A 56,367-nucleotide genomic window follows, 5' to 3' on the forward strand; every position below is an offset into this window, starting at 1 on the left:
CTTCGACTGGGCCCGGTCGATGCCCAAACCCCGGGCCATCGTCGTCGTCTCGGCCCACTGGGAACAGGCACCGGTCGCGATATCCGGAGCCGCGGCGGGCGTCCCGCTCCACTACGACTTCAGCGGCTTCCACCCCCGCTACAAGACCCTTCCCTACGCGACCCCGGACGCCACCGACCTGGCCCGGCGACTCACGGGCCTGCTGGGCACGACACCGGTACACGAGTTCGCCGACCGCGGCCTCGACCACGGCGCCTTCATCCCGCTCATGGCCATGTACCCGGCCGCCGACGTCCCGGTCGTGCAACTGTCGATGCCCAGCGTGGACCCCGGCGCTCTGCTCGAACTCGGATCACGCCTGCGGCCCCTGCGTGAAGAAGGTGTCCTCATCCTCGGCTCGGGCTTCATGACGCACAGTTTCGCGGTCTTCCGCCAGCCGGAGCTCGTCGACGCCACCACGGCCTTCGACGCATGGGCCGTCGACGCCCTCTCCCGGGGCGACGCCGACGCCCTCATCGACTACCGCGTCAAGGCACCCGGCGCCGCGGTCGCCCATCCGACGGCCGACCACTTCGTCCCGCTGCTGTGCGCCGTCGGCGCCGCTGACGACCCCGGCAGCGCCGTGAGCGCCATCGACCGCATGGTGATGGGCAACTCCACCCGGTCGGTGCGGTTGTCCTGATCGCCCCGACGCGCTCCACCTTCACCCCTGTCCGCCCGTCCCCGGGCGACGACATCAACACACCCTGGAGGAAAGTGTCATGAAGGCAATCCGTTTCCACGAGTTCGGCGGCAGCGAGGTCCTGCGCCACGAGGACGTCGACCGTCCGGTCCCCGGCCCCGGGCAGGTGCTGGTGCGGGTGGCGGCCACGTCGTTCAACCCGGTCGACGACCACATCCGCGCCGGTGCCCTGGCCGAGATGATCCCGATGACCCTCCCGTACGTGCCGGGGATCGACCTGGCGGGCACCATCGCCGAACTCGGCGCGGACGTGACGGGCCTGGACGTCGGCGACCGAGTCGTGGCGATGCTGCCCCTCGACTCCGCCGGCGGGGCCGCCGAGTACGCACTCGCTCCGGCGGAGTCCCTGGCCCCGGCGCCTCGGACGATCGAGCTGGTCGACGCCGCGGCACTGCCGCTGACCGGCCTGGCGGCCTGGCAGACGGCCTTCGAACTCGCCGAGCTGAAGCCCGGCCAGAGCGTCCTGGTCAACGGGGCGGGGGGTGCGGTGGGCAGCCTCGTGGTGCAGCTCGCGGTCGACGCGGGAGCGCACGTGACCGCGGTGGACGCGCCGCAGCACGCAGACCGCCTTCGGAGCTACGGCGCGGACCGGGTCGTCGGCCCCCTCGACCTCGCCGCGGGCCCGGCCGCCGCGGGCGGTCCGTTCCAGGTCGTGGTGAACCACGTGCGCCTCTCCCCGGAGGAGCTCGCGCGGCTGACGGACTACGCGGCCGACGGCGGGGTCGCCGCCAGCACGGCCGGCCCGGTTCCCGAGGACCCCGACCGGAAGGTGCGCAGCGCGAGCCTGTGGGTCCGCAGCGACGGGGCCCAGTTGGCCGACCTCATCGCCAAGGTGGACGCCGGAAGGCTCCGGCTCCACGTCGCCGCGCACCGCCCGATGGCCGAGTTGGCCGCCGTGCACGAGGACGCCGCCACCGGGCGGCTGCCCGGTAAGACCGTCGTGCTCGTTCGCTGACCTCACCCGACCGGGCCGCCCGCCGTTCACTCTCGCGGGCGGGCGGCCCGGAAGCTCGGCGGCCGCACCCGCACGCCGCACCGGTTTCCGGGGTCGTTCAGCGACCCGGCACCGCGACACAGGACTCACGACGGGCGTGCAGAGCACGGGACCGCTGTGCCGCCGTCACTCTTCGGCTTCCTCCAACCGGCCCGTTGCTTCCAGCAGGGCCCCGAAGCGGACCGTCGCGTGAGTCTCGCCCCGCTTGGACCGGGCTTCGCGCGCGCGGAGGCGGACCGGTATGGCGGAGGCGCCGGGACCAAGGAGACTGCACGTCTGGGCTCAGCAGCACCTGCTCAACCGGATGCTGAGACAGCTGTTCTACTGCCTGCAAACGGGTCAGGCCTTCGATGAGCAACGCGGATCACCTCCGATGTGGGGAGGCCCCTTGGGGAGCGTCGGGTTTCCAGCGGCTGTCCAGAGCGTGGTGTGTCGTAGGGGCCCGACTCACCCGGAAAGTAAGCACACACACCGTGGCCGCGCACCCGGTAGTTTGCGACAGGGGCATCTGAGGCTCCAATATGCCTCCGCGGCGACGTTGACGCAGGTCAGAAGGTAGACCAATCCGGCTGATCGGAATGGTCCACCCGTGCCGCGTGGTTTGTGCCTGTTTCGATCGTTTCTGGCTACCGGTAACTGCTCTTGCCAGTGCGGTCAGAGGCACCCCGCAGAGCACCCGACTTCATCGGACGAAGGAATCCTTCAAGGGGAGCGAACAAGGTAAGCCGGAAAGGGGCAACGGCGCGGATCTCCACTGATCAGAGCCGGTGACCTGGTTGCGGTTCGGACGTGCCGGCCGCCGTGGACGGCGCCACCGTCGACTACTGAACGGCAGGCGAGCGTCGCTCACGACCCAGGTCACAGCTCTCGGTTCCGGCACGGCGCACGTTCAGTCACCGCCGCCTCCCTCGCCCCCGTCACCGCTGACGTCGCCATAGCCGTCGTAACCGGAGTCGCCGCGGGAGCCGTCGTAGCCGGAGCCGGAGTCGCCGCGAGGAGTGCTCCGGTGTCCCTCGCCGGTTAAGAACCCGATCACCCCGATGAACGTCGCGACGATGAGCGCCAGGATCCCCACGATCTCTACAAGCTCCAGCACGGCCAAGATCATGAGCAGGGCCGCGAACATGCTCAAGTACGCGGCGCACACGGCGATCATCAGGAGGTGGAAGTTGCGCCCGTGGTGGCGGAGGTCGTCGTAGGAGAAGGCGGTGATCATGAGACACAAGGCGCACACGAGCACACCCGCGGCCAAGACCAGCAACCCGAACCCCATGCCGGGGTGCCCCGGCAGCGCGTGCTTGAGCAAGGCCAGGGTCATCCCCACGTTGCCGCAGGCAGCCCACATCGCGAAGACCACGAACTTGCCGTTGCGGTCCTGGTGGTGGTCCTCGTCGTAGGCGCCGACAACGTTCCAAAGGAACCCGGCGCACGCGAGCGCGAGCCCTCCTGCGACCAGCAACATCGACAGCATGGCTGTCCTCCGCGGTGTGATGGTGGATCGGCTCCTACCTGATCCCGCAGCTGCCGGGGTCAAGGTCTCGGCCGGAGCCGTCCACAAGACCCTCGCAGACGCCAAGGAGTCGTACGCCGCTCCGCGAACACTTGGGTCAGAACGGCCAATGGCGGCAAGCCGCGCCTCGACGGCCCAGTTCTCCCGAACGCCCGGCAACAGGACAAGTAACCGGTGAGTAGCTTCGAGAGCGGGCTTGTCCGCGGGGGATGTTGTGTCGGCTCCTGGTCCCGGCGGTGGCGCGCACCCGCTTGCGCCGGACCGGCGCCCCAGCCCGCCCGCGCATTCGGGTGCGCGGGCGGGCGGACGGTGTCCGGCGCCGCAACGTCGTGCGCGGCTGTGCCCGGAGTCGGTGTGCCGGTAGGGGGAAGAGGCGAATACCGACTACTCGATCACCGGCCTCCACCAGAACGGCCCTCCAAGCGGGTGTTCGCCGTCCCTGATGAGGCGCCCGGGATCGCGGGCAGGGTGGCGAGGTTGGCCGCGTCCGGCCATGGCCCCCCGGACACCTTCCGGGACTCGGCGGCTCCCACCATGGCGCACATGCTGTTCCTGTCCCTATTTACCTTTGACGCAAGGAGTTTTCTCCATGCTTGGGAAGACGACTTCAGCGATCGCCGCCAGTGCGATGAGCGGCCGGGCTTCTGGCCTGGTCCACTCCCGCCGCCGCCGCGACAGCTCCGCAGGCCGCCGCGGCGGTCCCCAACTGCGTTGAGACCGACCTCGACTACAGCGGGTGGACGGACAAGCTGGCAGTGATCAACGACTGTAGCTACAGCGTGCGTGTCAAGGTCGTGCTCGCCTACGAGACCGATCTCGCCTGCACCACAATCCCCTCTGGTTACACCCAAAACTACAGCTGGGGTTATCCCGGCAGGTTCGACGGCCTCGTCGACTGCTGACCGAAGGTCACACCAAGATCACGGAGACCCCCGCGCGACGGTGCGTCGCGTGGGGGCTTCGTCGCGCCCGACTTCGTCAACCTGGGTTGTCTGGCCTCCGATGAGGTTTTCTTATTGAGCTCCAGGAGCCGGGAGGAAACCAACAGCAGCCGAGCGTGCTCCCGACGACATGGCAGTGCTCACCCAGCACCCTCCGAATCCCGGGCCTGCTGCCTCTGCGCTTCGGCTTCCTTCGACCGGCCCGTCTTCTTTGGAGGGTGAAGGGGACTTCATCCGAGGAAGGGGCGTGCCCATGTGGGCGTGGGACGAGGACAACGGCTGGTGCCGGGGCGGGGAGCGCTGGTGCTCCGCGAAGGCGGGTCACGGCCGGGGCCGGTGCCGTCGGGTGAAGGAGCCCGTTGTGCCGGTGGCGGGCCAGCGGGAGCGCCAGATGTTGCTGACCGACCTGCGGGCGCTGGTGGCCTACCTGGAAGCCCACCCGCAGCTGCCGGTGGGGAGATGACCCGCGTGGAGATCACCTACTTCCCCGAGGGGTGCGACGGACACCAGCGGGACCAGGTCGTGCGCCTGGCCGAGGCGCTCGGGATGCGGTCGCGGTGGGAGGGGGAGCACTTCTCGTGCGGCAAGTGGTTCGGGCAGGCCGGATACCGCGTGGTGTCCATCCCCGAGCGTGCGCGGAAGGGCGAGCTGGCCGCGGTAGCCCAATCAGGGGTTCCAGGCGGCGGGCGTGAGCTGGCCCGGTCTCAGAACGGCCCCGGCATGTTCCGGGGCCGTTAGTCGTGTCTCGGGGGTGCTCCTGGTCCGTGACCTCGGACCGTCCCCCGAAGCTACTCCCGGATCACCTAGCCCCTCGCCGTGGCCCCGGGCGAAGCGGGCCTCGACGAGGTGTCGGTCACCTGTCCCTTGAGTCCGACGCGACGTCACACTGTTGAGTGGGCGGCGCCAAGCACCACGAGCGGAAGGCCTCCCCGTGAACGACCCGGCTGAACGAACACGCCTCGACGCCGCCGACTACGCCCGCGCCGAGCAGATGCTCGCGCCGCACAGAGCCCGCCTCATACCGCAGGCCGCCGTCGCACCGCAGTGGTCGAGCGACGGCACCCGGTTCTGGTACCGCTCGGGGACACGGCACATCGTGGTCGATCCGGCGGCGGGCACCAGACGCGACGCGTTCGACCACGAACGTCTGGCGGCGGCGCTGTCACAGAGCTCCGGGCGCGCGGTCGAGGCCGACGCCCTGCCGCTGGCGTCCCTCGACTTCGAGCCTCCGGGCGGCGGCGCCGACGCGACCCGCTTCTCGGCGTTCGGTACCCGGTGGGAGTGGTCGGACCGCGCCTCGTCCTGTACCCGGATCGACGACGACCACCCCGCGGGGCCGGGCGAGGTCGCCTCACCGGACGGGGCGTGGGTGGCGTTCCGCCGCGGGGGCGACGTGTGGGTGCGCAGCCGCGACGACAGGCAGGAGTTCGCGCTCACCGAGGACGCGGAGCCGGACTGGGACTACGGCGGCCTGCCCGACGCCGCCACGAAGGTATCGCTGCCCCTGCAGGGCCTGGATGCGCCGCTCGTGGCCGAGTGGTCGCCGGACTCCACCCGGCTGCTCACCCACCGGATCGACCAGCGGGGGCTGCCCGAACAGGTGCTGGTGGAGTCGTCTCCGCCCGGGGGAGGGCGGCCGGTGGCACACCGCATCCGCTACCCCATGCCCGACGACGAGGCCCAGGCGACGGTGTCGTGGCGCGTGCTCGACGTCGGTACCCGGCAGGTCGTCGGCGAACAGGGCGACCCGGAGGTCCTCTCGGTCCACAACCTGACGCGACGGTGGTGGACGGGACAGTGGGGCAGCGCGATCCACGTCCTACACCAGTCGAGGGACGGGCGCACCGTGGAACTGCGCCGTCTCGACCCGCTCACCGGGGCGCGGACGACGCTGGTCACCGAGACCGACCGCACCCGGGTCGACCCCTCGCCCTACCTCCACCTCCCTCCGGTGACGCGTGTGCTGGACTCCGGGGAGATCCTGTGGTGGTCCCAGCGCGACGGTTGGGGCCACCTCTACCTCTACTCCGCCGACGGCGGCCGGGTCGAGCGGGTCACCGAGGGGCCGTGGCTGGTCCACCGGGTGCTGTGGGTCGACGAGGACCGCCGCCAGGTGTGGTTCGTCGCCTGCGGACTCCACGCCGACGACCCCTACGTGCGACAGATCTGCCGCGTGGGCCTCGAAGGCAGCGGGTTCGAGCGGCTCACCGACGACGACCTCGACCACGACGCGGTCAGCCCTCCGCAGGGCGGCTACCTCCTCGACCGGGCCTCGGACGTGGCCACGCCGCCGCGGGCTCGGGTGCTCGACGGCGACGGGCTGCCCCTGGTCGAACTCGAAGCCCCGGACACCGCTCCGCTCCGAGCGGCGGGCTGGAGCCCGCCCGAGCGGTTCCGCACCCTCGCCGCCGACGGGCGCACTCCGATCCACGGCGTGCTGTGGCGCCCGCACGGCTTCGATCCGGCCAGGCGCTACCCCGTCGTCGACCACTGCTACCCCGGGCCCAACACGCACCGGGCGTCGCCGGCGTTCGGGAACCTGTTCACCGGGGAGCCCGAGGCGCTGGCCGCGCTCGGGTTCGCCGTGGTCGCGATCGACGGCCGGGGCACCCCGCTGCGCAGCAAGGCGTTCCTGGACCACTCCTACACGGGGGACCTGGGCATGTCGGCGGCGTTGGCCGACCACGTCGCCGCCATCCGCGAACTGGGGCGCCGCCACCCCTGGTTGGACACCGGCCGAGTGGCCATGACCGGCGATTCGGGGGGCGGTTTCGCCACGGCCCGTGCCCTGCTCACCCATCCGGAGTTCTACACCGTGGGCGTCGCGCGGACCGGCGCCCACGACTTCTCGGTCTACCTGCCCTTCTGGACGGAACAGTTCTGCGGCGAGCCCAGCGCGGAGAACCGCCGGGCCATGGTCAACACGCACCTGGCCGACAACCTGCGCGGCAAGCTCCTGCTGATCGACGGCGAGCTCGACGACAACGTGCTGCACTACCAGAGCCTGCGCCTCGTCGACGCGCTCATCGACGCCGACGCCGACGTCGACATGCTCCTCGTGCCCGGTGTCGACCACAGCCTCATCGGCCGCTACCACTACATCACGCGGCGGACCTGGGACTACCTGGTGCGCCACCTGCACGGCACCGAGCCACCGCGCTACCGCCTCGCTCCGCTCCCGCCGATGCCGGAGTGGGCCGTCGTCCCGTCCTGAGGACGCGCCGGTAGGGTCCCCCCCGAGTCACAGCGGGTTGCGGGTTCAGGACTGCTCCCGAGCAACGGACTGCTGCCCGGAGGCGGGTCGGTCGGCGGCGCAGACCGGCCGGTGTCACGGGGTACCGGACATCACGCGTTCGATCCGGGCGGGTGGTGGTTCTTCCGCGGTGCGTAGGGGACCGCGGGCGTCCGGGCCGGAACCGAAGCGGATCCAGGCCAGCTCCCGCGCCCGGCGCCGGTCGAGTGCGAGCAGACTGCGCGCGCCCGGTGCGAACGCCGCAGGCCTGTGCCGGGTGGCCGCGCGCAGCCGCCGCCAGCGCCGTGAGTGCACCCGGTGGCTGCGCTCGGTCACCCGCCGCCCCCGGGCGTCCTGTCCGCTCCGGGCCTCCTGCGGGGTGGCGTCGATCATCAGCACGTGGACCTCGTACCGGCGGAGCCGGCAGAGCAGGGCGAGCAGCACGCGGACCGAGCGCCGGGTCCCGCACTCGTGCACCACCACGGGGCCGCCGCGCAGCGCCGCGGCCACACGGGCCAGGTGCAGTACGTGCACCACCCAGCGCCACAGCGGGTAGGGGACGCGGCCGAGCAGCGCCCCGAGCCGGTAGCGCGACTGCAATGAGTCGATCACCCGCACACCGTCCGCGGCGACCACGGTCCGGTCCTCGTCCCCGCGCAGACCGAACAGCCGCCGCAGCAGCGTGCTCTTCCCGGCCCCGGGCACCCCGGTGACCACCACCAGGGACCGCCGGGGGTAGACCGCCCCGCGCACCCTCGCGTCGTTCTCCGAGGGCGCGTACCGCACCAGACCCTGGGACATCTTCGGTAGCTCCTCAAAGCCGACCTGGGCGCCGGTGGGGTGCGGATCCACAGCGGCCGCGTCACCGACATCATGGCGCTGCTGTGCGTGTACTGACCTGAGAGGTTGGTGCCGCGGAAGGCGGGAGGGCCGCCGATCGCGTTGTGGAACCGGTGGTGATTGTAGTGATGCCGCCACCTCGGAACGCCTCCGGTTCCTCTCGTCGGCCGGGTTCCCGCCGCGGGTCGGGCGGAAGCGGTCGTCCACCGCGCTGTGCAGGTGGGCATACCCCGTGTCGGAGTGGTTCTCGCGCCCCCGGCCGGGTCCGAGCCCCTTGCGGCCGCCGCCGTCGGGGATGTCGCCGGGTTTCCCGAGGTCCACGTGCACCAGCTCGCCGGGGAGCTCACCGCCACGCACCGCGCACGCGCGGGACGCTCGTCGAGACCCCTCCTCGGGCTCGCTGAGGTGTGCCCGTCGGGCCTGGATGCCGCCCGTTCGCAGATCAGCCCCCCGATTCGATCAGTGGCGTGAGCCCGTCCAGCAGGTGTTTCATGCCGAGGTCGAAGATCGCGTGCACGTCGGTCGGCCCCGAGACGCTGAACGTCAGGGGGAACCTGCCCTGCTCGGCGATCCGCAGGAACTCCTCGCCCCTGGACCGCCACCAGTGCTCGGCGTCCATCCCTGCCTCGTACCCCTCCACCACCGCACGCGTGCCCTGGAGCGCCATGCCGGAGGTGTAGGCGGACACGAAGGTGAGGATCGCCATGGCCGCGTCCGGTGAGCGCCCCTGGCCGGTGATCACCCGCATCATCCACTCGGCGTTCTGCACCAGCCCGGGGGACTGGACCGCTCCGGCGAGTGGGGTCAGCCGCACGGTCCAGGGGTGCCTCCGGTAGATGCCCCACTCCGTCAGCAGCGCCAGTTCGAGCGCCTCGCGCCAGTCGGCGGGCGGCGGTTCGGGCAGGGCGTGCTCCGTGTAGACCTGGTCGATCATCGCCGTCACCAGCGCGTCCTTGTTCGCGACGTGGCGGTACAGGGCCATGGTGCTCACCCCCAGGTGGGTGGCGACCCTGCGCATGGACAGGCCGTCGACGCCCTCGGCGTCGGCGATGGTGATCGCGGCCAGGACGATGGCCTCCCGGCCGAGACCGGTCTCGGCCGGCGGGCGGTGTTCTCCCGCCTGCGCCGGACGCGGGCGTTCCCGCTGCCGCTGTGGTCCTCGTGGCTCCGGGGCGGAGGGGGGCGCGTCCCGCACGAGGGTTCCGACCCCGCGCACCGCTTCGACCAGGCCTTCCTGGCGCAGGGACGCCAGCGCCTTGGTCGCGGTGGCCATGGCCACGCCCCACTCGCGCATGATCTCCCGCGTCGAGGGCACACGCTCTCCCGGTCCCAGCTCCCCGGCGTCGATGCGCGCGCGGATGTCGGCGACGACCCGTGCGTAGGGCGGCAGCTCCCGTTTTCCGGTCGTGGACACCACTGACCCCCTTCGGTCCTGTCCCGCTGCTCCAGAGTGTACTAGTGCACGATGGGGGCTTGGGTTACCTCGTTGAAGGTGCCGGGGCGTCCTGAAGAACCTCCTTCGATCCGTAGTGCACTAGGGCAGTGCGCTGGATGCGGTGAGCTTTTCGGCTATTGGTCAGGGTTTACTGCGGGGGGCATGCTGTGTGTACGATGTACGCACAGCGCGTCGCCCCGAGGTGCGCCCCGGTGCGCACCTCGGCGCGTACGCCGTCCATCGGAGCCCACGGCCCTTTCGGAGGCCACCATGTCCCACACGCCCACATCCGAGGCCCGCACCGCTCCGGCCTCGGACCACCCGCTTCCGCTCGACCGCCGCTCCCTGGCCCCGGACCTGGCCCGCGGCGTCATGCTGCTGTTCATCGCACTCGCCCACACGCACCTGTTCACCGTGTTCATCGGTGGCCTTGAGGGTGCTCCCACCACAGCGGACCAGATCACCACCGCGGGCACGGTCATGTTCGTCGACCTGCGCAGCTACCCCATGTTCGCGGCCCTGTTCGGTTACGGCCTGGCCCAGATCCACCGCCGCCGCGGCGAACGGGGGCACGCCTGGCCCCGGACCCGCGGCCTGCTGCGCCGACGCGGCCTGTGGCTGGTCGTCTTCGGGCTGGCGCACACGGTGCTGCTCTTCCCCGCGGACATCCTGGCCGTCTACGGCCTGGTGACGCTGCTCCTGGCGGGCGTACTGCGGCTGCGCGACCGGACCCTGGTGCTCCTGGCGGCGGTCTGGCTCCCCGTGGCCACGGCCGTGCACGCCCTGATCGCCGCCGAGGACTCCCTGACGGGCCAGGGCATGCCGCTGATGCCCGACGGGTTCGTGGACGAGCTCCTCTTCCGGCTGACCCTGTTCTCGGTCCTGGCCGTGGTGATGTTCGCCAGCACCCTCGTCCCCTTCCTGGTCGGCGTCCTGGCAGCCCGGCACCGACTCCTGGAGCGGCCCCACGAGCACCTGCGGCTTCTGCGCACGACCGCGATCGTGGGGATCCCCCTGGCTGTGCTGGGCGGCCTTCCCCTGGCACTGGACAAGGCGGGGGTGTGGACCGGCGCCGCCGCCGGGGACGTCGTGGTCACCACCGCCCTGCACCAGGTGAGCGGCTACGCGGGAGCTCTGGGCTACACGGCGCTCATCGCCCTGGTCGCGGCCCGCCTCACGGGCCGGGAGGGGCCGGTGACCAACGCGCTGGCCGCACTCGGACAGCGCTCGATGACCTTCTACCTGGCCCAGTCCGTGGCCTGGGCGGTGCTGTTCTCCTCCTACACGCTCGACCTGCACCTGACGTCGCCTGCCATCGGCGTGGGCGTCGCGGTGTCCGTGTGGCTGACCACGGTGCTGCTCGCCGACCTCATGCGCCGCCGAGGCGTGCGCGGGCCGGCCGAGGCGGCGCTGCGCCGCCTGACCTACGGGCCTCCTCGCTGAGCCGACCGGTCCTCCCGACGCGGTGGCGGGTACGGGGCCGCCGCCGAGCGGCTACGGCAGAGCCCGTGGCCCCGTTCCGAGGGGCCGGTCGTCGGGCGAGGGCCGTGGCCGGGTCACACGAGGCGCTGGTCGGCGCGGCACCGGTCGGTTCGTCTCGTGCCGGCCGCGCCGGAGAGGACTGGCGCGCCGCCTCGCCCGGGCCGCGTTCACGGACGCGTTCACGGACGTGTTCGCGGCCGGCCCCGCGGGGGGGGGGAGGGGGACACCGGTGACACACGCGGTCCACGTCGGGCCCCGAGCATGATTACTTCGAGACGAGAAGTAAATTCGCTATGCTCGGGGCATGGGGCACAGTGAGCTGGAGCTGGCGGTGGTGGCGACCCAGGACGTCGTGACGCGGGCGAACGTCCAGCTGGAGACGGCGCTGGCCGAGCACCGTCTCACGCGCGCCACCGCGCAGGCCCTGTGGGAGATCGACCCCGACGAGACGCCCCCGTCGATGAAGACGATGGCCGGGCGGCTGTTCTGCCAGGCGCCCAACCTGAGCTTCGTGGTCAACCAGCTCGCCGACAGGGGGCTGGTGGAGCGGCAGGTGGACCCCGCCGACCGCCGCTCGCGTGTGCTCGTCCTGACCGCCGAAGGCCGTCGCGTGCGCGCCGCGGTCATCGAGGCGGCCGTGGCCACGACCCCGCTGGCCAAGCTCGACGAGGCCGAGTTGCGCCAGCTCGTGGCGCTGTTGGGCAAGGCCCTCCAACCGTCCGCGTAGGGGCTCCGGGCGGGGATGACCGTCCGCTGCGGCGAGCGCCGGGTCGCTCGTCCTGCTCGTGCCCAGCGTCACCGTCGCCGTGATCGCGGTCGTGGTGTGGCTGCGTACGCGTAGGACGGGACCGGCCCTGACCCCCGAGCCCGCCTGGGCACACGCCGACGCGCGGTCCGCACGGGTTCCGAGCGTGCGATGAGGAGCGGCGGCCCCGGGCGGAGAACCGGCGCGGGGCGGTCAGCCCCCGAGGAGCGGTCAGTTTCCGAGGAGGCGTTCGACCAGGAACCGCCAGCCGTCGACCAGGGGGTGGGGGGCGCACAGCTCCACGGGGTCGGCGACATCGTCCGTCGACAGGTACAGCATCAGGGGCCCCTCCAGCGCGGCGGTCAGCTGCACGGCGAGGCCGTCCAGCTGGGCCGGGGGCAGACCGGCCAGGCTCAGGAGCATGCGGATGTGGGGCTGGGTCATGCCGGCCGCGCCAGCGGGTACCGGCAGTGAGCGGTCCACGGCGGCCCGGGCGATCGCGTGGTGCTCCAGCAGGAAGGGGATGCGGGCGCACCCGTAGGCGACCAGGCGCCGCACGGGGTCGGCGCCCGGTCCCAGCGGCGGCGGTCCGGACAGCACCTGTTCCTGGAAGCGGCGCTCGGCGTCTTCGAGCAGGGCCACGAAGATGCCCGCGCGACTGCCGAAGCGGCGGAAGACGGTGCCCTTGCCCAACCCCGCGCGTTCGGCGAGGCCGTCCATGGTCACCTGCTGTGTCCCGTGTTCGGCGATCATCGCGCGGGCTGTTTCCAGCAGGCGTTCGCGGTTGCGCACGGCGTCCGCGCGTTCGCCGCGCTCCTTCCCGAAGGGCACCAGGGGCGAAGTCACACGGACAATCTACCCCGGGAACGCTAAGCGGGGTAAAGTCCGTTTATAGTGGTGCGAGGGTCACCCGGACAGACGAACCGTCCGGCCGTGTGGCCGTGCTCCGCATACCGCGGACCCGAACACCCTTGGGGGAAGAGCCCGATGAACCTGTTCCGTCTGGACGCCAGCATCCTGCCGACCGTCTCCAGCAGCGCCGAGATCGCCGACCGGGTCGAGGCCGAATGGACCGCCGCCCGTCCGCAGGGCGTCGTCACCCGCCGCCACCTGGGCGCCGATCCGCTGCCCGCCGACGCCTGGGCCCTGGCCACCATCGGCGCCGGCACGGACGAGGCCGACCGCACCCCCGAACAGGACCGGGCCCTGGCGCTGGCGGCCGAACTGGCCGCCGAACTCCAGGAGGCCGACGCGGTGGTCCTGGCCGTGCCGCTGTACAACTACGGCGTCTCCCAGCACTTCAAGACCTGGGCCGACCTGGTCATCGCGGGCGCGGGCCCCGCCAATCCGCTGCTGAAGGGCACCCCCACCGTGCTGGCCACCACCCTCGGCGGCGGCTACGGCCCCGGAACCCCCCGCGAGGGCTGGGACCACTCCACCCCCTACCTGGAGCGCGTCGTCGGTGACATCTGGCAGGCCGACCTGACCCTCATCAGGCGCGAGCTCACCCTGGCCGCGACCACGCCGGGCATGGAGGCCCTCAAGGACCTCGCCCAGCAGGAGCACGACCGGGCCCTGGCCAGCGCCAGCGAGGCCGGCCGGGCGCTCGCCGCGCGCTGACGGCCCCAGCCTCCCGGCCGCCGCCGACGCCCCGGACGCCGAGCCCGCCCGGGTCCGCCGTCGACCACGTGATCCGTGTTCTCGGCGGGCCCGGGCGGTGCTCGTACGTGTCCTGGGGTTCGGGGGCTTCCCCCCCGGCGCTCGTCCGGCTCCTCGGGGCGCGGGGTCTCCCGCCCTGTTCCGGTCGGCGTCAGCTCTCGGCGAGGACCTGCGCGAGCGCGTGGGAGACCTGCCGGACCATCCCCGGATTGGTCTCCCGGTAGTAGTCCAGGGCGGTGACCGCCTGGTAGAGCGTCCAGCCGCGCCCGCGCAGGTAGGCGCCCTCGTCGGTGCCGAGCGCGGACAGGAACAACGCGCGGCTGCGGCCGCTGAAGACGTTCCACGCCGGTTGCAGGTCGCAGGCCGGGTCACCGGCGTTGAGCCCGCCCCAGTCGATGACCGCGGACAGTCGTCCCGCGTCGACCAGGAGGTTGCCGGGGAGCAGGTCGCCGTGCACCCACGCGTCGTGGTCCCACGTCGGCGCCGCGAGCGACTCCTCCCAGGAACGGGTCAGGGCGGCGCCGTCCACCCGGTCGCCGAGCCCGTGGATCGCGCGGCGGACCTGCTCGTCGTTCTCCGCCAGCGCGCCGCCCCGCGCGCCCCTGGCCCGGGGCGGCGCGTCCGCGGTGTCGACGCGGCGCATCGCGGCGACGAAGCCCGCGAGGTCGGCGGCGGCCCGCTCGTGGTCGTCGATGGTGCCGTTGGCGTTGTCACCGGGCAGCCACTCGTAGACGGACCACACGAAGGGGTATCCCTCGGCGGGCCGCCCCAGCCCCACCTGCACGGGCAGGGCCAGCGGCAGGTGGGGCGCCAGCCGGGGCAGCCAGGCCGCCTCGCGCTCGGCCTGCCCGGAGGCCCAGCCGATCCGCGGCATGCGGACGCACAGCCGTTCGCCGAGCCGGTAGACGTCGTGGTCGGTGCCGTAGGAGGGGACCAGCGCCAGCGGCAGGTCCGCCCATCGGGGGAACCGCGAACGCAGGAGACGCCGCACGAGGTCCGGACTCGTCCAGACCTCGTCGGCGTGCATCCTGGTTCGGTTCATCCGGTCATGTTCGCAGAGGAGCGCGGGGACGCCCAGGGATTTTCCGGCCGGTGCGCGCTCCCCGCCGGGGGAGAAGCCCGGTGGGGCCCGGGGACTTCCCCCGGCGCTAACCCCGGATGCCCTCGGAGCGGCGCAGTCCCAGGCGGCCGCGGGTGCAGACCGCGAGGACCACCGCGAGCAGGGCGACCATGGCGACCTCGGGCGCGCTCGCCGGGTCGCCCACGGCCACGGCCTTGAGACCCGAGACGACGTTGATCGCGGCGTGGGTGATGATCGCGGCGAGCACGCCGCCGCGGGCGGAGTTGAAGACGTGGCCGAGGACCACCGTGAACCCGACGCAGAGCAGGGCGTAGGCGGGGAAGTACATCTGCGACTGGAGCGTGCCCGCCATGGCGAACAGGGGAGCGTGCCACATCGCCCAGACCGCGCCGAGCACCACGTTCGCGGCCAGCGGGGAGAGCACGCCCTGGAGCCGGGGCAGCGCGAACCCCCGCCACCCCAGTTCCTCGTTGCCGCCGCCGACCAGCGCGATGACCAGGAACTGGACGGGCAGGGTCGGCAGCGCCGCCCAGAGCTGGGCCTCGTCCAGGGTCGACTGGCCCAGGTACACCTGGACCGCCGCGGAGCCGGCGAGGGCCAGGACCATCAGCACGGTGATCGCGTAGGGCCTGACGCCGCCCCTGCGCCGGAGCGAGTGCCGCCGGAAGAGCGCGCCCACGCCCTTGCGGCCCTGCGTGGCCGCGGTGACGACGGCCGCGGCCACCATCGGCCCGAAGCTGCCGACGATCACGGCGGGCATCGGGTCGGCGCCGCCGAGCAGGCGGGTGCCGAGCCACCAGGCGGTCCAGGAGAAGGCGAAGGCGATCACGAGGAAGGCGGTGAGGCCGCGGGGGTCGGTGGCCGTCGTACGGGACTGGTCGGGGGCCTCGGAGGGGGCGGAGGTCTGGGGACTCGTGAGGGAGCTGTCGGTAACCATGCCGAGAAACATACACTGTTTGATGAAGACCTACAACGTAGGATTCCTAGTATGCTGTCGGACATGGCCGATTCAGGATCTGACCAGCAGTTCGACAGCGTCTTCCACCGCCCCCAGCGCCGACGCCGGTCCCAGCCCGCCCTCAGCCTCGACCGCATCGTCGCCGCGACGATCGGCCTGCTCGACCGTGAGGGGACGTCCGCGCTGACCATGCGCAAGGTCGCCGCCGAACTCGGGGTGCACGCCACCAGCCTGTACTGGTACGTGGAACGCCGGGAGGACCTCGTGGACCTGGCCGTGGACGAGATCCTGGCCGAGGCCGCCTCGGCGCTGCCGCCCCCGGACGCCCCCTGGGACGAGGCGCTCAAGGAGACCGCCCTCCGGTTCTACGCGGCCCTGACCGCGCACACCTGGGCCGCCGAGTTCGCGGGCTCCCGGCCGCTGATCGGCCCGAACGCCGTCGCCCTGTCGAGGCGGATCATCGAGGCGCTGGGGGAGTACGGCGGGGACAGGGAGGCCCAGGCGGTCGCGATCCGGGCGGTGTCGAACCAGATCCTCGGCGCGGCCACGTCCGCCGTCGCGATGAGCGTGATGAAGTCCGACCGCGGGCAGGGCCACGAGGAGGCCGTCGCCGCCGCGGTGTCGGAGGTGGACGCCCTGGCCGTGGAGAACACCTACTTCGACCAGGCGCTGGACCTGGTCCTCGCCGGTATCAGGGCGCGGCGCGGCGCGTAGACACGGTCGTCGGGACGGCGGGATCCCGCGGTCGGGCCCGGAACGGGGCCACCGGCACTGCGCCGCCGGGTACCGTGACCCGCCCGGGTCCGGAGGGTTCCACGGAGTGTGGAACGCCGCCGGGCCGGGCGGGCTCCCGGCTGTCCGGCTCCTAAGCGCGGATGTTGATGTCCACGCAGGCGTAGAAGGCGTTGGCCGTGTCGGCGACGTTCCACCGGGCCAACAGCTTGTGCCGTCCGCTGTACCCCGACAGGTCCACGGTGTGGCTGAACGACCACGGCGGACGGGCGCCGTGGTCGTCGAACACGGCCACCCGCTGGTCGCCGATGAAGTACTCCCAGGTGGAGGTCGAGTGCGCGGCCGTGATGGTCCACTCGAACGTCTGGACGCGGCCGACGTCGGTCACCCGCCAGCCCCGGCTGTCGTCGTTCAGCTCGGAGAAGCGGCCGACGCCGCCGTCGCACCGCATGAGCCCCTTGGGGCCCTCGACGCTGTGCGGCTCCCACTGGATGCCGCCGCACTGGACGATGCCCTCGGCGCACTGGGCCTGGCGGCTCATCGGGTTGGAGATGTAGCCGTGGGCGTTGGCCGTGCCCGTGGGCATGAGGCCGAGGAACAGGGTGGTGGCTGCGGCCAGCGCCGCCGCGGTGCGGAGCCGGTGCCTGTTACGGGGTCGGGGGGTGTCGGACTTGCGGATCGGCATGTGCGGGTCCTTCGGTCATGGATCGCGCCCCGGCGCGGTGGAGGCCGGGACGGTGGCGGGAATCCGTCGGGGGAGTCCCGGGCCGGTACCGGCCCGGGGCGAAGGCGAGCGCTCGGGACTGGGGAGGATCCGGAGGGGCCGCGGGCGCGGAGCCGGTGAGGGCGCGGTGCCCGGAGTCCCTCTGGAAGGAGGGTTTCCCGTTGGGGAGGCCGGTAAGCGGGCCGTGACGGGGAGTCGGATCCGCTGATCGGGACGGGGCGCGGGGGCCGACCGGACCGCCCGCAGGACCGGTGGGCGCCGTCCGCAGGGCGGTACGGGAGGGGCCGCGGAACGCGAGGGGGCGGGAACTGGGAGGATCCGGCCCCTCGGCGCGTGTGGTCCGCACCGGCCACGGGTGGACCAATCCCGGCGCGGCCGGGAGGCGGCGTTAGACCTCACCTGGAGGCCACAGTTTCCTTCCCCTCCCCTCCGCGGCGCCGGGTCCTCCCACCGATCCCGGTACCGCGTTCGACCTGGTGCCGGAGCCCGCCCGCCGCCGCCCACCTGCCCTCCGAACGCCACCGGCGCCTTCCGCCAGCCGTCCGGCCGCGGCCGTACCAACGGCCGCCGCCGCGCCACGCCGCCGTTCGCGGGGTACCGGACCGTGGACGGGCGTTCCGTGAAGATGACGCCGTGGACTGTCCGAAACCGGTGACCCGGTGATCCGCCTCCCGTCGGAGTCGTCCCCGGGAAGCCGCTTCCGGCACCGCACGAACGAGAGGTGAGATCGGTGGCCACCGACGGAGGGCAGCACCGCGAGGGCAGCGAGCCGCGGCCGGGAACGGAAACGGAGGCCCCCGCGGAGGCGGAGCGCGGGCGGAGCCGGCTCAAACCGGTCGTGTTCTTCGGCTCGTCCGCGCTGATCGTCGCGCTCTCGGTCTGGGCGATCGTCGCGCCCACGGGCGCGGGGAACACCATCGGCGCCGTCGTGGGGTGGATCTCCGAGGTGTTCGGCTGGTACTACTTCCTCGCCACCACCCTGTACCTGGGGTTCGTGGTGTTCGTCGCGCTCTCCCGCTACGGCGGGGTCAAGCTCGGACCCCAGCACTCCAAACCGGACTACGGGGTGTTCGCGTGGGCGGCCATGCTGTTCGCGGCGGGCATCGGTATCGACCTGCTGTTCTTCTCCGTCTCCGGGCCGGTCAGCCACTACCTGGCGCCGCCCGAGGGCGACGCGCAGACCGTCGAGGCGGCCCGGCAGGCCGTGGTGTGGACGCTCTTCCACTACGGCGTGACCGGGTGGGCGATGTACGCGCTGATGGGCATGGCCCTGGGCTACTTCTCGTTCCGCTACCACCTCCCCCTGGCCATCCGCTCGGCCCTGTACCCGCTGATCGGCAGGCGCGTCCACGGCCCGATCGGTGACGCGGTCGACCTGGCGGCCGTCATCGGCACGATCTTCGGCGTCTCGGTGTCGCTCGGCATCGGCGTCGTGCAGCTCAACTACGGGCTGAACTTCCTCTTCGGCATCCCCGAGGGGATGGCGGCGCAGCTCGGCCTGATCATCGTCGCCGTGTTCGTGGCCACGATGTCGGCCGTGGCGGGCGTCGACCGGGGCATCCGGCGGCTGTCCGAGATCAACGTCGTGCTCGCCGTCGTCCTGATGCTGTACGTGCTGGTCTTCGAGGACCCCGTCTACCTGCTCAACGCCCTCGTCCTCAACATCGGCGACTACCTCAGCCGCTTCCCCTCCATGACGCTGAACACCTTCGCCTACGACCCGCCGACCGACTGGCTCAACGCCTGGACGCTGTTCTTCTGGGCCTGGTGGATCGCCTGGGCGCCGTTCGTCGGGATGTTCCTCGCCCGGATCTCGCGCGGCCGCACCATCCGCCAGTTCGTGGCGGCGACCCTGGTGGTGCCGCTCCTGTTCACGCTGACCTTCCTGTCCTTCTTCGGCAACAGCGCGCTGAGCGTCGTGCGCGAGGGCGGCGCCGCGTTCGGCGAGGCCACCATGAACCAGCCCGAACAGGGCTTCTACGGGCTGCTCGCGCAGTACCCGGGCGTCCTGTTCAGCGCCGGGCTCGCGACCGTCGTCGGCCTGCTCTTCTACGTCACCTCCGCCGACTCCGGCGCGCTGGTGATGGGCAACCTCAGCTCCCACCTGCCGACACCGGTCACCGACTCCGCCCCGTGGATGCGCGTCTTCTGGTCGGCGGCGACCGGCCTGCTCACCCTCGCCATGCTCCTGGTCGGTGGGGTGGACACGCTGACCAGCGCGACCATCATCATGGGCCTGCCGTTCTCGTTCGTGATGTTCGTGATCATGTGGGGCCTGTTCAAGGCGCTGCGGGTCGAGAAGTTCCGGGCGGACGCCTTCCGGACCACCCTGTCCTCGTCGCTGTCGGACCGGACCACGGCCGACCGCCGGGGTCCGGAACGCAACTGGCGGCAGCGGATCACGCGGGCGGTGAGCTTCCCCGGCAGGCGGGCGGCCGGCAGGTTCGTCCGCGAGGTGTGCCGCCCCGCGTTCCGGGACGTCGCCGAGGAGCTGCGCGAACAGGGCGCGGAGGCGTCGGTGACCGAGGGGGTCGACGAGGAGGCCGGGATCCCGTACCTGGAGCTGCGGGCGCCGATGGGCGAGGAGGAGGAGTTCAGTTACCGGGTGTGGCCGATGGTGGTGCCCACCCCCGCGTTCGCCATGCGCTCGCTCGCCGAGCACGACACCTACGTGCGCTTCGAGGTCTACCTCACCGAGGGCAGCCAGGGTTACGACGTGATGGGCTACACCAAGGAACAGCTCATCGGCAACATCCTCGACGAGTACGAGCGGCACCTGGAGTTCCTGCGGCTGCACCGGGAGGCGACCTCGCGCTCCGCCATGCCCGACCACGGGCCGGGCACCGCCGACGTCCAGGACGCCGAGGAGCACTAGACAGTGCTTTCTTGGACCTCCGCTTCGCTTCGGTCCGTGTTCGGGCGCCCCAAGCACGGGAACCCTCGGCGTCTCCAGCGGGTCCGCCCGTGCCCACCCGTCGCCCACCACCACCCCCAACCGACGCCTACGGCGCAGTTCCCCCACGGGAACCCGCCTCCGCCACCTCCAGAACCCCGTGGGCGCCCGAACCACCCCCCAGGGGCTGAGGGCCGTCCAAAAAACGTGCCCTAGACCGCTCCACGCACGCTCCACACGGCGGGGGCGGTGCCGGGAGGCGTCCGGGAATGTCGGGCCGCGCGCGTAGCCTCTTCGCGGATCCGCGGGCGGCGCCCCCGGCCGCCCTCCCCGAACCCCCTCACCGTAGGAGCTTCCATGCAAGAGCACCCGACCGTCCTCGTCTTCCGCACCGAGCGGCAGCGGGCCGAGGCGGGGGAGTGGCTGACCGACCACCGGCTGGTGGTCGGGTTCGAACCCGGCGGGGCCGTGCCGCTGGCCCAGCTCGGCTGGCGCGACCTCGACGGCGCGGAGGCGGTGGTCGGGTTCGACCCCGGCATGACCACGTTCACCGGCACGCGGACCACCGCGGACGGCACGTCCCACGCCTGGCGGGGCCGGTTGGTGGAGCGGCTCACCGACCGTCCGGTCCACAGGTTCGGGGTCGAGGGCGTGGAGGACGGGGAGGAACTGCGGCTGCTCATCGAGGACGGCGGCTCCCCGGCCGCGCGGATCACCTGGGCCGACCGTGAGGGCGGCGGCGGCGCGGTCGCCCTGCGCACCATCCTCCTGGAGGAGGCCGGGAGCGGGGACGAGGTCACCGGCGGGGTGCGCGAGGTGCGGGCTGGCAACGAGCACACGAGGGCGGGCGAGGTCGCCGTCAACCTCCTCGACGACACCTCCTCCAAGTGGCTGAGCTGGCGCGACGCCGACTGGTTGGAGTTCACCATGGCCGAGCCCGTCAGCGTCCGGCACTACGTCCTGGTCTCCGCCAACGACTTCGCCGACCGCGACCCCCGGGACTGGACGCTCAAGGGGTCGGCGGACGGCCGGAGCTGGGTCACGCTCGACACCCGCTCCGACGAGTTCTTCCCCGGCCGCCACCACGCCCGCGACTTCCACATCACCGATCCGGCGGCGGACACCCCCTACCGGCACCTGCGGCTGGAGGTCTCCAGCAACTGCGGCGGCTCCGAGATCCAGCTCAACCGGGTGCGCTTCTTCTCCGAGGGCCGCACCTACGAGGCGTTCGACGGACACCGCTACACGGCGGGCGGCGCGCCCGCCCCGTACGGGGGGACCGTGCGGGACCTGTCGGCCCGGACCCCGGCCACCGCCGAGCAGTGGCGGGCCTACCTGGCCGAGTACAGCGCGGACATGCTGCGGGTCCTGACCGAGGACGAACTCCCCGGGACCACCGCGGAGCAGCGCGCCGCCTCCTGGCTGGGCCACGACGGCGCCTCCGAGGAACAGGTCGCGGAGCTGGAGGAGCGGCTCGGCAGACGGCTTCCGCCCGGCTACCGCGCCTTCCTCCAGGCGTCCGACGGCTGGGGGCCCGCGAGCACGTTCGTGTACGGCCTGCGCTCCACCGCGACCGTCGGCTGGGCGGCCGACCTGGAGGACGAGTGCGGTGTGGACGAGCCCCTCGTGACGCAGGAGGGCGGGCTCGTCGGACCGCTGCTGCTGGTCTCGGCCGAGGGGGACGCCCAGGACTGGGTACTGGACGCGGGCGACGTCTCCCCCGACGGCGAGTGGGCCGCCTACATCTGGGCGAGCTGGTACCCCGGCCTGGGTGAGCGTCACCGCTCCTTCGCCGACCTCGTCGCCGCCGAACGCGCCTCGTTCGAGGAACTGCTCGGGTCGGAGGGGCGCCCGGTGCGTCCGGAGGGGGCGCGCGAACTCCTGGCGCAGGGGCGCCGGGCCGCCCTGGACGGCCGGGTGGAGGAAGCGCTGAACGCCCTCCGGCGGGCCGGGGAGAAGGGGTCGGGCTCCGCCGCCTACCTGGAGGTGGTCCTCGCGGCCTTCCTCGACGTCCGGGGGACGCACCACAGGCTGCGCGGCCTGCTGCACCGCCCCCACGTGGTCGCCGAGGTCGGCACCGGACAGATCGAGGCCGAGGCGGTGCCGCTCTACCTGCACAGCGCCGGTCTGGCCACGCCCAGCGGGGCGGCCTACGCGGACCGCGCCCTGGCCGGGGCCGTGCCCGGCCTCACCGTTCCCCCGTCCGGCGCCGAGCGGCGGGAGTGGCTGGCCGCCCACCGGATGCCGGAGCCGCCCGCCTTCGAGCGCGCCCTCGACACGGCCCGCGAGCTGGCTGCCCGCGGCGCCACCGACGAGGCCTGGGCCGTCATCGAGGGGGCCCTGCCCGAGTGGTACCCCCTGGAGCCGAACCGGATCGCCCCGGTCGTGCTGCTCACCGATCCCGCGCTCCGCCGGGTGGTCACCCCCGCCCGTGCCCGTGAGGCGGTGTTCACCCCGAGGCGGGGCCGCCCGTCCACCCCCGGGGAGGCGACGGGCCGGACCGGAGGCGCGGACGGCTCCGCGGGGGCCGGGGCCTCCGGTCGGGCCCAGGCCCGCCGCGACTCCCTTTGACCGACCCGTGCCCGCCCGCGCCGACCCGGATCAGGGGGACCGGCGCGGGCGGGCGGGGATCAGCCCCGCTCCAGGTCCCGGAGGTAGTCGGCGAACTTCTCCAGGCCGTCGATGTTGCGCGGACCGGAGATGCCCTCGTTGTAGTCCATGACGAAGAAGTTCTCCTCGACCACCGCCGGAACCTCGGACATCGAGGGGAAGGAGCTCAGGAAGTCGATCTTCTCCTCGGCGGGCTGGTCGCCGTAGTCGAGGATGATGATGACCTCCGGCTCGGCCTCCACCACCGCCTCCCAGCCGACCTGGGTCCAGCGCTCGTCGAGGTCGGCGAAGATGTTCTCTCCGCCCGCGTGGCTGATGATGTCGTTGGGCGGGACCTGGCTGCCCGCGGTGAAGGGCTGGTCGGTGCCCGAGTCGTAGAGGAACACGGAGACCGGGTCGCCCTCGGGGACCTGTTCCTCCACGGCGGCCACCCGGGCCCGGTAGTCGGTGACCAGCTCCTCGGCGCGCTCCTGGACCCCGAAGATCCGCCCGAGCCGCTCCAGGTCGGTGTACAGGCCCTCGAACGGGGCGGCCTCCTCGGGGTGCCCCGGGTAGTTGAAGCAGGACTCGGTGTGCATGAAGCTCTGGATGCCGAGCCCGTCCAGGATCTCGGGGGTGATCCCCCGCTCCTCGCTGAACCCGGAGTTCCACCCGGCGACGACGAGGTCGGCCCCGGCGTCCACGACGAGCTCCCGGTTGAGCAGGTCGTCGCTGAGGAACTCCACCTGTGCGTACTCATCGGCCCAGGGGGACTCCTCCACCGGCGGGTTGGCGGGGGGCATGACGTACCCGTGCACGTGGTCGGTGAGGCCGAGGGCGAACAGCTTGTCGGCGCTCCCGGCCTCGTAGGCCACGGCGCGCTGCGGGGTGGTGTACTCCACCTCCTCGCCGCACCGCCGCACGGTGACCGTGCCCGCGGCCGAGGCCTCCTGCCCTTCCTCGACCCGGGCTCCGCACCCGGCGACCAGGACGGCCACGGCGGTCAGGGGGAGCAGGGAGCGGTGGGACGCGCGGGTCACGAGGGATGTCCGGTGTTTCACTGGAGGCCTTTCTCGACGGCGGGGAGGAGCCGGTACAGCAGTTGGGGGTCCCCGGTCAGGGGATGGGGGACGACGGAGGCGTCGATGCCGAAGACCTCCAGGAGCAGGGCGGGGGTGAGGACCTCGGCGGGACCGCCCGCGGCCACCAGGCGGCCCTCGGAGAGCACGCCGATCCGGTCGCAGGCCGCCGCGGCCAGGTTGAGGTCGTGCAGGACCACCAGGACGGTGAGCCCCGAGTCCCGGAGCAGGGACAACAGCGCGATCTGGTGGCGGATGTCCAGGTGGTTGGTGGGCTCGTCCAGGACCAGCACCCGGGGCTCCTGGACCAGGGCCCGGGCCACCAGCACCCGCTGGCGCTCGCCCCCGGACAACTCCATGACGCCCCTGTGGGCCAGGTGGGCCACCTCCAGGCGCTCCATGGCCCGGCGGCACAGGTCGCGCTCGCGCGCGTCGAGCGGCTGGTTGCCGCGCAGGTGCGGGGCGCGTCCCAGGGCGACGACCTCCTCCACCGTGAAGTCGAGGTCGCTGCCGTTCTCCTGGGTCAGGGCGGCCACGCGCTGGGCGCTCTGGCGCAGGCTCAGGGAGGACAGGTCCTCGTCCCCGACCCACACGGTCCCGCCGCTGGGGCGCAGCGCCCGGTAGACGCAGCGCAGGGCCGTGGACTTGCCCGAGCCGTTGGGACCCACCAGGCCCACGACCTGACCCGCGGGCACGTCCAGGGAGAGAGCGTCCACGATCCTGGCGCCGCCGAGCTCGACGGACAGCCCGTCCACGCGCAGGTCCATCATCGTCCTCCGAACAGGTAGCCGCGGCGGCGCATGAGGGTGAGGAACACCGGTACGCCGATCAGGGCGGTGATGACGCCGAGGGGGAGTTCGCGCGGGGCCACCACCACGCGGGAGAAGAGGTCCACCCAGACCATGAGGACCGCTCCCAGCAGGGGGGCGACGGTGAGCACGCGCCGGTGGTCGGCGCCCACCACGATCCGCACGATGTGCGGGATGACCAGCCCGACGAAGCCGATCGCGCCGCTGACGGCGACCATGGCCCCGGTCATGACCGCGGTCACCGCGAACAGGATCCTGCGCTGCACGGCCGCGTCCACACCCAGGCTCGCCGAGGTCTCGTCGCCCAGGGTCAGCACGTCGAGCGGGCGCGCGAGGCCGCGCAGAACGAGGATTCCCAGGACCACCACGGCGGCGACCACGGGCAGGGAGCTCCAGGTGGCCGCGCCGAAGCTCCCCATGGTCCAGAAGAGCACGGTCGCGGTGGCCTCGCTGCTCGGCGCCAGGTAGACGATCACGCTCATCACGGCCTGGAAGCCGAAGGAGAGCGCCACCCCGGTGAGCACCAGGCGCAGGGGGGTGACCCCCGTGGGGGAGCGGGCGACCAGGTGGACGAGCAGCGTCGCTCCCAACGCGCCCAGGAAGGCCCCGGCGGAGACCGCGTGGATACCGAGCGCGGACAGCGCGCCCAGCACGCTGACCAGCACCGCGCCGACGGAGGCGCCGGAGGAGACCCCGAGGATGTAGGGGTCGGCGAGGGCGTTGCGGACCATGGCCTGGACGGCCACGCCCACGACTCCCAGACCGGCGCCGACGACGGCGGCGAGCAGGACCCGGGGAGTGCGGATCTGCCAGATGATCTGGTAGCGGACCACCTCGTCGGCCTGGATCACGCCCCCGCTCAGGGCCGCCCACAGGTAGCGCACCGTCTCGCCCGGGGGGACGATCGCCGACCCCAGTCCGATGGCCGCCACCGCCGAGAGCACGAGGATGACGCCGAGGACGGCCGCGGCCGCGGCCGTGCCCGTCCGTGTGGCCAGCCATCTGACCCCGGCCGGGCCGGGTCGCTCGGACGCCGTGTCGTCGGGTGCCGCGTCGTCGGGTGCCGGGCGCGACCTGCCAGGCGGGAGGGACACGTGCCGCACCTGGTTTCTCCTCCCGCTGGGTCAGCAAAAACGATAATGGTTTTCATATTAGGGCAAAGTCGTTCCCGTCGGAACGGCCGGGGCGGATGTGTGTACACGGCGGCTTTCCCGGTGGGCTGGGCCGCCCCGCCGCCGGGTCCGGGCAGGGGCGGGCGGTGGCGGCCCCCGCTTCGGGTTCGGTTGATAGCGCCTGGCCGGAAGGTCGTGGACGGCAGAGCCGATTCCGGTGCGCCGATGTGCCGGACTCTCCCGTATCGTCCCGGTGCGCCCCGCGGTCCGCGGAGGGGCGGGCCGTCCTCGGGTTACCCGTGGGCACCCTCCGGAAATGACCAGTGACAGTAAGTAGTCGAACCGGAAGGGGGCTCGCGTGCGCGTCACCGTGGGCACCGCCACCGCCGCCGTCCTGCTCGCCGTCGCACCGGCATCCGTCACCGCACTGGCGCCCGCCGCCGCGCACGCGGCCGAGGCGGTCCCGCTCGCCGTCGCCGTCGCCGGTCTGCCGGTCACCGACGAGAGCAGACAGGGATACGACCGCTCCCTGTTCCCGCACTGGGTCGACGCCGACCGCAACGGCTGCAACACCCGCGCCGAGGTCCTGGTGGAGGAGGCCGTCCTCATGCCCGAGGTCGGTGAGCGGTGCCGCCTGAGCGGCGGGGAGTGGGAGTCCTACTACGACGGGCGCACCCACACCGAGGCCCGCGGCCTGGACATCGACCACATGGTGCCGCTGGCCGAGGCGTGGGACTCGGGCGCCTCGGAGTGGACCACCGCCCGGCGCCGCGACTACGCCAACGACCTGGACGAACCGGTCGCGCTGGTGGCGGTCACCGCGGCGCAGAACCGCTCCAAGGCCGACCAGGACCCCGCGGACTGGCTCCCCGCCTCGCCGGAGGCGCACTGCCGCTACGCCACCGAGTGGACCGCGGTGAAGGTCCGCTGGGGCCTGACGGTGGACCCGGCCGAGCACGAGGCGCTCACCGGGCTCGCCGCGGAGTGCCCTGGCGCCGTGGTCGGGGTCGAGGCGGCCTGACCCGTCCACGGCGGGGATGGCCCGCGCGGAAGCCGGGCGGAGCGCGCTTCGGCCCGGACGCGCCCGGGTCGGTGGAAGCTGGCTGGCCAGGTGGCGTGTGGGTGCGCGTTCATCGCGGAGGGGATCGACCCACCGTGATACACACGCTACCGAACGTGAATGAGGAAGCCGCGTTCTCTCATCCCTCAGACCATGTGGAGGAAACACCGCATGACCCAGCCCTGTCACAACTCCGCGGTGGGCGCGCAAGCGGCCCCCGCCCTGGACCTGAGCCGGGCCCGCGACCTCCCCGGGGAGGCGCCTTGAGACGCGAGGCCGTCGTCACCGGTATCGGCGTGGTGGCCCCCGGAGCGATCGGCGCGGCCGCGTTCTGGGACATGCTCACCGCGGGGCGCACAGCCACCCGCCACGTCACCCTGTTCGACGCGACCGCCTTCCGCTCCCGGATCGCCGCAGAGGTGGACTTCGACCCCGCCGCCCACGGACTGGACGAGCGCCAGGCCGAACGCATGGACAGGTACGTGCAGTTCGCCGCCGTCGCCACCGCCGAGGCGCTGGCCGACAGCGCACCTCCCCTGGCCGAGGTCCCGCCCTGGCGCGTGGGCGTGAGCATGGGGACGGCGGTCGGCGGCACCACGCGCCTGGAGAGGGACTACGTCGAGATGAGCCGGGGCGGCGCCGACTGGGTCGTCGACCCCGAGGCCGCCTCGCCCCACCTGTACCGGGCGGTGACGCCCAGCGCCCTGTCCGGGGAGATCGCCGAGCTGGTCGGCGCGCGCGGACCGGTGCGCACGGTCTCCACCGGTTGCACGTCCGGCCTGGACGCGGTCGGCTACGCCGCGCAGGCCATCGAGGACGACCTCGCCGACGTGGTCGTCGCGGGAGCGGCCGAGTCGCCGATCTCCCCCATCGCCATGGCCTGCTTCGACGCCATCAGGGCGACCTCGGACAGCAACGACGACCCCGCTCGGGCCTCCCGGCCCTTCGACCGCGAGCGCAACGGCTTCGTCATGGGCGAGGGCGCGGCCGTCCTCATCCTGGAGGAGGCCTCGATCGCCCGGCGCCGGGGCGCGCGGATCCGCTGCCGGGTGGCGGGCTTCGCCAACCACGGCAACGCCTTCCACATGACCGGCCTGCGCCGCGAGGGGCAGGAGATGGCGCGGGCCATCACCACCGCCCTGGACCAGGCGCGGCGCCCGGCCACCGACGTGGACTACGTCAACGCCCACGGATCGGGCACCGTGCAGAACGACCGCCACGAGACCGACGCCGTCAAGCGCTCCCTGGGCGAGCACGCGCGGCGGGTGGCCATGTCCTCCGTCAAGTCGATGGTGGGGCACTCCCTGGGCGCGATCGGCTCCATCGAACTGGCCGCCTGCGTGCTGGCCATGGACACCGGCGTCGTGCCGCCGACCGCGAACCTGAACACGCCCGACCCCGAGTGCGACCTGGACTACGTGCCGGTGACGGCGCGGGAGCGGCGGACCGACGTGGTGCTCTCCGTGGGCAGCGGATTCGGCGGGTTCCAGTCGGCGGTCGTCCTGGACCGGGGGAACGAGGTGCGCGTATGAGCACGGTGATCACCGGACTCGGCACGGTCTCGCCCGCGGGGGTGGGCGTCCCGGGGTACTGGGAGGCGATCAGGGAGGGGCGGTCGCTCCTCGCTCCGATCCCCGACTTCGACACCGACGGCTTCCACGTGCGCGTGGGCGGGAAGATCCCCGGCTTCGACCCGCACGAGCACATCGACGGCCGCTACGTCGTCCAGACCGACGCCTTCAGCTGGTTCGCGATGGTCGCGGCCGGCGAGGCCCTGCGGGACTCGGGGCTGGACCCCGGCGTCGACCCCTACGCGGTCGGCGTGCTGATCTGCAGCTGCACGGGCGGAGTCGAGTTCGGCCAGCGCGAGATCGAGGCCCTGTGGAGCAGGGGCCCCGACCACGTCGGCCCCTACCAGTCCATCGCCTGGTTCTACGCGGCGAGCACCGGACAGATCTCCATCAGCAACGGGCTCAAGGGCATGTGCGGGGTCCTGGTCACCGACGAACCGGGCATGCTCGACGCCCTGGGCCAGAGCGGACAGGCCCTGCGGCGCGGCACCTCCGCGATGCTGGTCGGCGGCAGCGAGGCCCCGATCGGCTCCCCGTTCGCCCTGGCCTGCCACGCGGGGGCCGACGTCCTCAGCCGCGGCGACGACCCCGGCACGGCCTACCTCCCCTTCACCGAGGGGGCGGGCGGTTACGTCCCGGCCGAGGGCGCGGCCGTCGCCGTGGTGGAGGACGCGGCCGCCGCCCGGGCGCGGGGCGCCAGGGTCCGGGCCGTGGTCGCGGGGCACGCGAGCACCTTCGGCGGGGTCGGCGCGTTCGACCCGGGCGGAGCCGGACTCTTGCACGCGGCACGGGAGGCGATGCGCCGGGCAGGTGTCGCCCCCGAGGACGTGGACGTGGTCTTCGCCGACGCGGTGGGCACGCCCAAGGCCGACGCCGACGAGGCGGCGGTGCTGCGCGAGCTGTTCCCGGGCGGGGTGGCCGTCACCGCGCCCAAGACCGGTTTCGGACGGGCCTACGCCGGGGCGGGCGCGCTGGACGTGGCCGCGGCGGTCCTGAGCCTGGAACACCAGGTCGTTCCGCCCACACCCAACGTCCCCGACGCGCCCATCGGCCTCGACCTGGTCGTCCGGGTGCCGCGCGCCGCACGCCTGCGCGCCGCGCTGGTCCTGTCGCGCGGCCTGGGCGGCGGCAACTCCGCCGTCGTCCTGACACACCCCGACCACGCCTGACGCGCGCCGGGAGTACGAACCGACACGCGACCCGGCGCACCCGCCCGGCACACGAACCGACACGTGACCCGACACACGAGATTCCGAGGAGACCCATGTCCGACAGACACATCGAGATGGAGGAGCTGGTGGAACTCATGTCCACCTGCGCCGGTGTCCGAACCGACGCCGCCACCGCCTCCACGAGCACCTTCGACGAACTGGGGATCGACTCCCTGGGCGTCATGGGCATCGTCGCCGAGATCGAGCGCCGTGTCGGCCGCAAGCTCGGGGCGGACGCCGAGGCTGCGCCCTCCCCGGTCGCGCTGGCCACCCTCGTCAACGGGGGCGTTCCGGCCCCCGCGAAAGGAATGTGATCCCGTGCCCGGAAGCATCGAGTACAGCGTCGTCATCGACGCGCCCTACGACTTCGTCTGGGAGCTGACCAACGACGTCGCCTCCTGGCCGGAGATCTTCACCTGGCACTCCTCGGTGGAGATCCTCCACCAGGAGGGCGACACCACGCGCTTCCGCGTCACCAAGAACCCCGACAAGCAGGGGCGCGTGTGGAGCTGGGTGTCCGAGCGCACCGTGGACCGCGAGGCGGGGGAGGCGTGGTCCCACCGCGTCCAGACCGAGGGCTTCGAGTACGTGCGGATCCACTGGTCCTACGAGGAGGTCCCGGAGGGAGTGCGTCTGACCTGGCGGTACCAGTTCGCCATGAGGCCCGACGCGCCCTTCGACGACGAGCAGATGGCCGTCAAGTACCACCAGAACATCCCTGTCGAGATGGAGCACATCAAGAAGAACGTCGAGGCGGCCGCGCGGGCCCGGGTGGAGGAGATCACCACCTGACCGGCGCCCGCTGACCGGCGCCCGCCGGGACCGCGGCCGTCCCCGTGTGCCGTGTACGGGGGCGGGCGCGGTTCTCCTTACCCGGTAGGGGTAGGTGGTAGGCCGGGGGTGGTCGGGGCACTCCGGAGGGCGGCCCTACCCTGGTGGAACCGGTCCGGGCGGGTCCCCGGACGCCGAACGGACTCCGCCGTGCGCGGCGGGGGAGCGGGGGGAGGAGGCGCTGGTGACGAGCACGTACGCCCTTGTCCCGCGGCTTCTTGCGCGTGGCGCGGCGCCCACGGTGGGAGCCGTGGGCAGGGCCGCGCGCGGGCGCTCCGCGCACCCCGGCCCGGCCTGGGTACGGATGCTGCTCCTGGTGTCCGTGCTGCTCGGTGTGGCGGGAATGCACACGCTGGGGCACGCGTCCGCGGACACGGAGCACGCCTCTCCCGTCTCCACCGCCTCGGTCGTCGCACACGCCGACCCCGTTCCACAGGCGTACGACGCCCCGGCCATGGGGGCCTACGTCGTGTCTGGAACCGGCGCGCACGCTGACCCCGGTGCGGACGCGTACGCCGCTCCGGGGGCCTACGTCCCGTCCGGGGCCGGTGCGCACGCCGTCCCGGGTGGTGACGCCGCCTCGGACGCGCACGCCGCGTCCCCCGTCACCGACCCGACGACGATGTGCCTGGCGGTCGCCGCCCTGGTGGCAGCCCTCGTCGGGCTGGCCGCCGCGGTCTTCCTCCCCTGGCCGGGACCCCTGCCGCGGCCGTCGTCCTCGCTGCTCCGGTGGGCGGCGCGCGTCGCGCCGCCCGAACCCCCGTCCCTGGCGGAGTTGCAGGTGCTGAGGGTGTAGATGCCCCTCCCGGGTGGTGCGGTGGCCCCACGTGCCCCGACGCCCGGACCCGAGCCCTGTTCACCCCGCCGTGGCGCCGTGCGCCATGCGCGAAGACGCCATGAAGAAGGACCGAGAATGACCACGCAGTTCCGTACGCGCGCGTTCCTGGCGGCTCCGGCGGCACTGGCCGCCGCCCTGTTCCTCGCCTCCTGCGGCGGCGGGGAGGCCCCCGACCCCGCGCCCGGGTCCGCCGAGCAGTCGGCGGCCGGGTTCAACGACGCCGACGTCATGTTCGCCCGGATGATGATCCCCCACCACGAGCAGGCCGTGGAGATGTCCCGGCTCGCCGAGGACCGGGCGGGGGAGGAGGTCGCGGCCCTCGCGGCCGAGATCGAGGCCGCCCAGGGGCCCGAGATCGAACAGCTCCGGGGGATGCTGGACGCCTGGGGGGTCGAGCCCGCGGGCGACGGGGAGCACCACGGCATGTCCGGGATGATGACCGAGGAGCAGATGGCGGAGCTGGAGCGGGCCGAGGGGGAGGCCTTCGACACGCTGTTCCTGGAGCTGATGATCGCCCACCACCGGGGCGCGGTCCAGATGGCCGAGGAGCAGCTGGAGAGCGGCGTCGACCCCGAGGCGCGCGAGCTCGCCCAGGAGGTCGTCGACGCCCAGGAGGCCGAGATCGAGCAGATGGACATGATGCTCGGCGGCGACGACGCCGGGGATGACGGTTCCGGGCAGGACGCCGGGGGAGACCACGGCGGTCACTGACCCTCCGCGCGGCGGGCGCCGGGACCACCCGGCGCCCGCACCGTCCGCCCCCGTGTTTGCCCCGCCACTCGCCGGTTAGTGGAAGTGCGGACCAGGGCCGGGGGCGCCCGCCCCCGGCGCCGTACGACGCCGAGGGGGAACGCCATGAGCGTGGCGAGCCGGATGCTGGAGACCTATCCCAAGGACCTGGGCGGGGTGGACCGCGAGAGGCTGCGGGCCTGTATCGAGGCGTGCTTCGAGTGCGCCCAGGCCTGTACCGCCTGCGCGGACGCCTGCCTGAGCGAGGACGGTGTGGCCGATCTCGTCAAGTGCGTCCGCACCGACCTCGACTGCGCAGACCAGTGCGAGACCACCGGTCGGGTGCTCTCGCGCCACACCGGTTACGACGCCAACCTGACCCGCGCGGTCCTGGAGGCCTGCGCGCAGGCCTGCAAGACCTGCGCCGACGAGTGCGAGCGGCACGCCTCCATGCACGAGCACTGCCGGGTGTGCGCGGAGGCGTGCCGACGCTGTGAGCAGGCGTGCCGCGAGCTGATCGACACGCTCTGATCCCTGCCTGGCAGGCGGTCCCGGCCCGTCCGTCCGGCGGGCCAGGCCGCCCGATCCGTGGACGTGGAGCACGTCGCGGCGTTCGGAGCGGTGACGGAGGAGGTCGTGGTCCTCTCGGTCCGGTCGTAGCCGTGTCCGGGTCCTGGCGGCGCCGCCTGAGCACGTCGAGCTTGGGCGCGTCTCCGTGCCGCCGAAGACGTTGCACGCGTCCGCGTACCGGGCGACCAGCCGCAGGGTCTTGCGCTCACCGCCGCCGTCGGCCGTCAGGTACGGGCGCGGGCCGGTGTCCCCGCCCGTCTGCCAGAAGCGGTCCGTCACCGTGAGCCGCGAGATGCCCGCGGCCTCGGCGGCGCGGGCGGTGCCGGCGAGCGCGGGGCCCATGGCGGGCGTGCGGAGCCGGGTACACGTGGTGTTCGGATCGCGCGGTCAGCTCCGGGCGCGCAGGGTGTGGCGCAGGACGGCTTCGATCTCGCCCACGGTGGGGGTGTCCCCTCCCAGCAGCACGCGTGCGCACAACCCGTCCGACACCGAGGGGAAGGCCTCCACAGCGACCGGGTCGTCGGTGTGGCGCCGTGCGATCTCGGTGAGGGTCTCCCGCCAGCGCAGGGCCATGGGGCGCAGCGCTGGGCGGCGCGCGGCGAGCAGCGTCAGCTCGCGCTCGGCCAGGGCGCGGCGCCGGTCGGGTCCGGCGGCCTCGGCGATGAGCTGGGCCAGGGTCGCGAGGTCGTCGCCGTCGGCGTCCATGACCCGGCGCATCTGGGCGATGTAGGAGTCCGAGGCCACGGTCAGGGCTGCCACGAGCAGGTCGTCCAGGGTGGCGAAGTAGTAGGCCACCGAACTCGCGGGGACCCCGGCCTCCCCGGCGACCGTTCGGTGGGTGGCCCCGGAGACCCCGTCGCGCTCGATGACGCGCAGGGCCGCGGCGATGATCGCCTCCCGCTTGCGTTCGCCCCGGGCGCGTCGTCCGTCGACTCGCGCACCGGTCGTTCGCGTCATCTCCGCCTCCAGGGCCGCAGGCTGTTCGGCTCGCTGGAGTCTAGCAGCGCACGCTCCGGGTGAGCGGTCGGGCGACAGCCCTCAGGCCGCTCCCAGCTGCAACAACACCACCCCGAGTGTCGCGAGGCCGATGCCCGCGGACTGGGTGCGCGTCAGTCTGTCACCGAGGAGGAGGGCGCCGACCAGCGTGACGGAGGCGACGCCCGCGGCGGCCCAGACGGCGTAGGCGACCCCGAGGTCGAGCCCTTCGAGGAGCACCAACGAGAACAGGTAGTAGGCGCCGAGGACCGAGGTGACCGTGAGCGCTGTGGGCAGGGGGCGGGTGAACCCGTCGGAGTAGCGCGTGGCGAGGGCTCCGACCACCTCAAGCGCCACGGTCCCGGCGAGGAGGGCGTAGGCGAGCAGCATGCTTCCTCCCAGATGTGTTCCGTCGGAGCAGAGCCTCACACAAAATGAACGATAGTTCAACTAGTATTAGTTGGCATGGCACTTGAACCAGTACAGGAGCCTGGACTATAAGTTGAACTATCGTTCATATAGTTTGGGGCGCGGAAGTCCCGTGATGCGGAGGGGTACGCCATGGCCTGGTTCTTCCTGGTCGCGACCATCGTGACCGAGGTCCTCGGGGCGTTCGCGACCCGCGCCTCGGACGGCTTCACCGCCCCGGTCCCCACCGCGCTGACGGTCGTCAGCGTGGTGGCGGCCTACTACCTCTTCTCCCTCGCACTGCGGCACGGGATGCCTGTCGGGGTCGCCTACGGCCTGTGGACGGCGCTGGGCGTGGCCGCCGTGGCGGTCCTGGGCGCCACCCTGCTCGGCGAGGCGCTCACCTGGCCGCGACTGGGCGGTCTGCTGCTGGTGGCGGTCGGCACGGCGCTCCTCCAGATGGGCGGGCGGGGGGAGGGGGAGGGGGAGGGGGCCGTCGCGGGTCCGGCCTCCGGGCCCGGGGAGTGACCCGGGGCGGAGCGTCCTAGGATGGCCCGCATGCGTCCTCTCCAACACCCCGGAACACTCAGGTGAAGGTCTCCTCGGTCGTCTCCTTCGTCGTCTTCGTGGCCGTGTTCGTCCTCTCCCGCCAGGCCTCGCGCCGGTTCCTGGCCGAGACGGCCGAGCTCTCCGGCTTCGTGCTCGAAGCCGCCTCGTTCGCGGCCTCGCTGGCCCTGGCCGGGCTGGCCTCCGGCGCGGTCCTGTACACGGCGCGGCTCTTCCAGCGGGACTGACGCCCGGTCGGCGCCGCGGAGGGACGGTACGCGCGGAGTGTCCGGCGGATAACGGGAAAGTCCCAGTACACGGCCATGACGGCCGTACGGGAGGGTCGGGACCTAGACTCTCTCGCGTGGGAGCGGAGAGGGCGGACGGGGGTGCGCCCGGAACCCGCGTGCGGCCTTCCGGCCGCGGGAGCGCCGCCCCCGGAGGAACCCTTCCACACACTCGGCGACTCCTCCGGCGAGCGGGGCCTCGCCGCCGTCCCGTCCGAATCCCTGTCCGAGACCCACACCCGGCTGGAGTACCCGTGACCGGCTTCAACCGCAGACACCGCCGCCGCGCTCCGCCGGGAACCCCGGCCGAACCCGCCGAACCGCGGGGCCCGTCCGGTACCCGCCTCACGCGGAGGCTGCGCCTGGACCCCATCGGCCCCGAGCACGCCCACGAACTGTGGCGGCTGCACAGGGACCCCGGCATCGCCCGGTGGTACGGCGGCAGGTGGACGCGGGGAGAGGCCTGGGAGAGCGCCCTGCGCATGGGACGCGCCTGGGAGACCGACGGCGTCCACAAGTGGATCGCGCACGACCGGTGGACCGGCGAGCTGGTGGGGCGCGGCGGCCTGTCCCGCGCGGTGGTGGACTCCCTCTGGTGCCTGGAGGTCGGCTGGGCGGTCCGCGAGTGCTTCTGGGGGCTCGGCTACGCCAGCGAGATCGGCCGCGCGGGGCTGGCGTTCGCCTTCGACGACCTCGGCGCGGACGAGGTGGCCTCCTTCACCGAGGTGCACAACCTCCGTTCCCGCGCGGTCATGGAACGGCTCGGGTTCGGCTACGCGCGCGAGATCCGCCACGGGGGAGAACCCTTCGCGCTCTACCTGATCAGGCGCTCCTGAGACGGCGGGATCGTGAGGTTGGAGTCCCGCAGGCCGCGGGCGCGGGACGGCCGACCCACGCCGGGGAGCGGTCGGCGCGGGTGGGATGGGACACATGGGGCGCGGGCGGTGCGGACGGAGCGGGCGATACGCCCGGTGGCGCGGGCGTTCCGTGTCGCGGGGGCGGATTCCGCCGCGCCGTAAAAGCGTTGCCGGGGCCCGACCTGCGGGGTTAGCGTCCCTCCCATGAGAGCTTTGACTGAGCGGGACATCCGGACGTCGTTCGTGAACTGCTCGAAGGGGGAGGCGCAGCGGCTCTCACTGCCGCGCGACCTGGACCGGCGCCCCTGGGAGGACCTGGACTTCCTCGGCTGGCGCGACCACACCGCGCACGAACGCGCCTACCTGGTCACCGAGCACGGTGACCGGCTCGTGGGCGTGGCCTTCCGGCTGTCGAACGCCCGCGCCGGACTGCGCCGGAGCATGTGCTCGGTGTGCCTGACCACCCACCCCGGGCGGGGCGTGGCGCTGCTGGCCGCGCCCAAGACGAGGCGCTCCGGCCAGGCGGGCAGCACGGTGGGGCTGTACATGTGCACGGACTTCGCCTGCTCGCTGTACATCCGCGGGAAGAAGGAGCCGGAGCCGGGAGGGCGGTTCGAGGAGTCCCTCACCGTGGACGAGCAGATCGCCCGCGCCTCGACCAACCTGGGCGGCTTCCTGGACCGGCTGTCGGCCTGACGCCCCCCGTGCAGGACCGGGACACGACGGCGGCGGGCGTCACGCCCGCCGCCGCCCTGCGTGCCCGCCGTGGTCGGGTCCGGTCCCGGGGTCGGCCGTCCCGACGTCCCTGACCAGCGCCGGCTGTTCCGGTCGCTCCCCCCGGAGGGTGACAGACCGGGTCGTCCCGCCCGTCCGGATGCCCGGGAGCCCGGGCGGCCCCGCCCGTGCCGGCTGTCCCGGCGGCCCCTCCGGTACCCCTCAGTCCACCGGGTGCCGGGGTTCCACCACCGTCTCCGGCCCGGGGTAGACGAGCCGTTCCTCACCGTCGGGAAACCGCACCACGTACGGCGGCCCGTCGTCGGCGCCGCGTATCTCCACGATCTCCCCGACGTGCTGACCCTCGGTGCTCACGACCCCGTGCGTACGCACGTAGTCGCCGATGGACGCCCGCATGATCTCTCCCCCCCGTTCGACCGCTTGGCCGTCACCAACGGGACCTACCCGAAACGCGGGTCCGGCGAAACGGCCCCGGGCGGCGCCGGGTAGGCACAAGTGCGTATCCGGTTCCCGACGAACCACAGATGCGGGGCCCCGGCCCCTCTTCCTAGCGTGGTGCACCAAGAGAGCGGCAGAGAGGGGAAACCGTGCTCACGGTGCGCGAACTGACCAAACGCTACGGGGGGAGGACGGCGGTGGACGGGCTCACCTTCACCGTCGAGCCCGGGCGTGTGACCGGCTTCCTGGGGCCCAACGGCGCCGGGAAGTCCACGACCATGCGGATGCTGCTGGGCCTGGCCCGGCCCACGTCGGGAGAGGCGCTGGTCAACGGCCGGGAGTACGGGCGGCTGGACCGGCCGACGCGGCAGGTCGGCGCCCTGCTGTCGCCGGACGCCGCCCACCCCGGGCGCAGCGCCCGCGCCCACCTGACCGCGAAGGCCGTGGGCGGCGGGATCCCGCGGAGGCGGGTGGACGAGGTGCTGGAGGAGGTCGGCCTGTCCGACGTCGCGCGCCAGCGGGTCCACGGGTACTCGCTGGGCATGCGCCAGCGGCTGGGCGTCGCGGACGCGCTGTTGGGCGACCCGGGGGTACTGCTGTTCGACGAGCCGGTGAACGGGCTCGACCTGGACGGCGTGCGGTGGATGCGCGACCTGACGCGGCGGCTCGCCGACGAGGGGCGCACCGTGTTCGTCTCCAGCCACCTGATGAGCGAGATGGAGATGGTCGCCGACCACCTGGTCGTGGTGGGCCGGGGGCGGCTGATCGCGGACGCGCCGATCTCCGACGTGATCGCGGCCTGGTCGCGCACGCACGTGCTGGTCCACAGCCCGGACGCCGCGAGGCTGCGGGAGGTGCTGGAGCGGCTGGGGTCGTCGGTGCGGGTCGAGGCCGCGGAGGACGCCCGGGACGACAGGGATGTTCGGGGCGCCAGGGAGACCGGTGGCACCGGTGACGGCGACGACGCCCGAGGCACCGGTCTGAGGGTGTTCGGGCTCGGCGCGGCGGAGGTCGGCGACCACGCGCACGCCGCGGGAGCACGGGTCCACGGGCTCCGGCTGGAGGAGGCCTCGCTGGAGGAGGCCTACCTGGAACTGACCGGGGACGCCGTCGAGTACGGGGCCCGCTCCGGGTCCGCCGCCTCCGGCCGGAAGGCCCCGGGGAGCGCGGTACCCGCCTCCGCGAACGCCATGGGGGAGAGGGGAGCCGCTGCCGGTAATCCGGAGGCTCCCGGGGACACCGCGGGATCGGCCGGACTGCTGCGCCGTATGGGACGCAGGAGGTCCCGGTGATCCGGTGGCAGGAGGAGGGGGCGCAAGCCCGAAGCGGAAGCGGGAACGGACCGGACGACAGGGGTGGGGAGAGCATGTCGGGTGTGTCGAAGGCGCCGGGTGCCACGGGTGTGAAGGAAGACCTCGCAGGCCCGGGAAACCCGGGGCGGGCGGCGAAGGCGGCGGGGGCGCGGACCGACCGCGCCGGGAGCCGCCTCCGGACGGAGCTGTTCCGCGAGGTCGGAGCCGAGTGGGTCCGGCAGTCGTCCCTGCGCTCCACGTGGTGGGCGTTCGGGGCCGCGCTGGCGGGCATGGCCGTTTTCGCCGCGCTCATGGGCTACACCGAGTGGACCCGGATCATCGAGAACCCGGACGAGGCGGACGGCGCCGCGTTCATGCGGCTCACCTCGCAGGGGCACTTCTACCTGGTGCAGGTCGCCGTGCTGGTGATGGCCGCTCTGGCCTCGACCGGGGAGTTCGGCAACGGCGGCGTCACCAGCACGCTGCTGTGGCGGCCCGCCCGGGGGACCGTGCTGGTCGCGCGCACGCTGGTGACCGCCGGTCTGGCCTTCGCGGCGGGCGTGCTCGCCACGGTGACGGCGGTCGCGGTGCTGAGCGTGTTCGTCGGCCGGTACGCCTCCGCCGACGTCGCCGAGACCCTGGTGACGGCGCTGAGCGCGGGCGTGTGCATGGCGCTGTTCGCGGTGTTGTTCGTCGGGATCGGCACGGCGACGCGGAGCATGCCGGGCACGTTCATCGTGGGGTTCCTCCTGCTCCTGGGGCTGCCGATGGTCATGCAGCTCTCCCAAGTGCAGATGATCAACGACTTCGCGGCGCTGATGCCGGGAACGGCCGGGATCGAGTTCTACGCGGGCGGTGACGTGGGCTTCTACACGGCGCCGCACGACGGGCCGGTGAACATCGCCGCGGTCGTGGGCTGGGCCCTGGCCGCGCAGATCGTGGCCCACGCCGAACTGCGCGTGCGCGACGTGTAGGGAACCCGGCGGCGGGGGCGGCCGCGACGCCGCCCCCGTCCGGTGGGCCGGTCGGCGACGACCGGCCCACCGGCGTTCGCCGGGGTCCGTCACCCGCACGACGACGGCCGCAGGAGGCGTGCCCCGGGCCTCCCGCGGTGCTGGGTACGGGCGCTCCGTCCGGGCCTCGTGGACGGGCCGGGGGCGGCGCCCGGTCCGGACGCCGCCCGTGCCGCCGACGAGTTCGGGGAACTAGTCCTCGCCGACGAACTCCATCACGGGGAGGTCCGGCGAGGGGGCGTCCAGGATCGGGTCCCGCTCACCGCGCAGGTGGGCGTCGAAGAAGGCCGTGACGTAGGCGCGCTGCGCCCGGACGGACTCCTCGGGGTCGACGGTGCCGATCGCTCCCTCCACCAGGTCGGCCCAGGAGCGGTTCCCCGGTTGGAGTGCCTCGTCGACGGCGGGCAGGACCCACTGGTGGTCGGTGTAGCTCATGTGCTCGCCGTCGGCCATGTACACCTCCAGGACGTCGACCGAGGAAGCCTCGACGAAGGTCCGGAAACCGGCGCTGTACCCGCTGTGGTGCGGCTGGAGCTCGGCCCCGGACCTGCCCGCGGTCAGGAGCGCGAAGGGGCGGTCGGCACCCCGCAGGTTGGCCTCCGACCACACCTCGTTCCCGACGTGGTAGCCGATGCTTCCGTCCAGGTCCAGACCCGCGTCGACGCGGTCGTCCTCCAGCATCACCTCGGCGGTGGTGAGCCCTCCGGCGGAGTGGCCGAACATGCCCACCGAGTCCAGGTCCAGCGCCCCGCCCAGCCCCGAAGGCGGCTCCTGGCCGCTCGCGTCGGGATTGCCGCCCCCGGCCAGATCGGCCAGCCCGTCCAGGACCAGGCGGGCGTCCGCGCGTCGGACCGCGATGGCTTCCCGGTAGGTCTCGGTTTCGGTGTTGGGCGCGTTCGTGCGCAGCACCCGACCGTCTGGCATGTCCACGGCGAGCGTCTCATAGGGGTGGTCCATGGCCGCGACCACGTACCCCTGGGAGACCAGCTGCTCGATGTTGGAGGCGTTGAGGAACCGGGACTCCCGGAAGCCGGGGGAGTACAGGACCACGGGGAACGGGCCCGTGTCGGCGGCCGGGACGTCCTGGAGGGCGTTGACCCGAGAGGCATCGAAGTCGACGTCGTCGCGGTGCAGCCCCCCTTGCTCCAGTTCGCTCTTGAGCACTCCGGAGACGGACGGCGTGACGTAGGGCGCGGGTTCGCCGGTACCCGTGCCGTTCCCGGCCGGGTACCAGACGCTGACCATGACGTCCCGCTCGGTGACCTCCTCCACCCAGGGGTGGCCGCGGTCGGGGTCGACCAGGTGCAGTTCGGTCCGGCCGACGGCGTGCGGGCCGGTGGGTTCGGGCGGGGTGAGGACCACGCTCCCGGAGTCGGTGGCCGCGTTGAGGACGGCGGGAACGGAGAAGGCCGCGGCGAGGACGAGGGCGGCCGAACCGTAGGCGGCCGCGCGGATGGAGTTGGTGGTGTTCATGCCAGCCATGCTCCGGGCCGGGGCACCCCGCGCACATCTCCTGGACGGCAGCGTCCGGGTAGGCACAAAGGGGTAGGGCGGATGGTGGGACCGGCGTGCGGGGGTGGGGAACGGGGTGAGGGCACGCCGACGGAGAGAGCCCCGGGGACCCCCCGATTCCATCGAACCGCGGCGGAGGCCCTCGCCGCCAGCCCCGGCCCCTGCCTGTGGACAACCTGCGGACCCGCGCGCCCATGGACCCGCGCGCCCCGGAGCGACCAGCGCCCGCGGACGGCTGTCACCCGTGGACGGCCCCTCGTCCAGTGTGCTGAGGCCGGACAGGGACCGGACCGCGGTCTCAGACCAGCCCGGCCTCGTAGGCCACGACGGCGGCCTGGACCCGGTTGCGCACGTCCAGCCGGGTGAGGATCGACCCCACGTGCACCTTGACCGTGCCCGGGGCGATGGCCAGGCGGCGGGCGATCTCGTCGTTGGAGCACCCCTGGCCGACCAGCGCCAGCACCCCGCGTTCGCGTTCGGTGAGCCGCCCGACGCGTTCGCGCGCCGCCGACGCGCGGGACAGCCGCCCCCCGGAGGCGTCCAGTTCGTCGATCACCCGGCGCGCCACCTCCGGCGACAGGTACGCCCCGCCCTCCGCGACCGCGCGCAACCCCTCCACCAGCTGCCGGGGGTCCCCGCTCTTGAGCACGAACCCGCTGGCGCCTCCGGACAGGGCCCGCGCGATGTAGGCGTCCTCGGAGAACGTCGTGAGGATGACGACCGCCGTCCCCGGGTGCTCCCGGGCGATGACCTCCGTCGCCGCCAGGCCGTCCGTGCCGGGCATCTGCACGTCCAGCAGCGCGATGTCGGGACGGTGTTCGGCGACCAGGGCCACGGCGGCGGCACCGTCCCCGGCCTCGCCCACCACCTCGATCCCCGGCGCCGCCGACAGGATCGCGCGCAAGCCCGCGCGCATCATCGCCTCGTCGTCGGCGAGGACGAGGCGCAGCGCCCCGGCACCGTCTGTCGCGTTCACGCCGACACCCTACTGGGCCGCCCGGTCAGTCGGTCCGGTGGATCTCGTCCTTGGCGACCAGGACGCCGTCTTCGAAGCACAGCCGGTACACCGACGGCAGCCCGTGCTCGTACCGGGACAGGTAGAAGAGGCACCGGGCACCGGGCGGTGCGGGCGGTTCGGACGCCCGGGCCGACACCGAGTCCTCGGGATAGGAGAACCGGGGGAGCACCCTCTCCACCCGCTCCCGGTCGTCCCCCACGGACAACCGCCCGTACTGCTCCGGAGACAGCACGGTGTTGACGCCGATCCAGGTCAGGAGGCCGAAACCGGCCGCCAGCAGGCCCAGGCCCAGCGCGACCGGAACGGCCACGGCGGCCACCAGCCGACGCCGCGCGCGGTCGCGGGCCTCGCTGTGGGCGCGGTGCGTCTCCGACTCCCCGGGCTCCTCCACCCCGGCTTCGGCGCCGGGGTCGGGCACGGTCGCCCGCACGGTGAACCCCGCGCCCTCCTCCCGACCCGCGGCGAAGCTCCCGCCGAGCTCCTCCACCAGGCAGCGCAGTCCGGCCAGGCCGGACCCGCCCCCGCTCCGAGCGGGCAGGACCGTCCGCGCGGCCTCCGGCGGTCCGGCGTCGCCGACCGACACCCGGGTCCGGTCGGCCTCGCGGATCACCCGAACGGTCACCTCCGCCCCCGGCGCGTACTTGGCCGCGTTGGTCAGCGCCTCCCGGACCACCCGGTGCACGGCGCCGCCGCCCGGGGCGGACGGGTCCGGGTCGGGGCCCTCCCGCAGCAGCCGGACCCGCATACCGGCGTCCGAGGCGCGCTGCACCAGGACCGCCACCGGCTCGCCCGTGTCCGGCTCACCCGTGTTCAGCGCGCCCGCGCCCGGTCCGGAAGCGGCTTCGACGCGGCCGTCGCCGCCGTCGTCGTCCTCGCGCAGCACCCCGATGATCTCCCGTAGCCGCAGGTTGGCCTCGTGAGCCGCCGTGCGCAGCTCACCGGCGGCCCGGCCCTGCTCGGAGTCCTCGATCGCGGTCATCTCCAGGGCCGCCGCGCGCACCGCGATCAGCGCGAGATCGTGGCCGAGGGAGTCGTGCATCCGGGTCGCGATCCGGGCGCGCTCCCGCAGACGGGCGCGATCGGCCTCGGCCGCGCGGGTCCGCTCCATGCGCTCGGCGATCTCCCAGCCGCCGCGCCACACCTGACGGTGCAGGCGCTGGTAGCGGCCGAACAGCCACGGGGCGAGTGTGCTCAGCGCGATGGTGAGGACGCCGCCCAGCCAGTCCACGGAGTCGGACAGGAACGCGCGGACGCCGCTGCCGGACACCAGTCCCGCCAGCAGGTGCAGGACGAGGGTGAACGAGCACGCCGCGACCACCGTCGCCACCACCGGGCGCACCCGTTCCGAGCGCAGGCCGGTGAGCAGCGCCAGCGCCGCCACGGCCACCCAGGGGGTGAGCACGGTGGTCTCCACCAGACGGAGGCCCGAGGCGGACAGTTGCAGGACCGCTCCGGTGAGCACCACACCCAGGGAGACCAGCGGCAGGGGGCGGGACAGGGCCGCCGCGACGGCTATGGCGAGCGCCAGGAGGCACGCTTCGAGGACCGGCGGCCGGTCGCGCCCCCCGAGGGTCTCGATCACCGTCAACGCGCAGAGGCAGGCCCACAGCGCGGCCTCGAAGGCCGGACGGGCCCACCCGCGCGGTTCTCTCCGGATCTCCCGCATGGCCACAGGCTAGTCAGCCCTCCCGTCAGTACCCCGCCGGCACTCCCGTCGAGCGGTGCCCCCGGAGCCGCGCCGAACCTTCCCGGTGCGTGGAGTGTCGGAGGCACATGGGACAAAGTCATCACCGCCCCCGGCCCGCCCGCGGACACACGGCCCCCGGTCCGGGAGAGGGGCGGCCCGCTCACTCCCCCCGGAACACGGGCGCCATCGCGGCCTCGAAGCGGTCCACCCACTCCCCGGCGTCGCCCTCCACCCACGGGCAGTCGTTGACGAAGTCCTCCCACTCGCCGGAGTCGAGGCCGCCCTCCTCCCGCAGGAAGCGCTCGTTCACGGTCTCGGCCCGGTCGCCCAGCTCGGGGCGCAGCACGCCGACCAGCAGGTCGCGCGAGGGCCGCGCGCTCTCGGCCAGCAGGACCGCGTCGTAGAGGTCCTTGCCCTGCGGGTAGGTGTCCGTGTACAGCCACAGCACCTTCCAGGCCAGGGACAGCTCCGCACCGGCCGCCAGCACGTCCGCCCCCGCCACCGACACCGCCACCGGCGGCTCGGGAAGCGACTCGTTGAACACCACGTCGATCTGCACGGTGCCCGGGGGCAGGCCCTCGGCCCGCCACGGGACGACCACGCGGCGGCCCGGCGCCCGCTCGTAGGTCCAGATGCTCTCCAGCCGCACGCCCTCGGCGTCGAAGGAGATTCCCTGCGCGGACGCCTTGGTGACGGCCCCGACCACGTCCGCGAACATGCGGTCGGCCGGGTCCCCGAACGGGGCGGTCTCGGCCGGGACCACCACGAAGTCCAGGTCCCGGGGGCGCCGGGCGGCGTCACCCGCCCACACCGGCATGAGCATGCTGCCGCGCAGCATGAGGCTGTCCCGCCACGGCGTGCCCGCGATCGCGCGCAGGGCCAGCTCCATCGCCCGCCGGTTGGCCTCCCACCAGCGGGAGCCCAGGCCGGAGTCGGCGAACACCGGCTCTCCCGCCCGGTAGGCGTAGTCCAGGTGCTTGAGCGCGGGGTCGAACACCTTCCCCTGGCTCGCCTCGGGGCCGTCGGTGTTGGGCACGTAGGTGCCGGGCGGGCGCTGCCGGTAGCTGTCCGGCGCGTACTCGTCCGGCGGCACGTCGTCGGCGTCCTTGACCGGGGCGGCGTCCATCCACCCGGCGTCCACGGACAGGGCGGTGTCGTGGACGACGAACTCCCGCTCCACCGACAGGACCCTGGGCTGCCACCCCTCCTTGTCCTCGAAGGTCACCCCGGCCCTCTCCAGGGCCTTCAACAGCGCGTGCTCGAACCGGGCGGCCTCCCCGCGGCCCACACGTGAGCACCGCTGGGTGACGAACCGCTCCTGCAAGCCGTCGTCGCGTACCCTGCGCGCGTTGCGCGAGAGCCGGGCGCGATGGGGTTCCACGATCGCGGACAGGGCAGCCAGGTCGGCCGAGGCGGGGAGCAGGAGTTTGACGTGCGTCTCGAAGTAGCACGCCTCCGGCAGTCGCCCGGCCTCCTCCCGGTCCTCGGGGACCCCGGCGGCCCGGCGGGACACCTCCACCTTGGTGCGGGTGACCGCGAACCCGGCTTCGGTCAGCAGGGCCGTCCACCGCTCCGCCACGGCGAGCTCCCGCGCTGGAGTGCTCCCGCCGGAGTGGTAGGTGACCATCGGCTGTGATGGGGACGCGCCCCGGTCCAGCTCGATGTGGGTGAACTTGAGCCCGTGCTCACGCGCCCACTCCGCCGCCTCCGCGACGCGCCCGGGGGCGGTCGCGTCCAGGGTCAGGTGGGTCTCGAAGTCACCGGAGAACTCCATCGGGGGCCTTCTTCTGTCTCGGGGGCCTCGCGCCCCGGGGAAACCTCGCCCGTGGGACGTGCGGGATGGCGATCCGGTTCGGGCCCCCGGGCGTCAGCGCGGGCCGAGGCCCTCGAAGAGCACCCCGACCATGTCCGCGAGCTTGGCGTCGATCTCCTCGGGGGAGGACGTGGCCGTGAGCGCGACCAGGCCGTGCATCGCGGCGGACACGGTCATCGTGACGGCCTCCGGGGTGCCGCCCGCGATCTCCCCGGCGGCCTGGGCGTCGAGGATGGGGCGCATCACCCGTTCGAGCAGCCGCCCCACGGCGGCGTACAGCTGCTCGGAGACGTCGGGGTCGTGCTTGCGCGCGTACATGAGGTCGAGCAGCGCGGTGTGCTCCACCGCGAACCCCACGTAGGCCCTGGCCAGGGCGAGGACACGGGTCCGCGCGTCACCCTCCTCGGGCGCCGCCGCCTCCAGGCGCCCGCTCAGGCGCTCGAAACCGCTGAGCGCGAGCGCGTCCAGCAGCGCCTGCTTGTCCCGGAAGTGGCGGCCCGGCGCGGCGTGGCTGACCCCCGCCTCGCGGGCGATCTCGCGCAGGGACAGCGCGGCCTGCCCCCGCTCGGCCAGAGCCCGCTCGGCGTTGGCGAGCAGGACGGCGCGCAGGTCTCCGTGGTGGTAGGGGCGGTCGGCCATGCGGACCAGGATAGACGGACGCCGTCGCGGCCGTCGCGGCCGTCGCGGCCGCCGTGGCCGCCGTGGGCGGCCCGGGTGCGTCTGGGCGCCGGGGACAGCCCGGGGTGTGGTGACCGCCGTGCCCCGCGCGGCCGCTGTGATCGCTGCGGGCATCCCGGGGACATCCCGGGGACGTCGCGGTCTCCGCGACGCCATGGACAGCCCGGGTGCGCTCGCCTACCGTGGCGCAATGGACACCACAGCGGTCAGCATCCCCGACCTGAGCGGCCGTACGGCGGTCGTCACCGGAGCCAACAGCGGCCTGGGCATCGAGACCACACGCATCCTGGCCCGGGCGGGCGCGCGCGTCGTGATGGCCGTGCGCGACGTGGACAAGGGGCGCGCCGAGGCCGCCGGGGTGCAGGGCGACACCGAGGTGCGCCACCTGGACCTGGCGGACCTGGCGTCCGTACGCGCCTTCGCCGAGGCCTGGAGCGGCGACCTCCACCTGCTCATCAACAACGCGGGCGTCATGGCGGTCGCCAAGGGGGTGACCAAGGACGGGTTCGAGACGCAGTTCGGCGTTAACCACCTCGGCCACTTCGCCCTGACCAACCTGCTCCTGGAACACGTCACGGGACGGGTGGTGACCCTCTCCTCCGGAATGCACCGCATGGCCCGGGGCATCGACTTCGACGACGTCAACCTGGACCGCGGCTACACGCCCTACCGGGCCTACAACCAGTCCAAGCTCGCCAACCTGTTGTTCACGCTGGAACTCCAGCGCCGCCTGGACGCGGTGGGCTCCCCCGTGCTCTCCACCGCCGCCCACCCCGGCTACGCGGCCACCAACCTCCAGAGCCACGGGGCCAACCCGCTCTCCAGGGCGGCCCTCATGCTCGGCAACAGGGTCTTCGCCCAGAGCGCCGCCAACGGCGCCCTCCCCACGATCTTCGCCGCCACCCAGGACGTGCCCGGCGCGGCCTTCGCCGGGCCCAAGGCCCTGGGCGGCACACGCGGCGCCCCCGCCCTGTCCAGCCGGAGCGAGGCCGCCTGGGACGGCCGCGCCGCCAAGCGCCTGTGGGCGCTGTCGGAGGAGATGACCGGGGTGGGCTTCCCGCTGCGCTCGGCCGACCCGGTCTGACCCGCGGTGGTGCGCGGGTGGAACCCCCTGGTTCACACCCGCGCAGGTTCCGGCCGACCGCCTCTAGGGATTGAGGACCAGCTCGTCCGTGGCGGCCGCGCGCACGGCCTCCTCGGTGACCGCGAACGGCAGGGTCTCGCCCCGGCTCCACGGCTCCAGCTGGTCGTCGTAGTTGGGGTGGAACGCGTGGCCGGAGTTGCCGGTCAGGTGGATCCACGTCGACGCGTCGCGGTCGGCCAGGTCCACCACCATCCGCATCGACGGCACCGCCGTGATCGCGTATCCCGCGGTCGGGTCCCAGCCCGTGGCGTTGACGATGCTGGCCCCGCCCGAGCTCTCCACCGGGCCCCGGTTGAACAGCCACTCGACCGGACCGATGCCCGACGTTCCGAACGACTCGTGGGTCGCGGTCAGGGTGTGCAGGTCTCCCCAGCGCCAGTCGGCGGGGTCCTCGCCCAGCAGCTCGGTCAGCTCCCGCGCGGCGGCGTCCATCGCCGCGGCCAGCACCTCCTCGCGCCCGCTGGCCTCGGCGCCCCGCCACCAGTCCGACTCGGGGTCCTCCAGCAACTGCCCCACCACGTACATCCCGCGCGAGCTGCCGCTCATGGTCAGCGGCTCCAGCTCGTCGAACAGCAGCGGCAGCAGATGCCGCCAGGTGGCCTGGTAGAACGCGGCTCCGGCGGAGTCGGTCGCGGTGAACAGGTCCCACTCCCGCAGCTGCTCCTGGGCCCGGGCCGTGACCCCGTCGACGTCCGCCTCCAACAGGTGCGGCACGACCTCGACCGCGCCGCCGTGGAAGGAGTCCATATGGATGCGCGACATGTCCTCACCGGTCACCGGTCCTTCACCGATCGCCTCGGTGAGCAGGTCGTTGATCCGCTGGGACCGGTACCCGTAGTCCCAGTCACCGGTGAGCATGTGCTCGTAGTCGGCGTCCACGACCGACTGGTTGGCGGTGACGATGACGCCCGACTCGGGGTTGTACACGCTCGGCAGCTCCTCGAAGGGGAGGTACTCCTCCTCCCAGTCGTAGGCGGAGTCCCAACCGGGCGCCGGGTAGCGGCCGTCGCCCTCGCCGCGCACCGGCACCAGGCCGGGCGCCTGGTAGCCGATGTTCCCCTCCCCGTCCGCGTAGACGAGGTTCTGGGCGGGGACCTCGAACCGGCTGGCCGCCTCGCGGAAGTCGTCCCAGCCGCGGGCCCGGTTCAGCGCGAAGATCGAGTCCGCCGTCGTGCCCGGCTGGAGCGCGGTCCACCGCAGGGCGACGGCGTACTCGCCCTCCTCCGCGCCCTCCAGCTCCGGCTCCTCCGCCAACGCCTCCAGATTCGCGCCCGCGGCGGTGTCGGACAGCAGCGGCCCGTGGTGGGTGGAGCGCACGACGATGTCGACGTCCTCGCCGCCCGCCACCCGGACGGTCTCCTCGCGGGTCTCCAGCGGCCGAGGCTCGCCGTCGACCACGTAGTCGCCGCCCTCGATCCGTTCCACGTACAGGTCCATGACGTCGGGGTTGAGGTTGGTGAACCCCCAGGCGATGGACTCGTTCTGCCCGATGATCACACCGGGCAGGCCGGAGAAGCTGAAGCCGCTGACGTCGTAGGGGCACGCCTCGGTGAGCTCGGTGCAGTGCAGACCGATCTGGTACCAGGTGGAGGGCATCGACGCGCCCAGATGGGGGTCGTTGGCGAGGAGGGGCAGACCGCTCTCGGTGTGCTCGCCGCCGACCACCCACGAGTTGGATCCCAGGTCGGGACTGGTGCTGGGACCGAGCATCGAGGGCAGTGACGCCGCGGTACCGGCCACCTCGGTCAGCGCGGAGACGGCCTCCTCCGGCAGTTCGGGGGCGCGCCGCTCGTCGGCCTCCCGCAGGTCCGCCTCATCGGAGTCCTCGGAACCCCCGTCGGCCCCGGCCTGACCGTGCTCGTCGGTGTCGGTGATGGGCAGGTGCTCCTCGTGGGGGTAGGCCGGGTACAGCTCCTCGATCTGCTCGCGGGTCAGCCCGGCGTCGAGCAGCTGGGCGCGCTCGGTCTCCTCCACCATGTTGCCGCCCAGGTCCCAGGCCATGGCCTTGAGCCAGGCGAGGCTGTCGACCGGAGTCCACTCCTCGATCTCGTGGCCGCCGTTGAGCACGGAGAGCAGCCCGTACTCCAGGCTGGCCTCGGTGCCGTCGTTCTCGGCCAGCCAGGCGTTGACCCCGGCCGCGTAGGAGTCGAGGTGGGTCTGTGTCTCCGGGGCGAGCAGCTCGTACTCCTGCTCGGCCACGTGCCGCCAGCCCATGGTGCGCAGGTAGACGTCGGTGTCCACCTGGTCGGGACCGAAGAGCTCGGCCGTGCGCCCGGCCGTGACGTGGCGGCGGAAGTCCATCTCCCAGAAGCGGTCCTGGGCGTGCGTGAAGCCCTGCGCCATGAACAGGTCGTGGGTGTTGTCCGCGTAGACGTGGGGGACGCCGTGCTCGTCGCGCAGCACGGTGACGGAGGACTCCAGGCCCGGGAGCGGGAGCTCTCCGGAGGTCTCCGGGAACGACCTCCGGACAGTCCATATCCCCAGGAGCGCGCCGACCAGGGCCAGCACCACGACCGCGGCGAGGAAGCCCAGAAGTGCACGAACGAGGACACGCTTACGCATTACACCCATGGCGGAACCCTAGGGTGCTCGTGGTCACAGTCTCCAGAGTCCGGGGTCACGCGGACCCAATTGTTACCAACTGGTAGGCAACGGGGAGCCGAACGGAAGATGGCGCGAACCGCCTGGTCGGAAGCGGACAGCCGCCCGGCTGGATCCGTGCCGTCCGCAATCAGTCGCGTCTGCCTTGCCTGCGCCACCGCCGAGTGGGCTTGCCGTCTCAGCAGCCTCAATGCGCGCTGGCCCTCTGCGTCGGGTGTCTCGAACGGTGCAAAGTGCTCGGGTTGTTCGAGAAGGCTATGTTTGGAACGAGGTCATGTTGAAGAAATGGGTTCGACTGGCCACCCAGTAAAGGTGTCCTTATTCCGGTAGACGAGGTGGATATTCACTGAGGAAAGAAGGCTTTGTAGGTCTGAGTGAGGTTTCTCGGGTAGCAGGATGGCAAGTGTGGGGGTCGGTGTGATATGTCTCCGGTAGTCCATGAGTTGTCCGATGGCCATGCGCACGGCTTCGCGTGAACTGGTTCCTTTGGCCTCATAGAGAACATTGGAGTTGTTGTCATAGAGGTCAGTGAGAAGGCTAGACGAGAGCCCTGCGACTCTAATTTGGTATCTTTTGACCTCGTGTTCATGCTTTTCGAGCATGGCCTTGAAGGCATCGCATAATTCAGCCTCTTTGCGGCCGACTTTGGTCTGTGGGACGGCTGACCTGGAAATGGGCTTGCCGTTGTGTGCCTCTGGCTCCACCATGACGCTCGTGGTGATGGTGGAGACATCGGCGGATACTTGCCGAACCTCGGTGTTAGGTAGAGGTTCAATGATGTCTTCTGGGCGTGGCACTAGCTCCTCAGCCGGGCGCAAGCGAAAGACGATGACTCGTCTAAAGATGCCTTGCCTGTTGGGTGCTTCGCGAAAGACGTAGGGAAGTTCCTTGTCCAGTTCGAACTTCCCTACATAGCGCTGAATCCTTGTCTTTTTTCTGGGGACAGTGCCCACGGCTTTGAACACACGCAGTGCTCGACCGTCGTCTACGTGAAGTAAAATGGCACGGTTTCTCTGGCCGTTGCGGCCTTCGAATACCTGGTCTTCTTCTCCGTCTCCGGTGTACTCGAAGAGGGGCTCGGAGCTTTCCTCGTCGGGGACCCAGCCGTCGTAGTAGCCGAACTGCTCACCTGAGGCAGGGTCGGTGTAGAGCAACACGTTGGGAGAGGTAGCGCAAGGATGGATCCCCTGGCCCTGCCCGCCTCCAAAGGCTGCCTTCATTTCCGCACGAGTGGTCAGTTCGCCAGGTTTGATCCCTTTGCCAGCCATGAGATTAATGTACAGCTTTGGCGTACGTGGGATCTGAGCCATGAAAGAGGTCGGCGTCTGCCTCGTCTGACCTGCAAGAATCGGATTGAAGAAGGCATCGGTGCTGTTCAGTAGGCGCGTGGTGAGCGGGCGACGTTGCCCACCCCCACGGCTTCAGGAACCAGGTCCTCAGACAGGCGCTCGGCCGCGAGCGGCAGAGTAGGACGCAACCGACCCGCGCCGCTGCCCCTCCCATCTGTCTGTGGACAACTCCCGCCCTGCCCGGCGGAACCGCGTTCCGGGTCGCCTCCGCGCCAAGCCTTCGTCAACACTTCGTCCTGCTCACGGTGACACGAGGCGGTGTCCTGGAAGCGGGACGTCCTCTCTGACAGCCTCGGACGCGCCGTCGATGCTCTGGGGGAAAACGCGATGGACATGCCCGTGGTGAACTCGTGCCAGGTGGACGCCTGCGCCTACAACACCGACCACTCCTGTCACGCACTGGCCATCACCGTGGGGAACTCCTCCCACGCCCAGTGCGACACCTTCTTCGGCGCCAGCGACCAAGGCGGCGACCCCGTCGCCACCGGCCAGGTCGGCGCCTGCAAGATGTCCAACTGCGAGCACAACGTCCAGCTGGAGTGCCAGGCCCCGGCCATCTCCGTCGGGTACGTGCACCAGCAGGCGGACTGCCTCACCTACGCGCCCGCCTGAGCGGCGCCGCGCACCGGCTCACTTCACGGCCCCGGGTCCGAAGTCCGGGGCCGCTCCGCGTCTAGAGCTGACGTTCGGGCCCGCCGCCGTGGTGCCGACACGACCCCCTCAGCAGTCGCGCCCACCGGTGCGGGCGGCCCTGCCTTCCCGCCCGCACCGACCGGCGACCCCGGCTCAGACCCCGCGGCCCTCAGACCTTCCGGCGCGTCCCCGCCTCCGCGACCCTCGAACCCCCGCGGCCCTCAGACCTTCCAGCCCGCCTCCGCCGCCTCGCGGCGCAGCCGCTCCACGACCAGCGCCGCGGGATCGTCACCGGCCGCCCGGAACCCCTCTCCCGCCCACAGCGCCATCCCGCCGGGGTCCCCCGCCCGGGCGGCCGCCGCGCGCAGCGGCTTCGTCATGTGGTGGATCTCGGGGTAGGCGAAGGGCCTTCGCGGGTGCTCGGCGATGAACCTGTTGGCCAGGCCCCGCGCCGGACGGCCGGTGAAAGCCCACGTCACGGCCGTCTCCGTGTACCCGGGGTCGGCCAGGGCAGCCTTGTGGACCGGGTTGGCACCGCTCTCGGGACAGCGCAGGAACGCCGTGCCCAGCTGCGCGGCGGTCGCACCGGCGTCCAGGGCCCCGGCCACGTCGGCCCCGGTCATGATCCCCCCGGCGGCGATCACCGGCACGTCCACCGCGCCGACCACGTCCGCCAACAGCTCCCGCAGCGGCAGACTGACGCTCCCGACCGGGTCGAACGCGCCACGGTGGCCCCCGGCCTCCGCGCCCTGCGCGCACACCCCGCCGGCTCCGCGCGCCACGGCCTCGCGTGCCTCCCCGGCCGTGGTCACGGTGACCACCGTGGCGCTGCCCGCCGCGCGCAGCCGCTCCAGGACGGCGGCGTCCGGGCAGCCGAAGGTGAAGCTCACCACCGGCACGGCCGTCTCCGCGAGCAGGTCGATCTTGGCCGCCCACGCGTCGTCGTCGTGCACCGGGGTGCCGACCGGCGTCCCGTACCGCTCGGCCTCGGACTCCAGGTCGGAACGGTAGGACGTCGCCACGTCCGGATCGGAGGGCGGGCCCGGCACGAACACGTTCACTCCGAACGCGCCGACTCCGGCGTCCCGCACCGCCCTGATCTGGTCGGCGAGGGTGTCGGGGGTCAGGTACCCGGCCGCGAGGAAACCCGTTCCGCCCGCTCCCGCCACCGCCGCCACCAGCGCAGGTGTGGCGGCACCGCCCGCCATGGGCGCCTGCACGATCGGGCGCTCCCGCAGAAGCTCTGCCAGGCTCATGGTTCCTCTCCTCGTCCTCGGCCGCTCCGGCTGAGGCGCGGCGACGCCCCCGTCCCCGTGGGTCCCGGCCGGGGTCCGATCACCCCGTGGAACCCGCGAGCGGAGCGCTGGCCGGACCACGCCTCCCATACCCAGGGGATGCTACCGACGCGCGTTTTCCGGAGTTCGACCGCACCCGCCCAGAAACGCGATATCGCCGTTTGCCCGACAGTTCCTGTGACATGGGACACGGGGTTTTCCGGAGTGGTCGAAAAGGGAGGGTTCCTTCCCGGTTCCGACCCACGGGGAAAGGCGTGTGAGCGACGCGTCCCCTTCCTGCTCCCGCCCGCTGTCCGGCCGTCCGCCACTTGCCTCTTTCCTCCAACTATCCGCCCGTCCCGTCCAGTTCCGGCTCGTCCGGGGATCCCTCCTCCTCACCCCCGACGAACCGCACCGACTCCGGGAAGCGTCGGGACAGCAGGACGGTCGCCAGCGCCGCGGCCACCCCGAACCCGGCCACCGCCGTCACCGTCCAGTCCAGTCCGAACAGCTCCCACAGCCACCCGAACGCCAGCACGGTCAGCATCCTGACCGCGTTGCCCACCATCCCCAGCATCGCGGACATGGTGTTGCGGTTGGCGTCGGAGAACATCGTCTGCTGCCACACGTGCGACAGCACCACGGCCAGCCCCAGCAGGAACTCCGCCGCCGCCAGCCCCGCCACCAGCGGTACGATCCCGTGCGCCGCCAGCACCAGGGGCAGGCCCGAGGACGCCGCGAAGACGGGTCCCCACACATGGGGCCGGTCGCGCCCCACGAACCGCGAACACGCCGAACCCGCCGCCATGGCCGCCATCATCACCAGCAGCACCAGGCCGTTGAGCCGCACGTCCGCGCCGTGCTCGGCCGCGAGCATCGGCTGCCAGGAGAGTACGAGGGCGGCCAGCCCCGAGACCGACGCCGCGGACAGGGCCACCAGCGGCACGAAACGCCTGCTCACCACCAGTACGGCCGACTCCCGGACGATCGCGGTGAGCGGACGCCCCGGTTGGCCGGGGGAGCGGGGGAAGCACACCGGCGCCAGCAGAGCCAACACCACCAGCATCACCCCACTCACCAGCACCAGGGCGTCCGCGGACAGCCAGGTACCCGCCGCCATCACCGAGGCCGCCCCCAGCACCGCACCGCTGTTCCCCGCCACCTGGCCGAACCGCACCGTCCGCGCGATCCGCGCCGGGCGGTCGCGGTCACCGATCCGGTTGACCACGAGCGCGACCAGCGTCCCCGACTGCAGGTGGAAGCCGACCGCCCACAGGTACATGGACGCGAGCGTCAGCGCGAGCCCGTCCGCGTACCCCATCAGCACGAAGCCCGCACCCCACACGGCGAGCCCCGCCGCCAGCAGCCTGCGGTGGCCGTAGCGGTCACCGAACGCGCCGCTGAGGGCCTCCACGAGCAGGGCCACCAGGTTCGTGGAGCCGAGCATCAGTCCCAGCAGCCACGGATCCGCCCCGCGTTCCAGCAGGACCGTGACGAAAACCGCGCCGAAAAGGAAATCGGCCGAGGCGCCGAGGAGGGCGAACGAGGTGTAGCGCAGGAACAATGACGATTCGGCGGTTCTCTCCACGGGCATGGGCGTTTTCCTGGTCGAGGAACGTCGCGGTTCTGGCGAGCCCCGTGATGACGGGGGAATTCACGGTTCCGGAGGGAAATTCCGCCCAAGCTAGCACGCGAGTCCCGGGGCGGCCACGGCTTTTCCCGGCCCCGGCGGCGACGCTGCGGCCGCTCGCCGTACGGGGGCCGGGCGGCGAGCGGAGGCGCCGGCTCACGTCCCCCGTGACCGGGGACGACGGCTTGTCTGAAGTGCGGCTTTTCGGTGTGCATGACCGGGCGAAGCCGGGGTAGTCGCGGTGCCAACCGAGCAACAGGCCGACTCCAAGGAGGCTTGGCGATGCACTCACATGAGGGAAGAGGCGGACTCGGGGGTACGGGCGGCCGCCTGACCGACACCGCCCGCGGGGCGGCGGGCGAAGTCGCCTCCACGGCGGGGGACCAGGCACGCTCCCTGGCGGACGAGGCCCGGTCCGAGGCCCGGCACGTCGCCGACGACGTCCAGACCCGCCTGCGTGAGGAAGCCCGGGAGCAGACCCGGCGCACGTCGCAGAACCTGCGCCAGTGGTCCGAGGAACTGTCGTCCATGGCGGACAGCGGGGAGCAGGACTCCCCGGTGAGCGGTGCCGTGCGCCAGATCGCCCGCAGCGGCCGCGGGGCCGCCGACTTCCTGGACGACCGCGGAATGGAGGGTCTGGTGGAGGAGGCCAGGAGCTTCGCGCGCCGCAGGCCCGTCGCCTTCCTGGCCGGTGCCGCCATCGCCGGGTTCGCGCTCGGGCGCGTCCTCAAGGCCTCGTCCGACATCTCCGCGGGCAGGGAAGGGGCCGGTGACAGCAGTCCCGAGGCGCTCCCCGCCGGCGAGCAGGTCCGTCCGCCCGCACCGCGTATGAGCGAGACCGACCAGGACGAGGGGATCGCGTCCTCCCGTCCGCCCGTCACACCCCGGCCGGAGGACATCGGTCCGCCACCGCCGGATCCGGGGCCGCGGGGACGCACGTTCTGAGGGGGCTGACATGGCGACCATTCCCGGAGCACGGCGGGAGACGGGCGGGGAGGAGCAGTCCTTCTCCGAACTCCTCGGCGCGGTGACCGGAGACCTGCAGACGCTGTTCCGCCAGGAACTCGCGCTGGCCAAGGCCGAGATGCGCGAGGAGGCGGTCAAGACCGGCAAGGCCGCGGGCCTGCTGAGCGGGGCCGCGGTGGCCGGATACCTGGCCCTGCTGCTGCTCAGCCTCGCGGTGATGTTCGGCCTGGCGGAGTTCATCGGCCTGGGCTGGGCCGCGCTGGTCGTCGCGGTGGTGTGGGCGATCGTCGGTGCTGCCTTGGCCGTCGTGGGCCGCAACCGCATGCGCGAGGTCTCTCCGAAACCGGAACGCACCATCGAGACCCTCAAGGAGGACGCGCAATGGGCGAAACACCCGACCAGATAAGGCAGGACATCGAGCGGACCCGCTCGGAGCTGACCCACGACACCGACCGTCTGGTGGACCACGCCAACCCGCGCAACGTCGTGCACCGGCGCACCCGCAAGGTCCGGCACGGAACGCGGGACCTGAAGGACCGGGTCATGGGTTCGGCCCCCTCGTCCGGTGAGGCCGCCGAGGGGATCCGGCACACCACCGACCAGGCGGTCGGCATGGCGAGGTCACTGCCGGAGCGGGCCGTGCACCAGACCCAGGGCAACCCCATCGCCGCGGGGCTGATCGCCTTCGGGGCCGGCCTCCTGGCCGCGTCCGTCCTCTCCGAGAGCCGTGCGGAGCAGCGCGCGGCCCGCCGGGTGGGCGAGCACGCCGACGCGATCGAACCGGCCCGGCAGGCGGTCGCGGAGTCGGCCGCCCACGTGAAGGAGCAGGCGGTGGAGTCCGCGCGGACCGCGGGGGAGCACCTCAAGGGCAGCGCCTCCGAGGCCGCGCAGACCACGGGCGAGCAGGCCCGCCACGAGGCCGTGTCCGCGAAGGACGAGATGCGCGGTTCCTGAGCCCCGGACCGGAGGAACGCCTCCGGGCCGGGACGCCGCCCGGGTGTGTCCGTGCGGCGGGGGCGTGCGGCGGGGCGAAGGGCCGAGGGTCCTTCGCCCCGCCTCCTCCAGGGCCCCGGTCCCCGGGACCGGTGAGGGAAGGAGCGGGAAGATGGTGGGACGCAACTCCTCGAACGCCTACGACGGCCGT

The 56,367-nt window shown here is 72.7% G+C and carries 53 protein-coding genes (2 of these 53 running past the window's edge); 31 read left to right on the top strand and 22 right to left on the bottom strand.

What is annotated here, in order from left to right; all coding sequences use genetic code 11:
* Both HGB44_RS01305 and HGB44_RS01310 read left to right on the top strand, forming a co-directional pair.
* Positions 1-682: the 3' portion of a DODA-type extradiol aromatic ring-opening family dioxygenase gene (locus HGB44_RS01305; RefSeq protein WP_061083537.1), read on the top strand. 197 nt of this gene lie to the left of the window's left edge; the window shows 682 of its 879 coding nt (coding positions 198-879); its start codon lies beyond the left edge, outside the window; it ends in the stop codon at positions 680-682.
* A 79-nt stretch (positions 683-761) separates the two neighbouring features.
* Positions 762-1,697, top strand: coding sequence for an NADP-dependent oxidoreductase (locus HGB44_RS01310; protein WP_061083538.1), 936 nt, complete (start codon positions 762-764; stop codon positions 1,695-1,697).
* Positions 1,698-2,625: 928 nt separating this feature from the next.
* Here the strand turns inward: HGB44_RS01310 and HGB44_RS01315 are convergent.
* Positions 2,626-3,207 (bottom strand): hypothetical protein, encoded by a 582-nt coding sequence (locus HGB44_RS01315; RefSeq protein ID WP_061083539.1) that lies wholly within the window; start codon positions 3,205-3,207, stop codon positions 2,626-2,628.
* A gap of 1,227 nt (positions 3,208-4,434) precedes the next feature.
* Between HGB44_RS01315 and HGB44_RS31695 the strand changes: the two genes are divergently transcribed.
* The 3 genes from HGB44_RS31695 (at position 4,435) to HGB44_RS01325 (ending at position 7,401) form a co-directional block, all read left to right on the top strand.
* Positions 4,435-4,650, top strand: coding sequence for a hypothetical protein (locus tag HGB44_RS31695; protein ID WP_231972429.1), 216 nt, complete (start codon positions 4,435-4,437; stop codon positions 4,648-4,650).
* On the top strand, positions 4,647-4,925 hold the full coding sequence (locus HGB44_RS31700; RefSeq protein ID WP_231972430.1) for a hypothetical protein: 279 nt from the start codon (positions 4,647-4,649) through the stop codon (positions 4,923-4,925). The genes HGB44_RS31695 and HGB44_RS31700 overlap by 4 nt, the downstream gene beginning before the upstream one ends.
* Before the next feature lie 193 nt (positions 4,926-5,118).
* Positions 5,119-7,401, top strand: a complete 2,283-nt coding sequence (locus HGB44_RS01325; protein ID WP_231972431.1) for a S9 family peptidase — start codon at positions 5,119-5,121, stop codon at positions 7,399-7,401.
* Between the two features lie 114 nt (positions 7,402-7,515).
* Here the strand turns inward: HGB44_RS01325 and HGB44_RS01330 are convergent, their stop codons facing one another.
* Both HGB44_RS01330 and HGB44_RS01335 read right to left on the bottom strand, forming a co-directional pair.
* The gene (locus HGB44_RS01330) at positions 7,516-8,220 is read right to left on the bottom strand and encodes an AAA family ATPase (RefSeq protein WP_061080653.1); all 705 of its coding nucleotides are present in this window, start codon (positions 8,218-8,220) and stop codon (positions 7,516-7,518) included.
* A gap of 481 nt (positions 8,221-8,701) precedes the next feature.
* Positions 8,702-9,676, bottom strand: a complete 975-nt coding sequence (locus HGB44_RS01335; protein WP_061080655.1) for a GntR family transcriptional regulator — start codon at positions 9,674-9,676, stop codon at positions 8,702-8,704.
* A gap of 288 nt (positions 9,677-9,964) precedes the next feature.
* Between HGB44_RS01335 and HGB44_RS01340 the strand changes: the two genes are divergently transcribed.
* A complete protein-coding gene (locus HGB44_RS01340) occupies positions 9,965-11,137 on the top strand; it encodes a DUF418 domain-containing protein (protein WP_061080656.1) in 1,173 nt (390 codons plus the stop codon).
* Between the two features lie 343 nt (positions 11,138-11,480).
* Positions 11,481-11,903: a MarR family winged helix-turn-helix transcriptional regulator gene (locus HGB44_RS01345; RefSeq protein WP_061080657.1), complete on the top strand. Its 423-nt coding sequence runs from the start codon at positions 11,481-11,483 to the stop codon at positions 11,901-11,903.
* A 249-nt stretch (positions 11,904-12,152) separates the two neighbouring features.
* Here HGB44_RS01345 and HGB44_RS01350 read toward each other — a convergent pair whose 3' ends face one another.
* On the bottom strand, positions 12,153-12,767 hold the full coding sequence (locus tag HGB44_RS01350; RefSeq protein WP_061080658.1) for a TetR/AcrR family transcriptional regulator: 615 nt from the start codon (positions 12,765-12,767) through the stop codon (positions 12,153-12,155).
* Between the two features lie 141 nt (positions 12,768-12,908).
* Here HGB44_RS01350 and HGB44_RS01355 point away from each other — a divergent pair, with 141 nt between their 5' ends.
* A complete protein-coding gene (locus HGB44_RS01355) occupies positions 12,909-13,541 on the top strand; it encodes an FMN-dependent NADH-azoreductase (RefSeq protein WP_061080659.1) in 633 nt (210 codons plus the stop codon).
* A 190-nt stretch (positions 13,542-13,731) separates the two neighbouring features.
* Here the strand turns inward: HGB44_RS01355 and HGB44_RS01360 are convergent, their stop codons facing one another.
* Positions 13,732-14,622 (bottom strand): aminoglycoside phosphotransferase family protein, encoded by an 891-nt coding sequence (locus tag HGB44_RS01360; RefSeq protein ID WP_061080660.1) that lies wholly within the window; start codon positions 14,620-14,622, stop codon positions 13,732-13,734.
* A 106-nt stretch (positions 14,623-14,728) separates the two neighbouring features.
* Positions 14,729-15,610, bottom strand: a complete 882-nt coding sequence (locus HGB44_RS01365) for a CPBP family intramembrane glutamic endopeptidase (RefSeq protein ID WP_061080661.1) — start codon at positions 15,608-15,610, stop codon at positions 14,729-14,731.
* A 39-nt stretch (positions 15,611-15,649) separates the two neighbouring features.
* Here HGB44_RS01365 and HGB44_RS01370 point away from each other — a divergent pair, with 39 nt between their 5' ends.
* Positions 15,650-16,333 carry a TetR/AcrR family transcriptional regulator C-terminal domain-containing protein gene (locus HGB44_RS01370; protein ID WP_061080662.1) on the top strand — a complete coding sequence of 228 codons (684 nt, stop codon included), beginning with the start codon at positions 15,650-15,652 and terminating at the stop codon, positions 16,331-16,333.
* Positions 16,334-16,484: 151 nt separating this feature from the next.
* Here HGB44_RS01370 and HGB44_RS01375 read toward each other — a convergent pair whose 3' ends face one another.
* Entirely contained in the window at positions 16,485-17,036 is a 552-nt protein-coding gene (locus tag HGB44_RS01375; RefSeq protein WP_061080663.1) for a lytic polysaccharide monooxygenase auxiliary activity family 9 protein, read from the bottom strand.
* Positions 17,037-17,805: 769 nt separating this feature from the next.
* On the opposite strand from HGB44_RS01375, the gene betT reads away from it, so the two are divergent.
* Together betT and HGB44_RS01385 are read left to right on the top strand one after the other, a co-directional pair.
* Positions 17,806-19,950 (top strand): choline BCCT transporter BetT, encoded by a 2,145-nt coding sequence (gene betT, locus HGB44_RS01380; RefSeq protein ID WP_061080664.1) that lies wholly within the window; start codon positions 17,806-17,808, stop codon positions 19,948-19,950.
* 375 nt (positions 19,951-20,325) lie between these two features.
* Positions 20,326-22,539 carry an SMI1/KNR4 family protein gene (locus HGB44_RS01385; protein WP_061080665.1) on the top strand — a complete coding sequence of 738 codons (2,214 nt, stop codon included), beginning with the start codon at positions 20,326-20,328 and terminating at the stop codon, positions 22,537-22,539.
* Positions 22,540-22,598: 59 nt separating this feature from the next.
* Here the strand turns inward: HGB44_RS01385 and HGB44_RS01390 are convergent, their stop codons facing one another.
* Genes HGB44_RS01390 through HGB44_RS01400 form a run of 3 tightly spaced genes read right to left on the bottom strand, consistent with a single transcriptional unit; the run spans position 22,599 to position 25,548 of the window.
* Positions 22,599-23,597, bottom strand: a complete 999-nt coding sequence (locus tag HGB44_RS01390) for an ABC transporter substrate-binding protein (protein WP_394327812.1) — start codon at positions 23,595-23,597, stop codon at positions 22,599-22,601.
* Positions 23,598-23,614: 17 nt separating this feature from the next.
* On the bottom strand, positions 23,615-24,403 hold the full coding sequence (locus HGB44_RS01395) for an ABC transporter ATP-binding protein (protein WP_061080667.1): 789 nt from the start codon (positions 24,401-24,403) through the stop codon (positions 23,615-23,617).
* Entirely contained in the window at positions 24,403-25,548 is a 1,146-nt protein-coding gene (locus HGB44_RS01400) for a FecCD family ABC transporter permease (protein ID WP_231972432.1), read from the bottom strand. Before HGB44_RS01400 ends, HGB44_RS01395 begins: the two co-directional genes overlap by 1 nt.
* A gap of 367 nt (positions 25,549-25,915) precedes the next feature.
* Between HGB44_RS01400 and HGB44_RS01405 the strand changes: the two genes are divergently transcribed.
* The 8 genes from HGB44_RS01405 to HGB44_RS01440 all read left to right on the top strand — a co-directional run bounded on the left by HGB44_RS01405 (position 25,916) and on the right by HGB44_RS01440 (position 32,328).
* A complete protein-coding gene (locus HGB44_RS01405; protein WP_061080668.1) occupies positions 25,916-26,578 on the top strand; it encodes an HNH endonuclease family protein in 663 nt (220 codons plus the stop codon).
* 302 nt (positions 26,579-26,880) lie between these two features.
* The gene (locus tag HGB44_RS01410; protein ID WP_061080669.1) at positions 26,881-28,149 is read left to right on the top strand and encodes a beta-ketoacyl-[acyl-carrier-protein] synthase family protein; all 1,269 of its coding nucleotides are present in this window, start codon (positions 26,881-26,883) and stop codon (positions 28,147-28,149) included.
* Entirely contained in the window at positions 28,146-29,357 is a 1,212-nt protein-coding gene (locus tag HGB44_RS01415; protein WP_061080670.1) for a beta-ketoacyl synthase N-terminal-like domain-containing protein, read from the top strand. The genes HGB44_RS01410 and HGB44_RS01415 overlap by 4 nt, the downstream gene beginning before the upstream one ends.
* Positions 29,358-29,452: 95 nt before the next feature.
* Complete coding sequence (locus HGB44_RS01420) at positions 29,453-29,713, top strand: acyl carrier protein (protein WP_061080671.1); 261 nt, start codon at positions 29,453-29,455, stop codon at positions 29,711-29,713.
* Positions 29,714-29,717: 4 nt separating this feature from the next.
* Positions 29,718-30,191: an SRPBCC family protein gene (locus HGB44_RS01425; RefSeq protein WP_061080672.1), complete on the top strand. Its 474-nt coding sequence runs from the start codon at positions 29,718-29,720 to the stop codon at positions 30,189-30,191.
* A gap of 223 nt (positions 30,192-30,414) precedes the next feature.
* Entirely contained in the window at positions 30,415-31,026 is a 612-nt protein-coding gene (locus tag HGB44_RS01430) for a hypothetical protein (protein WP_061080673.1), read from the top strand.
* Positions 31,027-31,143: 117 nt separating this feature from the next.
* Entirely contained in the window at positions 31,144-31,779 is a 636-nt protein-coding gene (locus tag HGB44_RS01435; RefSeq protein ID WP_061080674.1) for a DUF305 domain-containing protein, read from the top strand.
* A gap of 144 nt (positions 31,780-31,923) precedes the next feature.
* Positions 31,924-32,328, top strand: coding sequence for a four-helix bundle copper-binding protein (locus HGB44_RS01440; protein WP_061080675.1), 405 nt, complete (start codon positions 31,924-31,926; stop codon positions 32,326-32,328).
* 426 nt (positions 32,329-32,754) lie between these two features.
* Here the strand turns inward: HGB44_RS01440 and HGB44_RS01450 are convergent, their stop codons facing one another.
* The gene (locus HGB44_RS01450) at positions 32,755-33,324 is read right to left on the bottom strand and encodes a TetR/AcrR family transcriptional regulator (protein WP_061080676.1); all 570 of its coding nucleotides are present in this window, start codon (positions 33,322-33,324) and stop codon (positions 32,755-32,757) included.
* An 81-nt stretch (positions 33,325-33,405) separates the two neighbouring features.
* Positions 33,406-33,732, bottom strand: a complete 327-nt coding sequence (locus HGB44_RS01455) for a DMT family transporter (protein WP_061080677.1) — start codon at positions 33,730-33,732, stop codon at positions 33,406-33,408.
* Between the two features lie 171 nt (positions 33,733-33,903).
* Between HGB44_RS01455 and HGB44_RS01460 the strand changes: the two genes are divergently transcribed.
* The 4 genes from HGB44_RS01460 to HGB44_RS01475 all read left to right on the top strand — a co-directional run bounded on the left by HGB44_RS01460 (position 33,904) and on the right by HGB44_RS01475 (position 36,136).
* Positions 33,904-34,278: a DMT family transporter gene (locus tag HGB44_RS01460; protein ID WP_061080678.1), complete on the top strand. Its 375-nt coding sequence runs from the start codon at positions 33,904-33,906 to the stop codon at positions 34,276-34,278.
* A 62-nt stretch (positions 34,279-34,340) separates the two neighbouring features.
* Entirely contained in the window at positions 34,341-34,544 is a 204-nt protein-coding gene (locus HGB44_RS01465; protein WP_061080679.1) for a hypothetical protein, read from the top strand.
* Positions 34,545-34,837: 293 nt separating this feature from the next.
* Positions 34,838-35,419 (top strand): GNAT family N-acetyltransferase, encoded by a 582-nt coding sequence (locus HGB44_RS01470; RefSeq protein WP_061080680.1) that lies wholly within the window; start codon positions 34,838-34,840, stop codon positions 35,417-35,419.
* 225 nt (positions 35,420-35,644) lie between these two features.
* Positions 35,645-36,136: an FBP domain-containing protein gene (locus HGB44_RS01475; protein WP_061080681.1), complete on the top strand. Its 492-nt coding sequence runs from the start codon at positions 35,645-35,647 to the stop codon at positions 36,134-36,136.
* Between the two features lie 240 nt (positions 36,137-36,376).
* Here the strand turns inward: HGB44_RS01475 and HGB44_RS01480 are convergent, their stop codons facing one another.
* The gene (locus tag HGB44_RS01480; protein ID WP_017563658.1) at positions 36,377-36,571 is read right to left on the bottom strand and encodes a DUF1918 domain-containing protein; all 195 of its coding nucleotides are present in this window, start codon (positions 36,569-36,571) and stop codon (positions 36,377-36,379) included.
* 191 nt (positions 36,572-36,762) lie between these two features.
* On the opposite strand from HGB44_RS01480, the gene HGB44_RS01485 reads away from it, so the two are divergent.
* Together HGB44_RS01485 and HGB44_RS01490 are read left to right on the top strand one after the other, a co-directional pair.
* Positions 36,763-37,905, top strand: a complete 1,143-nt coding sequence (locus tag HGB44_RS01485) for an ABC transporter ATP-binding protein (protein WP_061080682.1) — start codon at positions 36,763-36,765, stop codon at positions 37,903-37,905.
* Between the two features lie 74 nt (positions 37,906-37,979).
* Complete coding sequence (locus HGB44_RS01490) at positions 37,980-38,879, top strand: ABC transporter permease (RefSeq protein ID WP_061080712.1); 900 nt, start codon at positions 37,980-37,982, stop codon at positions 38,877-38,879.
* 231 nt (positions 38,880-39,110) lie between these two features.
* Here HGB44_RS01490 and HGB44_RS01495 read toward each other — a convergent pair whose 3' ends face one another.
* The 5 genes from HGB44_RS01495 to HGB44_RS01515 form a co-directional block, all read right to left on the bottom strand.
* The gene (locus tag HGB44_RS01495; RefSeq protein ID WP_061080683.1) at positions 39,111-40,391 is read right to left on the bottom strand and encodes an alpha/beta hydrolase family protein; all 1,281 of its coding nucleotides are present in this window, start codon (positions 40,389-40,391) and stop codon (positions 39,111-39,113) included.
* Positions 40,392-40,728: 337 nt separating this feature from the next.
* Positions 40,729-41,406: a response regulator gene (locus tag HGB44_RS01500; protein WP_082768368.1), complete on the bottom strand. Its 678-nt coding sequence runs from the start codon at positions 41,404-41,406 to the stop codon at positions 40,729-40,731.
* Between the two features lie 25 nt (positions 41,407-41,431).
* Entirely contained in the window at positions 41,432-43,114 is a 1,683-nt protein-coding gene (locus tag HGB44_RS01505; RefSeq protein WP_061080714.1) for a sensor histidine kinase, read from the bottom strand.
* Between the two features lie 181 nt (positions 43,115-43,295).
* Positions 43,296-44,909: a nucleotidyl transferase AbiEii/AbiGii toxin family protein gene (locus HGB44_RS01510; RefSeq protein WP_061080684.1), complete on the bottom strand. Its 1,614-nt coding sequence runs from the start codon at positions 44,907-44,909 to the stop codon at positions 43,296-43,298.
* A 93-nt stretch (positions 44,910-45,002) separates the two neighbouring features.
* Positions 45,003-45,587, bottom strand: coding sequence for a TetR/AcrR family transcriptional regulator (locus tag HGB44_RS01515; protein WP_061080685.1), 585 nt, complete (start codon positions 45,585-45,587; stop codon positions 45,003-45,005).
* Positions 45,588-45,816: 229 nt separating this feature from the next.
* On the opposite strand from HGB44_RS01515, the gene HGB44_RS01520 reads away from it, so the two are divergent.
* Positions 45,817-46,710, top strand: coding sequence for an oxidoreductase (locus tag HGB44_RS01520; RefSeq protein ID WP_061080686.1), 894 nt, complete (start codon positions 45,817-45,819; stop codon positions 46,708-46,710).
* A gap of 63 nt (positions 46,711-46,773) precedes the next feature.
* Here the strand turns inward: HGB44_RS01520 and HGB44_RS01525 are convergent, their stop codons facing one another.
* Both HGB44_RS01525 and HGB44_RS01530 read right to left on the bottom strand, forming a co-directional pair.
* Positions 46,774-49,332, bottom strand: coding sequence for a penicillin acylase family protein (locus tag HGB44_RS01525; protein WP_210751090.1), 2,559 nt, complete (start codon positions 49,330-49,332; stop codon positions 46,774-46,776).
* Positions 49,333-49,643: 311 nt separating this feature from the next.
* Complete coding sequence (locus HGB44_RS01530; protein ID WP_168443878.1) at positions 49,644-50,639, bottom strand: hypothetical protein; 996 nt, start codon at positions 50,637-50,639, stop codon at positions 49,644-49,646.
* A 408-nt stretch (positions 50,640-51,047) separates the two neighbouring features.
* Between HGB44_RS01530 and HGB44_RS01535 the strand changes: the two genes are divergently transcribed.
* Positions 51,048-51,332, top strand: coding sequence for a DUF1540 domain-containing protein (locus HGB44_RS01535; RefSeq protein WP_061080687.1), 285 nt, complete (start codon positions 51,048-51,050; stop codon positions 51,330-51,332).
* A 242-nt stretch (positions 51,333-51,574) separates the two neighbouring features.
* Here the strand turns inward: HGB44_RS01535 and HGB44_RS01540 are convergent, their stop codons facing one another.
* Positions 51,575-52,609 (bottom strand): nitronate monooxygenase, encoded by a 1,035-nt coding sequence (locus HGB44_RS01540; protein ID WP_061080688.1) that lies wholly within the window; start codon positions 52,607-52,609, stop codon positions 51,575-51,577.
* 364 nt (positions 52,610-52,973) lie between these two features.
* Positions 52,974-54,221, bottom strand: coding sequence for an MFS transporter (locus HGB44_RS01545; RefSeq protein ID WP_061080689.1), 1,248 nt, complete (start codon positions 54,219-54,221; stop codon positions 52,974-52,976).
* 318 nt (positions 54,222-54,539) lie between these two features.
* On the opposite strand from HGB44_RS01545, the gene HGB44_RS01550 reads away from it, so the two are divergent.
* The 4 genes from HGB44_RS01550 to HGB44_RS01565 all read left to right on the top strand — a co-directional run.
* The gene (locus HGB44_RS01550) at positions 54,540-55,202 is read left to right on the top strand and encodes a hypothetical protein (RefSeq protein WP_061080690.1); all 663 of its coding nucleotides are present in this window, start codon (positions 54,540-54,542) and stop codon (positions 55,200-55,202) included.
* Between the two features lie 10 nt (positions 55,203-55,212).
* Positions 55,213-55,629 (top strand): phage holin family protein, encoded by a 417-nt coding sequence (locus tag HGB44_RS01555; RefSeq protein ID WP_061080691.1) that lies wholly within the window; start codon positions 55,213-55,215, stop codon positions 55,627-55,629.
* Positions 55,605-56,177: a DUF3618 domain-containing protein gene (locus tag HGB44_RS01560; protein ID WP_061080692.1), complete on the top strand. Its 573-nt coding sequence runs from the start codon at positions 55,605-55,607 to the stop codon at positions 56,175-56,177. Before HGB44_RS01555 ends, HGB44_RS01560 begins: the two co-directional genes overlap by 25 nt.
* A 151-nt stretch (positions 56,178-56,328) precedes the next feature.
* A protein-coding gene (locus HGB44_RS01565) for a YihY/virulence factor BrkB family protein (RefSeq protein WP_061080693.1) crosses the window boundary here: on the top strand, positions 56,329-56,367 show its 5' end (the start). The gene runs 954 nt beyond the window's last position; 39 of the gene's 993 nt are visible here — the first part of the coding sequence; the start codon lies at positions 56,329-56,331; its stop codon lies beyond the right edge, outside the window.

Source organism: Nocardiopsis alborubida, assembly GCF_012396365.1.
In the GTDB taxonomy this organism is placed as follows: domain Bacteria; phylum Actinomycetota; class Actinomycetes; order Streptosporangiales; family Streptosporangiaceae; genus Nocardiopsis; species Nocardiopsis alborubida.

Bases quoted from the DNA above. Each gene is read 5' to 3' on its own strand.
- HGB44_RS01310 (WP_061083538.1), top strand. From the start codon at position 762: ATGAAGGCAATCCGTTTCCACGAGTTCGGCGGCAGCGAGGTCCTGCGC.
- HGB44_RS01315 (WP_061083539.1), bottom strand. From the start codon at position 3,207: ATGCTGTCGATGTTGCTGGTCGCAGGAGGGCTCGCGCTCGCGTGCGCC.
- HGB44_RS31700 (WP_231972430.1), top strand. From the start codon at position 4,647: ATGACCCGCGTGGAGATCACCTACTTCCCCGAGGGGTGCGACGGACAC.
- HGB44_RS01330 (WP_061080653.1), bottom strand. From the start codon at position 8,220: ATGTCCCAGGGTCTGGTGCGGTACGCGCCCTCGGAGAACGACGCGAGG.
- HGB44_RS01340 (WP_061080656.1), top strand. From the start codon at position 9,965: ATGTCCCACACGCCCACATCCGAGGCCCGCACCGCTCCGGCCTCGGAC.
- HGB44_RS01345 (WP_061080657.1), top strand. From the start codon at position 11,481: ATGGGGCACAGTGAGCTGGAGCTGGCGGTGGTGGCGACCCAGGACGTC.
- HGB44_RS01355 (WP_061080659.1), top strand. From the start codon at position 12,909: ATGAACCTGTTCCGTCTGGACGCCAGCATCCTGCCGACCGTCTCCAGC.
- HGB44_RS01360 (WP_061080660.1), bottom strand. From the start codon at position 14,622: ATGAACCGAACCAGGATGCACGCCGACGAGGTCTGGACGAGTCCGGAC.
- HGB44_RS01365 (WP_061080661.1), bottom strand. From the start codon at position 15,610: ATGTTTCTCGGCATGGTTACCGACAGCTCCCTCACGAGTCCCCAGACC.
- HGB44_RS01370 (WP_061080662.1), top strand. From the start codon at position 15,650: ATGCTGTCGGACATGGCCGATTCAGGATCTGACCAGCAGTTCGACAGC.
- HGB44_RS01375 (WP_061080663.1), bottom strand. From the start codon at position 17,036: ATGCCGATCCGCAAGTCCGACACCCCCCGACCCCGTAACAGGCACCGG.
- HGB44_RS01385 (WP_061080665.1), top strand. From the start codon at position 20,326: ATGCAAGAGCACCCGACCGTCCTCGTCTTCCGCACCGAGCGGCAGCGG.
- HGB44_RS01395 (WP_061080667.1), bottom strand. From the start codon at position 24,403: ATGGACCTGCGCGTGGACGGGCTGTCCGTCGAGCTCGGCGGCGCCAGG.
- HGB44_RS01415 (WP_061080670.1), top strand. From the start codon at position 28,146: ATGAGCACGGTGATCACCGGACTCGGCACGGTCTCGCCCGCGGGGGTG.
- HGB44_RS01420 (WP_061080671.1), top strand. From the start codon at position 29,453: ATGTCCGACAGACACATCGAGATGGAGGAGCTGGTGGAACTCATGTCC.
- HGB44_RS01435 (WP_061080674.1), top strand. From the start codon at position 31,144: ATGACCACGCAGTTCCGTACGCGCGCGTTCCTGGCGGCTCCGGCGGCA.
- HGB44_RS01440 (WP_061080675.1), top strand. From the start codon at position 31,924: ATGAGCGTGGCGAGCCGGATGCTGGAGACCTATCCCAAGGACCTGGGC.
- HGB44_RS01450 (WP_061080676.1), bottom strand. From the start codon at position 33,324: ATGACGCGAACGACCGGTGCGCGAGTCGACGGACGACGCGCCCGGGGC.
- HGB44_RS01455 (WP_061080677.1), bottom strand. From the start codon at position 33,732: ATGCTGCTCGCCTACGCCCTCCTCGCCGGGACCGTGGCGCTTGAGGTG.
- HGB44_RS01460 (WP_061080678.1), top strand. From the start codon at position 33,904: ATGGCCTGGTTCTTCCTGGTCGCGACCATCGTGACCGAGGTCCTCGGG.
- HGB44_RS01475 (WP_061080681.1), top strand. From the start codon at position 35,645: ATGAGAGCTTTGACTGAGCGGGACATCCGGACGTCGTTCGTGAACTGC.
- HGB44_RS01480 (WP_017563658.1), bottom strand. From the start codon at position 36,571: ATGCGGGCGTCCATCGGCGACTACGTGCGTACGCACGGGGTCGTGAGC.
- HGB44_RS01490 (WP_061080712.1), top strand. From the start codon at position 37,980: ATGTCGGGTGTGTCGAAGGCGCCGGGTGCCACGGGTGTGAAGGAAGAC.
- HGB44_RS01495 (WP_061080683.1), bottom strand. From the start codon at position 40,391: ATGAACACCACCAACTCCATCCGCGCGGCCGCCTACGGTTCGGCCGCC.
- HGB44_RS01505 (WP_061080714.1), bottom strand. From the start codon at position 43,114: ATGCGGGAGATCCGGAGAGAACCGCGCGGGTGGGCCCGTCCGGCCTTC.
- HGB44_RS01510 (WP_061080684.1), bottom strand. From the start codon at position 44,909: ATGGAGTTCTCCGGTGACTTCGAGACCCACCTGACCCTGGACGCGACC.
- HGB44_RS01515 (WP_061080685.1), bottom strand. From the start codon at position 45,587: ATGGCCGACCGCCCCTACCACCACGGAGACCTGCGCGCCGTCCTGCTC.
- HGB44_RS01520 (WP_061080686.1), top strand. From the start codon at position 45,817: ATGGACACCACAGCGGTCAGCATCCCCGACCTGAGCGGCCGTACGGCG.
- HGB44_RS01525 (WP_210751090.1), bottom strand. From the start codon at position 49,332: ATGCGTAAGCGTGTCCTCGTTCGTGCACTTCTGGGCTTCCTCGCCGCG.
- HGB44_RS01530 (WP_168443878.1), bottom strand. From the start codon at position 50,639: ATGGCTGGCAAAGGGATCAAACCTGGCGAACTGACCACTCGTGCGGAA.
- HGB44_RS01535 (WP_061080687.1), top strand. From the start codon at position 51,048: ATGGACATGCCCGTGGTGAACTCGTGCCAGGTGGACGCCTGCGCCTAC.
- HGB44_RS01540 (WP_061080688.1), bottom strand. From the start codon at position 52,609: ATGAGCCTGGCAGAGCTTCTGCGGGAGCGCCCGATCGTGCAGGCGCCC.
- HGB44_RS01545 (WP_061080689.1), bottom strand. From the start codon at position 54,221: ATGCCCGTGGAGAGAACCGCCGAATCGTCATTGTTCCTGCGCTACACC.
- HGB44_RS01550 (WP_061080690.1), top strand. From the start codon at position 54,540: ATGCACTCACATGAGGGAAGAGGCGGACTCGGGGGTACGGGCGGCCGC.
- HGB44_RS01555 (WP_061080691.1), top strand. From the start codon at position 55,213: ATGGCGACCATTCCCGGAGCACGGCGGGAGACGGGCGGGGAGGAGCAG.
- HGB44_RS01560 (WP_061080692.1), top strand. From the start codon at position 55,605: ATGGGCGAAACACCCGACCAGATAAGGCAGGACATCGAGCGGACCCGC.